55 protein-coding genes, 1 tRNA gene and 1 other RNA gene are annotated in these 44027 nt (G+C 65.2%); 24 read left to right on the top strand and 33 right to left on the bottom strand.

The genetic code is table 11. The annotated features are described in order from the left end of the window. The first annotated feature begins 587 nt into the window (after nt 1–587). The gene (locus ACL9RL_RS07365; RefSeq protein WP_422779559.1) at nt 588–1127 is read left to right on the top strand and encodes a hypothetical protein; all 540 of its coding nucleotides are present in this window, start codon (nt 588–590) and stop codon (nt 1125–1127) included. A gap of 6 nt (nt 1128–1133) precedes the next feature. Here ACL9RL_RS07365 and ACL9RL_RS07360 read toward each other — a convergent pair whose 3' ends face one another. Further along, complete coding sequence (locus ACL9RL_RS07360; RefSeq protein WP_422779558.1) at nt 1134–1331, bottom strand: hypothetical protein; 198 nt, start codon at nt 1329–1331, stop codon at nt 1134–1136. A 92-nt stretch (nt 1332–1423) separates the two neighbouring features. Between ACL9RL_RS07360 and ACL9RL_RS07355 the strand changes: the two genes are divergently transcribed. The 4 genes from ACL9RL_RS07355 (at nt 1424) to ACL9RL_RS07340 (ending at nt 3379) form a co-directional block, all read left to right on the top strand. Then, nucleotides 1424–1873 carry a hypothetical protein gene (locus tag ACL9RL_RS07355; protein ID WP_422779557.1) on the top strand — a complete coding sequence of 150 codons (450 nt, stop codon included), beginning with the start codon at nt 1424–1426 and terminating at the stop codon, nt 1871–1873. Nucleotides 1874–1910: 37 nt separating this feature from the next. Continuing rightward, the gene (locus tag ACL9RL_RS07350; RefSeq protein ID WP_422779556.1) at nt 1911–2300 is read left to right on the top strand and encodes a helix-turn-helix domain-containing protein; all 390 of its coding nucleotides are present in this window, start codon (nt 1911–1913) and stop codon (nt 2298–2300) included. Between the two features lie 40 nt (nt 2301–2340). Beyond that, a complete protein-coding gene (locus ACL9RL_RS07345) occupies nt 2341–2790 on the top strand; it encodes a hypothetical protein (protein ID WP_422779555.1) in 450 nt (149 codons plus the stop codon). A 259-nt stretch (nt 2791–3049) separates the two neighbouring features. Further along, entirely contained in the window at nt 3050–3379 is a 330-nt protein-coding gene (locus ACL9RL_RS07340) for a hypothetical protein (protein ID WP_422779554.1), read from the top strand. 330 nt (nt 3380–3709) lie between these two features. Here ACL9RL_RS07340 and ACL9RL_RS07335 read toward each other — a convergent pair whose 3' ends face one another. The 5 genes from ACL9RL_RS07335 to ACL9RL_RS07315 form a co-directional block, all read right to left on the bottom strand. Further along, complete coding sequence (locus ACL9RL_RS07335; protein ID WP_422779553.1) at nt 3710–3895, bottom strand: hypothetical protein; 186 nt, start codon at nt 3893–3895, stop codon at nt 3710–3712. A 151-nt stretch (nt 3896–4046) separates the two neighbouring features. Continuing rightward, nucleotides 4047–4385 carry a hypothetical protein gene (locus ACL9RL_RS07330; protein ID WP_422779552.1) on the bottom strand — a complete coding sequence of 113 codons (339 nt, stop codon included), beginning with the start codon at nt 4383–4385 and terminating at the stop codon, nt 4047–4049. A gap of 100 nt (nt 4386–4485) precedes the next feature. Beyond that, complete coding sequence (locus ACL9RL_RS07325; RefSeq protein ID WP_422779551.1) at nt 4486–4671, bottom strand: hypothetical protein; 186 nt, start codon at nt 4669–4671, stop codon at nt 4486–4488. Between the two features lie 8 nt (nt 4672–4679). Continuing rightward, the gene (locus ACL9RL_RS07320) at nt 4680–4850 is read right to left on the bottom strand and encodes a hypothetical protein (RefSeq protein WP_422779550.1); all 171 of its coding nucleotides are present in this window, start codon (nt 4848–4850) and stop codon (nt 4680–4682) included. A 1005-nt stretch (nt 4851–5855) separates the two neighbouring features. Next, a tRNA-Lys gene (locus ACL9RL_RS07315) sits at nt 5856–5928 on the bottom strand. 117 nt (nt 5929–6045) lie between these two features. Between ACL9RL_RS07315 and ACL9RL_RS07310 the strand changes: the two genes are divergently transcribed. Both ACL9RL_RS07310 and ACL9RL_RS07305 read left to right on the top strand, forming a co-directional pair. Beyond that, a complete protein-coding gene (locus ACL9RL_RS07310) occupies nt 6046–6867 on the top strand; it encodes an inositol monophosphatase family protein (protein WP_422779549.1) in 822 nt (273 codons plus the stop codon). 10 nt (nt 6868–6877) lie between these two features. Next, nucleotides 6878–7840 carry a DNA topoisomerase IB gene (locus tag ACL9RL_RS07305; protein ID WP_422779548.1) on the top strand — a complete coding sequence of 321 codons (963 nt, stop codon included), beginning with the start codon at nt 6878–6880 and terminating at the stop codon, nt 7838–7840. A gap of 59 nt (nt 7841–7899) precedes the next feature. Here ACL9RL_RS07305 and ACL9RL_RS07300 read toward each other — a convergent pair whose 3' ends face one another. After that, nucleotides 7900–8262, bottom strand: coding sequence for a hypothetical protein (locus ACL9RL_RS07300; protein WP_422779547.1), 363 nt, complete (start codon nt 8260–8262; stop codon nt 7900–7902). Between the two features lie 155 nt (nt 8263–8417). Between ACL9RL_RS07300 and ACL9RL_RS07295 the strand changes: the two genes are divergently transcribed. Next, nucleotides 8418–8684 carry a DUF7218 family protein gene (locus ACL9RL_RS07295; RefSeq protein WP_422779583.1) on the top strand — a complete coding sequence of 89 codons (267 nt, stop codon included), beginning with the start codon at nt 8418–8420 and terminating at the stop codon, nt 8682–8684. Between the two features lie 97 nt (nt 8685–8781). Here ACL9RL_RS07295 and ACL9RL_RS07290 read toward each other — a convergent pair whose 3' ends face one another. Beyond that, the gene (locus ACL9RL_RS07290) at nt 8782–8946 is read right to left on the bottom strand and encodes a hypothetical protein (protein WP_422779546.1); all 165 of its coding nucleotides are present in this window, start codon (nt 8944–8946) and stop codon (nt 8782–8784) included. Between the two features lie 121 nt (nt 8947–9067). Then, on the bottom strand, nt 9068–9610 hold the full coding sequence (locus tag ACL9RL_RS07285; protein ID WP_422779545.1) for a DUF6328 family protein: 543 nt from the start codon (nt 9608–9610) through the stop codon (nt 9068–9070). A 214-nt stretch (nt 9611–9824) separates the two neighbouring features. On the opposite strand from ACL9RL_RS07285, the gene ACL9RL_RS07280 reads away from it, so the two are divergent. Then, nucleotides 9825–10652 carry a sigma-70 family RNA polymerase sigma factor gene (locus ACL9RL_RS07280; protein WP_422779544.1) on the top strand — a complete coding sequence of 276 codons (828 nt, stop codon included), beginning with the start codon at nt 9825–9827 and terminating at the stop codon, nt 10650–10652. On the opposite strand, the gene ACL9RL_RS07275 is transcribed toward ACL9RL_RS07280, so the two are convergent. The 9 genes from ACL9RL_RS07275 to ACL9RL_RS07235 all read right to left on the bottom strand — a co-directional run bounded on the left by ACL9RL_RS07275 (nt 10610) and on the right by ACL9RL_RS07235 (nt 18603). Continuing rightward, the gene (locus ACL9RL_RS07275; RefSeq protein WP_422779543.1) at nt 10610–11311 is read right to left on the bottom strand and encodes a GAF and ANTAR domain-containing protein; all 702 of its coding nucleotides are present in this window, start codon (nt 11309–11311) and stop codon (nt 10610–10612) included. The two genes, ACL9RL_RS07280 and ACL9RL_RS07275, sit on opposite strands and share 43 nt — an antisense overlap. Nucleotides 11312–11315: 4 nt before the next feature. Next, entirely contained in the window at nt 11316–11645 is a 330-nt protein-coding gene (locus tag ACL9RL_RS07270) for a hypothetical protein (RefSeq protein ID WP_422779542.1), read from the bottom strand. Between the two features lie 69 nt (nt 11646–11714). Continuing rightward, nucleotides 11715–12092, bottom strand: coding sequence for a monovalent cation/H(+) antiporter subunit G (mnhG, locus tag ACL9RL_RS07265; protein ID WP_422779541.1), 378 nt, complete (start codon nt 12090–12092; stop codon nt 11715–11717). Then, nucleotides 12089–12352, bottom strand: a complete 264-nt coding sequence (locus ACL9RL_RS07260) for a monovalent cation/H+ antiporter complex subunit F (protein ID WP_422779540.1) — start codon at nt 12350–12352, stop codon at nt 12089–12091. Before ACL9RL_RS07260 ends, mnhG begins: the two co-directional genes overlap by 4 nt. Next, nucleotides 12349–12981, bottom strand: coding sequence for a Na+/H+ antiporter subunit E (locus ACL9RL_RS07255; RefSeq protein WP_422779539.1), 633 nt, complete (start codon nt 12979–12981; stop codon nt 12349–12351). Before ACL9RL_RS07255 ends, ACL9RL_RS07260 begins: the two co-directional genes overlap by 4 nt. After that, a complete protein-coding gene (locus ACL9RL_RS07250; protein WP_422779538.1) occupies nt 12978–14549 on the bottom strand; it encodes a Na+/H+ antiporter subunit D in 1572 nt (523 codons plus the stop codon). Before ACL9RL_RS07250 ends, ACL9RL_RS07255 begins: the two co-directional genes overlap by 4 nt. Then, nucleotides 14546–15058 (bottom strand): sodium:proton antiporter, encoded by a 513-nt coding sequence (locus tag ACL9RL_RS07245; protein WP_422779537.1) that lies wholly within the window; start codon nt 15056–15058, stop codon nt 14546–14548. Before ACL9RL_RS07245 ends, ACL9RL_RS07250 begins: the two co-directional genes overlap by 4 nt. Beyond that, complete coding sequence (locus ACL9RL_RS07240; RefSeq protein ID WP_422779536.1) at nt 15055–17970, bottom strand: Na+/H+ antiporter subunit A; 2916 nt, start codon at nt 17968–17970, stop codon at nt 15055–15057. Before ACL9RL_RS07240 ends, ACL9RL_RS07245 begins: the two co-directional genes overlap by 4 nt. Before the next feature lie 153 nt (nt 17971–18123). Then, nucleotides 18124–18603 carry a hypothetical protein gene (locus ACL9RL_RS07235; RefSeq protein WP_422779535.1) on the bottom strand — a complete coding sequence of 160 codons (480 nt, stop codon included), beginning with the start codon at nt 18601–18603 and terminating at the stop codon, nt 18124–18126. A gap of 147 nt (nt 18604–18750) precedes the next feature. Between ACL9RL_RS07235 and ACL9RL_RS07230 the strand changes: the two genes are divergently transcribed. After that, nucleotides 18751–21393 (top strand): LuxR C-terminal-related transcriptional regulator, encoded by a 2643-nt coding sequence (locus tag ACL9RL_RS07230; RefSeq protein WP_422779534.1) that lies wholly within the window; start codon nt 18751–18753, stop codon nt 21391–21393. Between the two features lie 10 nt (nt 21394–21403). Here the strand turns inward: ACL9RL_RS07230 and ACL9RL_RS07225 are convergent, their stop codons facing one another. Next, nucleotides 21404–22957, bottom strand: a complete 1554-nt coding sequence (locus ACL9RL_RS07225) for a DHA2 family efflux MFS transporter permease subunit (protein ID WP_422779533.1) — start codon at nt 22955–22957, stop codon at nt 21404–21406. Nucleotides 22958–23043: 86 nt separating this feature from the next. Continuing rightward, a complete protein-coding gene (locus ACL9RL_RS07220; RefSeq protein ID WP_422779532.1) occupies nt 23044–23259 on the bottom strand; it encodes a hypothetical protein in 216 nt (71 codons plus the stop codon). A gap of 205 nt (nt 23260–23464) precedes the next feature. Between ACL9RL_RS07220 and ACL9RL_RS07215 the strand changes: the two genes are divergently transcribed. Both ACL9RL_RS07215 and ACL9RL_RS07210 read left to right on the top strand, forming a co-directional pair. Continuing rightward, nucleotides 23465–23797, top strand: coding sequence for an STAS domain-containing protein (locus tag ACL9RL_RS07215; protein WP_422779531.1), 333 nt, complete (start codon nt 23465–23467; stop codon nt 23795–23797). Next, a complete protein-coding gene (locus ACL9RL_RS07210; RefSeq protein ID WP_422779530.1) occupies nt 23790–24200 on the top strand; it encodes an ATP-binding protein in 411 nt (136 codons plus the stop codon). The genes ACL9RL_RS07215 and ACL9RL_RS07210 overlap by 8 nt, the downstream gene beginning before the upstream one ends. Before the next feature lie 39 nt (nt 24201–24239). On the opposite strand, the gene ACL9RL_RS07205 is transcribed toward ACL9RL_RS07210, so the two are convergent. Next, nucleotides 24240–25469: a PP2C family protein-serine/threonine phosphatase gene (locus ACL9RL_RS07205; protein WP_422779529.1), complete on the bottom strand. Its 1230-nt coding sequence runs from the start codon at nt 25467–25469 to the stop codon at nt 24240–24242. A gap of 153 nt (nt 25470–25622) precedes the next feature. Between ACL9RL_RS07205 and ACL9RL_RS07200 the strand changes: the two genes are divergently transcribed. Next, the gene (locus ACL9RL_RS07200) at nt 25623–26117 is read left to right on the top strand and encodes a nucleoside deaminase (RefSeq protein ID WP_422779528.1); all 495 of its coding nucleotides are present in this window, start codon (nt 25623–25625) and stop codon (nt 26115–26117) included. Nucleotides 26118–26208: 91 nt separating this feature from the next. Here the strand turns inward: ACL9RL_RS07200 and ACL9RL_RS07195 are convergent, their stop codons facing one another. The 4 genes from ACL9RL_RS07195 to ssrA all read right to left on the bottom strand — a co-directional run bounded on the left by ACL9RL_RS07195 (nt 26209) and on the right by ssrA (nt 28520). Then, complete coding sequence (locus ACL9RL_RS07195) at nt 26209–26976, bottom strand: GH25 family lysozyme (protein WP_422779527.1); 768 nt, start codon at nt 26974–26976, stop codon at nt 26209–26211. Further along, on the bottom strand, nt 26973–27560 hold the full coding sequence (locus tag ACL9RL_RS07190) for a TetR/AcrR family transcriptional regulator (protein ID WP_422779526.1): 588 nt from the start codon (nt 27558–27560) through the stop codon (nt 26973–26975). The genes ACL9RL_RS07195 and ACL9RL_RS07190 overlap by 4 nt, the downstream gene beginning before the upstream one ends. Before the next feature lie 9 nt (nt 27561–27569). Then, the gene (locus ACL9RL_RS07185) at nt 27570–27926 is read right to left on the bottom strand and encodes a DUF6804 family protein (protein ID WP_422779525.1); all 357 of its coding nucleotides are present in this window, start codon (nt 27924–27926) and stop codon (nt 27570–27572) included. Between the two features lie 225 nt (nt 27927–28151). Further along, nucleotides 28152–28520: a transfer-messenger RNA gene (gene ssrA, locus ACL9RL_RS07180) on the bottom strand. Nucleotides 28521–28699: 179 nt separating this feature from the next. Between ssrA and ACL9RL_RS07175 the strand changes: the two genes are divergently transcribed. After that, nucleotides 28700–29374 (top strand): SIMPL domain-containing protein, encoded by a 675-nt coding sequence (locus tag ACL9RL_RS07175; RefSeq protein ID WP_422779524.1) that lies wholly within the window; start codon nt 28700–28702, stop codon nt 29372–29374. 33 nt (nt 29375–29407) lie between these two features. On the opposite strand, the gene smpB is transcribed toward ACL9RL_RS07175, so the two are convergent. The 4 genes from smpB to prfB all read right to left on the bottom strand — a co-directional run bounded on the left by smpB (nt 29408) and on the right by prfB (nt 33633). Then, nucleotides 29408–29884 (bottom strand): SsrA-binding protein SmpB, encoded by a 477-nt coding sequence (gene smpB, locus ACL9RL_RS07170; RefSeq protein ID WP_422779523.1) that lies wholly within the window; start codon nt 29882–29884, stop codon nt 29408–29410. Between the two features lie 154 nt (nt 29885–30038). Then, nucleotides 30039–30953, bottom strand: a complete 915-nt coding sequence (ftsX, locus tag ACL9RL_RS07165) for a permease-like cell division protein FtsX (protein WP_422779522.1) — start codon at nt 30951–30953, stop codon at nt 30039–30041. Next, complete coding sequence (gene ftsE, locus ACL9RL_RS07160; RefSeq protein ID WP_422779521.1) at nt 30950–32374, bottom strand: cell division ATP-binding protein FtsE; 1425 nt, start codon at nt 32372–32374, stop codon at nt 30950–30952. The genes ftsX and ftsE overlap by 4 nt, the downstream gene beginning before the upstream one ends. Nucleotides 32375–32520: 146 nt before the next feature. Continuing rightward, nucleotides 32521–33633: a peptide chain release factor 2 gene (gene prfB, locus ACL9RL_RS07155; protein ID WP_422779520.1), complete on the bottom strand. Its 1113-nt coding sequence runs from the start codon at nt 33631–33633 to the stop codon at nt 32521–32523. A gap of 68 nt (nt 33634–33701) precedes the next feature. Between prfB and ACL9RL_RS07150 the strand changes: the two genes are divergently transcribed. Beyond that, complete coding sequence (locus ACL9RL_RS07150) at nt 33702–34970, top strand: MFS transporter (protein WP_422779519.1); 1269 nt, start codon at nt 33702–33704, stop codon at nt 34968–34970. A gap of 38 nt (nt 34971–35008) precedes the next feature. Here the strand turns inward: ACL9RL_RS07150 and ACL9RL_RS07145 are convergent, their stop codons facing one another. From ACL9RL_RS07145 to ACL9RL_RS07130, 4 genes are read right to left on the bottom strand one after another with little or no spacing between them, the layout of a single operon-like run. Further along, entirely contained in the window at nt 35009–35407 is a 399-nt protein-coding gene (locus tag ACL9RL_RS07145; protein ID WP_422779582.1) for a hypothetical protein, read from the bottom strand. Nucleotides 35408–35451: 44 nt separating this feature from the next. Then, a complete protein-coding gene (locus tag ACL9RL_RS07140; RefSeq protein ID WP_422779518.1) occupies nt 35452–35919 on the bottom strand; it encodes a hypothetical protein in 468 nt (155 codons plus the stop codon). Then, a complete protein-coding gene (locus tag ACL9RL_RS07135; RefSeq protein WP_422779517.1) occupies nt 35894–36271 on the bottom strand; it encodes a TadE family protein in 378 nt (125 codons plus the stop codon). Before ACL9RL_RS07135 ends, ACL9RL_RS07140 begins: the two co-directional genes overlap by 26 nt. A gap of 53 nt (nt 36272–36324) precedes the next feature. Then, nucleotides 36325–36549 carry a hypothetical protein gene (locus tag ACL9RL_RS07130; RefSeq protein WP_422779581.1) on the bottom strand — a complete coding sequence of 75 codons (225 nt, stop codon included), beginning with the start codon at nt 36547–36549 and terminating at the stop codon, nt 36325–36327. A 220-nt stretch (nt 36550–36769) separates the two neighbouring features. Between ACL9RL_RS07130 and ACL9RL_RS07125 the strand changes: the two genes are divergently transcribed. The 9 genes from ACL9RL_RS07125 to ACL9RL_RS07085 all read left to right on the top strand — a co-directional run bounded on the left by ACL9RL_RS07125 (nt 36770) and on the right by ACL9RL_RS07085 (nt 43915). Then, the gene (locus ACL9RL_RS07125) at nt 36770–38191 is read left to right on the top strand and encodes a recombinase family protein (RefSeq protein WP_422779516.1); all 1422 of its coding nucleotides are present in this window, start codon (nt 36770–36772) and stop codon (nt 38189–38191) included. 114 nt (nt 38192–38305) lie between these two features. Beyond that, the gene (locus ACL9RL_RS07120) at nt 38306–38935 is read left to right on the top strand and encodes a hypothetical protein (RefSeq protein WP_422779515.1); all 630 of its coding nucleotides are present in this window, start codon (nt 38306–38308) and stop codon (nt 38933–38935) included. After that, nucleotides 38932–39867 carry a tyrosine-type recombinase/integrase gene (locus ACL9RL_RS07115; protein WP_422779514.1) on the top strand — a complete coding sequence of 312 codons (936 nt, stop codon included), beginning with the start codon at nt 38932–38934 and terminating at the stop codon, nt 39865–39867. Before ACL9RL_RS07120 ends, ACL9RL_RS07115 begins: the two co-directional genes overlap by 4 nt. Before the next feature lie 886 nt (nt 39868–40753). Continuing rightward, complete coding sequence (locus tag ACL9RL_RS07110; protein ID WP_422779513.1) at nt 40754–41098, top strand: hypothetical protein; 345 nt, start codon at nt 40754–40756, stop codon at nt 41096–41098. After that, nucleotides 41095–41544: a hypothetical protein gene (locus ACL9RL_RS07105; protein WP_422779512.1), complete on the top strand. Its 450-nt coding sequence runs from the start codon at nt 41095–41097 to the stop codon at nt 41542–41544. The genes ACL9RL_RS07110 and ACL9RL_RS07105 overlap by 4 nt, the downstream gene beginning before the upstream one ends. Continuing rightward, on the top strand, nt 41541–42953 hold the full coding sequence (locus ACL9RL_RS07100; RefSeq protein WP_422779511.1) for a DUF3631 domain-containing protein: 1413 nt from the start codon (nt 41541–41543) through the stop codon (nt 42951–42953). Before ACL9RL_RS07105 ends, ACL9RL_RS07100 begins: the two co-directional genes overlap by 4 nt. A 38-nt stretch (nt 42954–42991) precedes the next feature. Beyond that, entirely contained in the window at nt 42992–43195 is a 204-nt protein-coding gene (locus tag ACL9RL_RS07095) for a WhiB family transcriptional regulator (protein ID WP_422779580.1), read from the top strand. Continuing rightward, nucleotides 43192–43545, top strand: a complete 354-nt coding sequence (locus ACL9RL_RS07090) for a hypothetical protein (RefSeq protein ID WP_422779510.1) — start codon at nt 43192–43194, stop codon at nt 43543–43545. Before ACL9RL_RS07095 ends, ACL9RL_RS07090 begins: the two co-directional genes overlap by 4 nt. Then, the gene (locus ACL9RL_RS07085; protein ID WP_422779509.1) at nt 43532–43915 is read left to right on the top strand and encodes a hypothetical protein; all 384 of its coding nucleotides are present in this window, start codon (nt 43532–43534) and stop codon (nt 43913–43915) included. Before ACL9RL_RS07090 ends, ACL9RL_RS07085 begins: the two co-directional genes overlap by 14 nt. Nucleotides 43916–44027 lie beyond the last annotated feature (112 nt).

Below are 44027 nucleotides of genomic sequence, written 5' to 3'. Positions count from 1 at the left end.
CCCCTTTTTTTTGCGTCTCTTCCCTTGTGGTGGCGCGTTTTTTTTGTTGTTTGGGCTTGTTTCCTTGTCACCCCCCCCCCCCACCCCCCCCTCCCCCGCGCGCCCACTCGGAGATGAGCAGCCGACGTAACACAACAGCCCGGTCGGATCTTTCGATCTGACCGGGCTGGATGGTGCACCCCCGGGACTTGAACCCGGAACCCACTGATAGAAAGTCCCGTTGATGGTTGTTGCCGGATGCCGATAATCGTTGCCGAACCTCTAGGCGAGCGCCGGGAAGTCGCCACCGATGACTACTGGTGGGTGCCATTCGAGATCGGTCGCGTTCTCGTGATTATGCAGAGTAAAAGATGGATGTCGGGGGGCATCCCTACTGTAGCCGCATGACAAATCAGCATGAATTCCCTTGCCCGTTCTGCGGGGCAATGATCTTCCCAATGTTCGAGCGAGCCGACCCGAGCAAGCCCACCGGAGAGTGGCTATGCCCCGACTGCTTAGTCGCCAGCGGGCGCGCTTTTGGGTGTGATGGTGGAATCACCCCCGATTTGAGGATCGTGGACTAGTCGGCCGCCCAGTAAGATTCGACCATGAGCGACCCGAACGTCATCACCACGCCGGCCAGTGCGGCACCGCAGCCGACCAAGTCAAACCGTCCACTCCTCCTGACCGTCATCATTCTCAGCGCAGTCGTGCTCATTGGGATTGTTGCGATCGTCTGGACATTGATTGCATCGCAGGTGACGGCGAATCAGCAATATGAGGAGAAGGTCGCGCTCCGGGACGCTGGCCTGTCCGCGTTCGAGGACGCGACCTCAGCGTGCAACATCAGCGGGACAGCACCGGTCAGCGACGGCGGGGAGACCCTCGCGCTGGAGGGCAAGGGTAAGAAGGACTTCGACGGTCTGCCGTTTGAGCGGACTCAGTGTGTCCTTACCGCGTTGGGGGCTCCATCTCGCGTAACGACGCTAATGGGTGAGACGAGGGCGCTTGATGGCCGTCAGTTAGACTCCTGGGACCGCCCTTATGGCTCGATTGATGTGACGTGGACGTATCACCCTGACGCTGGTCTGGATGCGCTTCTCACGCTTCAACTAGACCCGGCCCTGAAAGCTCTCGACGAGAAGTAGTTCTGCTTAGCTCACGACTCGTTTCGAGAGCACAACCCACCCGTCAGGCACGATCAGAGCAGTGCTTGCGGCCGCGTAGTCGGTACCGTCTGCTTCGATCGTGCGCGTCTCGGTGGGGCGGAACGTGCCGGTTCCGACGAGGTCGCCGTCGACGCGTCCGCCGTCGCGGACGTCACAGCCCGTCGGATGGCAGATCCCTGACACCACGGCCCTAGGACGTCGAGCAAGGCCGCCCACCCATCGAGCAAGGCGTGTGACCGGCTTATCAGATCGCACCACGCCTGTAACATGCTTGCATGGCGAAAAAGGCCAGGACGGGTAGCGACTCACGATGCTGCTCCGAGACGTCTCCACCTCTTGTGTGGCACGATCTGGTCGATCCAGCCCATGCATCGGTCGTCGAGTTCACCGACTGGTTGAGCGAGCTAAAGCCATTCGCACGCGACTTCGTGACAGGTCAGATCGCGGGCTTGATGGACGAGGCGGCGAGCGGGCGTCTCGAAGATTCAGGTGACGAGAAGACGCCCATCAAGCCCGCCCATCCCAATCCCGAGGTGTACGAGCTTCGATCGACCCAGCTCAACAAGAAGCTTCGGTTCTACCATGGCGAACCAAGTCAGCTGCCGACCTTCCTCGTGGCCCTTCACATGCACATCAAGTCCACGACCGCGTTGCAGGGCGTTGAGATAGCTCACGCCACGAGAAAGTACCTCCAGTCTGCTGAGACCAACTGGGGAGTCATTTAGTTGCACAACTCGCAGGTTGTGACGGTACTATGCACACATGGCCTTCCTAACGCAGATTCTTGACGCGGCCCGCTCCTCCATCAGCCACCAGCGTTCGCGGGTGCTAGCCAGAAACGACTTCAAGTACCTTCGGGACCTCGTGTCAGCGCGTCGCGCTGCGGGCCTCTCGCAGGAGGACGTCGCCGAGCGTATGGGTGTATCCCAGCAGGCGATCTCGAAGATCGAACGGTACGACAGCGATCCGAAACTCTCTACCCTTCGTCGGTACGCGCATGCTGTCGAGGCGGTGGTTGAGCACCAAGTGTCTCCAGTGACAGACCAGAAAATCTGGCGCGGAGTGAGCCCCACGTTCGTGCTTTCCGGTGACGTTGAGCCACAGCGCACCTATGTTGCGCCGAAGAGGACCGACTTTGCCCTCGCCGGCTGAGGCTCCATCCCCTCGAGAGCTCGACGATATCCACGAGCTCTTGGATATGGTCGGCCTTGCGGACGTCGTAGTTCATGAGGAACGCGCCAGGCGCATCGTGTGGACCGAAGAGGAGTCTGCTGAGACTGAATTTCCGCTCACCGACAACTCACTTGCCACGCAAGTCGATGGCCCCATACTGCGATTCAGGTTCCGCATGATCTTCGCGGACCAGAACGCAGAATTCGTTGCCGACATTGAGGCAGCGTACGAAGCCGACGAAGCCGTGCTGCTGTCTGAATCACTCACTGCGGAGTTCGCATCCCGGGTGGCTTTCATGGCCGTCTATCCGTTCCTGCGGTCCTCGATCTTCTACTCGGCGCACCGTTTGGGACTGCCGGCGCCACTCCTCGCGATGGTGAAGCAGGGCGAGTTCGCGGTGGGCGACAACATGTCGCCAGAACAGGTGCAGCTTACTTTCGGCCATCAGAAGAGCGACCTGACACGCTAAGAGACAGCGTCACCGTGCGTATCTGTTGGGCCGCACTCTTCGGCTCGCACGCACAAACAACATCGGTGGCTGGTGATGCGTGGTGACCCCGTGTTGCCGAAAACGAGCCAAAAGTTTCACGGTCCAGCCTGCACGACGCTCGCATTCAAGTTTCGGGCCGGTTTCTTGAATCGAGGACCCGTGGATTCAAGTTCGCTTGAATGTCAGGGGTGTCGTCGTAGGATGCTGTCGCGCGGCCAGGCGCAGCAAGGAACCCGCCATGGCCCACCACCGATACATCCGATACGGCGTCGACGACTGGCTCGTCGTCAGCCCCACGCTCGACCCCGTCGGTCTCATCCACCGCGGATTCGTCACTACTCCGGACACGCACGAGACCATCGAGAAGTACAGGGTCCGGTGGGCGCTGCACTCCGTCGAACGCACACTCATCGGCTACTACGAAACCGAAGCCGAAGCGATCGCCGGCGCCGAAACCATCGGTGAAGCGCTGCGCCGTCAACGTGACTCCATCCTCGAGTTCAGCGGGTACCTGTCGTGCGACAAAACAGCCCCTTCCGCGTCTCCGGAAAGACGAGGAAGGGGCTGATCTCGGGTTGGGAGTGATCGTACTCCTCAACCAGCGTGGGGCTGACGGCGCCGTTCGCGTGACGTGGTGCTTAGGGACGTCGCAGGATGTCATGGTTGCAGTTGTTGCGGAACACCATCACGTTCTCTTCATAGTGAAACGTGACCCGATTCCCCTTGTCCACATATGCCTCGTAGACACCAGTTATGCCCTGCATCTTGTGGGTGCTTAGGCTGGGGTGTTTCGGGTTCTCCGATAGGCGCGTGACGCACTCCAGGACGGCTTCCTGCATAGCCTGTTCCTTCTTGCGGAGAACTCGTTTGAAGTTCGGCGAGAACCGATACCTAAGCGTCATTCCGGATCGTTGAGCCAGGCAAGCGCGTCGTTGATGTTATCGAACTCAACGTACGCGCCGTCGTTCAGTTCCTTCAACGCCTTCTTCTCGTTCTGTTGCCAAGCGTCAGTCCAGTAGTACCACTGGTCAGAGTTCGCCGAGCTGACCTGGGTCGCCGCACCGGAACCGAGCGTGATGCGCATTTTGCTCTCCGTCCCGAACTCACCGTCTGCGTTGAAACCCCTAGGTGGTGCTCCATGTACGGCAGTGTCAACATCGACCTGGCGGGCGTATCCAGCAGCAGGCACGAAGGCAACGATCGCCGCCGTCCCAATCCCAACACCTGCGAATGCTCTACTCATTGGGGTGCTCATCCGCGAAAGCAATTACCCGACCGAGCACATCGTAGAGCTCGCGCATTCTGGGAGTGGTGAGCGTGAATTTGCCTACCGGGGCGACGAGAGCAACGTTCTCGGTTGCGAAGCGATTCGCGTCCTCGACGCTGATTCCTGGTGGAACGAATGGCGGGACCATGTGTCCGAAAGTGATGAAGAACGTGTCCGGCGCATCGGTTCCATCGATCGATGGTCCTGACTGAACAATGAACTGATTTACTGGCGCAGGTACAGCAGCAGGGTCGCCGATCCACTGAGCCTGAAGCTCGATCTGGGGAGGGGAAACGTAGTCGCTCATACAGCGAGTATGCCAGACACGCCCGGGCGGGAAGCCACCAATTCCGAAACACCCCTTCCTGGTCCCACCCAGTGAAGGGTGAAACCAGGAGGGGCCAAGGTCATGTCGCGAGCTGCTGTTCGAGCGCTGCGACTTCGCCAGGAAGCGCGAGCACGAACGAGGCGGCCTGTGACAGTGCCAGTGAGCACGGCTGGATGTCGGGGCCGGGCTCCTCGCCGTCGTCCCACACGAGGACGGGTTGGACGATGATGCCCTGCACGCGGAGGCGACAGTTCGGTTCGGTCATGCTGGCTCCTATGCGATGGTGCTGTTCGTGAACAGGCCCAGTGCAGCCAGGGCAATCAGGGCGCTGTCGAGTGCAGCGTTTCCGCTGCGGGATCCAGTGACGGTGGGTTTCGCGATCGGCGCCGTGTTGAAGAATCCGATGTTGCCGCGGAAGCGGGCTGCGGTTTGCCAGTTGAACATGCCATCACCCCACACCTCACCGAACACGGTGTACGTGCCGCCGGGCTGCCCCACCCACTGCGACAGGCGCCGGGTGGAGATCGACGCTGCCGTGTTCGACGAGAACCGTGAGGGCCAGCGGTCGCCGTGACGACCTCGAACAGCGCGCCAGGAGCGGTGTCGGACGAGTTCGACACCTGCAGCGCGTAGCCGCCGGCGGCGTCGACCGTCGCCATGTTGTTCAGGACGAGCCCGACACCCTTCGCCCAGTTCGCGATGAGCATCCCGACCGTCGCGCCGACGTCGTTGCCGAGCTGGTATGGCCCGGAGAAACCGTTCATGACCGTGAGATGCATCGTCGCCTGTGACCCGTTGTTGTAGCGGGTCAGCATCGGCTCGGTCGTCGGAGTGACGGTTGCTGTGCCGAGGGAGAGCTTCTGTGCCAGGGCGGCGGCGGCAGTGCTCACTGGTTTGTCGGCGTCGGCCGTGTTCTCGACCGCCCTCGACGCCGGCGTTCTGCATGTGACGGGGACTCTAGTGACCGACTCGGACACGGGGAAACTCTTCCGGCAGGACCACCCGAAATCCGATGCGGGTCACCGTGGCCTTGCGCTCCCTGCCACCGTTCTGAATGCCCTCACGGTGCGGCGGGTCAGCGCTCACTACGAAAATGATTCTCCCGTCAAGCACTGGCACATACCGATGGCCCGCCAACTCGCGGCGACAATGGTGCCAGGCCATCGAGGAATCCGTCTACGTCGGCAAAACGCCTCGAGACTTCCGCAAGGCCGTGGCGACTCATCTCGATCGCGAGGTTGGGTTGAAAGCGGCACAGACGCAGTTGGGTCACGGTTCGGAAGACATTACGACGGAGTACTACCATGAACGCCAAGCACTCGTGGCGAACTTCGCTGAAGTCATCGAGACCATGTTCGAAAGTAATGAGTAGACGATGGATCGGCCATCTTGACGGACACTGGTTAAACGAAAAAGGCCCGAGATCGCAATGATCTCGGGCCTTGGCTGTGCACCCCCCGGGACTTGAACCCGGAACCCACTGATTAAGAGTCAGTTGCTCTGCCAATTGAGCTAGAGGTGCGTGCTTCGGAGAACTTTTTCTGTGTTCCGAACCGAGATGAGACTCTATCAGCGATTTGGGACGAGTGCGAATCGAGCGCCACCGGCGTGTCGCGACCGACCGGATTAGGCTGATCCCGTGACCGACTCCTCCGCTCCCCAGGCCCCCGATCTCACCGCCGATCTCGCGCTCGCGCTGCGCCTCGCGGACACGGCGGACGCCATCGCGATGGCCCGCTACGACTCCCTCGACCTGCAGGTCTCCACCAAGCCGGACCGCAGCTTCGTGACCGACGCGGACCTCGCGGTCGAACAGGGCATCCGGGAGATCCTGGCGGCGGAACGACCGGAAGACGGCATCCTCGGCGAAGAGTTCGGGACCGCCGGATCGACGACGCGCCAGTGGATCATCGATCCGATCGACGGCACCGCGAACTTCCTCCGCGGCGTCCCCAACTGGGCGTCCCTCATCAGCCTCGCCATCGACGGCAAACCAGTCGTCGGCGTTGTGAGCGCCCCAGCCATGCGGGCGCGCTGGTGGGCCGCCACCGGCGCAGGGGCGTGGGGCCTCCGCGGCGACGAATCAACACCTCGACGACTCGCTGTGTCCCAGGTGTCGGACATCGCCGATGCCTCGTTCAGCTTCCAGAGCATCGAACAGTGGGAGGACGCAGGCCGTTTGGACCAGCTGCTGGCCCTCAGCCGCGCCGTGTGGCGCGATCGGGCGTACGGTGACATGTGGTCCTACATGCTGCTCGCAGAGGGCTCCATCGACGCCGTGGCGGAATTCGACGTCAAGGAGTACGACCTCGGCGCGCACGTCCCCATCGTGCAGGAGGCCGGTGGTCGGCTCACCGACATCGACGGTGACGACACCATCGCGACGCGCAGCGTCCTCGCGACCAACGGACGCCTGCACGACCAGTTCCTCGCGCACGTGACCACGGCCCAACGCCCATGACGGTGCCGTCGTGCGACTGAGACGCAGCGATCCGAGTGCCGCGGGCATCCGCAGGGTCCGCTCGGGTCGTGGATTCAGCTATCGGCTCCCGAACGGCAGCCTGCTGAACGACCGCGCCGTCCGCGCACGCATCGACGCCCTCGTCATCCCACCCGCCTGGAACGAGGTGTGGATCACCCCGCACGACAACGGCCACATCCAGGCGACGGGGATCGACGCCGCCGGACGCCGGCAGTACCTGTACCACCCGTCCTGGCGCGAACGGCAGGACCGCAGCAAGTTCGATCGCGCCCTCGCACTGGCAGAGTCGCTGCCGGCCGCCCGCGGCAGGGTCACGCGCGACCTCCGTTCCACGGAACCGACCCTCGAACGTGCCCTCGCCGCCGCATTCCGGATGCTCGACACGGGTTCGCTGCGCGTCGGCAGCGAGCAGTACGCCGAGTCGAACGGCAGCCACGGCCTCTCCACGCTCCTGTGCTCGCATGCACACGTCCACGGCGACACCGTCGCCCTGGCGTTCCCGGCGAAGAGCGGCCAGCCGTGGGAGTCCGACATCGTGGATCCGGATCTCGCCGGTGTGGTCCGCTCCCTCAAACGGCGCGGCGGACAGGCTCGGCTGCTCGCCTGGAACGACGACGGGACGTGGCACCCAGTCAATGCGGGCCAGATCAACGAGTACGTCCGCGAACGCACAGGCGGCGCCTTCACCGCGAAGGACTTCCGCACCCTGCACGGCACGGTCGCCGCAGCGGTGAGCCTTGCGCAGCACGGCCCGGAACCCCGGGCCGCCCAGCGCACCAAAGCGCTCGCACAGGCGATGCGGGACGCGGCGGCGATCCTCGGGAACACCCCGGCGATCGCCAAGCAGAGCTACGTCGACCCTCGCGTCGTGGACCGCTACGCGAGCGGTGAGACGATCGACCTCGGCGGCCGCGGCTCGCCGGAGACCGCGCTCCGGGTCATGCTCGCCTGAGCACGCGTCTGAGCACTCGCCTGAGCACGCGTCTGAACGCCCGCCTGAGCGTCGGAGCGCTAGTCGGAGACGACGGACCCGACACCGGCCTCGCGTCGCGTCTCGATCTCGGCGAGGTAGGCGTCGACCTCGGACTCCGGCACGATCTGCAGCCCATTCGGCGTGTGCGCGGTGTCCGAGAGCACCTCGAGCCATGCCCGGTTGAGCTCCGGCGCACGGCTCCCGAAGAATCGGAACTGCAAGGGGATGCTGGGCGAGAGCCACAGCGAGAGCCGGCCGGACCCCTGGTCGGGTTCATTCGCCCAGTTCAAGAAGAAACTCTCCTGACGTCGCAGTTTCGAACCGATGACGACCTTGAGGTGCGCGAGTGCGCGATCTTCGATTTCATACTCGGCGCCGGCCCCGTAAATCAGATAACCCATGGCACCATCATGCCGGTAACACCGGCTCACGCGTGGAGCAATCCCTTGAGCCGTGTCGCCCGTCGACCTACCGTGACGTGCAGAAGACGACCGTCGCGCGCGTCCCGCCCAGGGATCGCGGCGGCGGAGCACCAGAGACCATGGGAGGGATGACGATGCCGGCAGGGAAGAACTCGCATCTGAAGGATCCGGAGCTCTACGAGAAGATCCGCGAAGGCGGTGCGTCCAAGGAGAAGGCCGCGCGGATCTCGAACGCCGCCGCGAAACGGGGGCGGTCTGCGATCGGCCGTGCGGGAGGTGAATCCGGCTCGTACGAGGATTGGACCGTTGCCGAGCTGCGCGCCCGTGCCAGAGAGCTGGGGCTGTCCGGGTACTCGGGCAAACGGAAGGGCGAACTCATCACGCTGCTCCGCGACCACTGACGCTCGGCCGGGCACGGCGACGGCCGAGGCGAATCAATATCGCCTCGGCCGTCTCGTGCAGCGCAGTGTGCAACGCTCTGCACACTGCAGGAACGCGTCAGACGCTCTTGCGCCCCGTGATCGTTCGGATCAGGAAGGCGATGATCGCGATGACCGCCAACACCAGCCCGACCCAGATCAGGAAGTTCAGGGATTGGACGAAACCACCGGTGACGGCCAGGACGATCGCCACAACGATGACGATGAGAAGAAGGATGTTCATAACAGCTCCTTTCGCAGAACTGATTCCACCGTAGGGCGACGGGGCCCTGGACCCCATGGGGTTGACTTTGCCCCGTCAACCGTGGGATTCGCGTCGCGCGGGCGATTGCACACCCGCGCACTCACCCGAACCGGTCCGGTTCGGACGCCCTGCGCATCACGAGTGGGATGACGAGCCACAATGCGACCACCACAACGGCGAGCGCTCCCCCGGCGACGAATGCGGCGATCCGGCCGGCCACGACGTCGAAGACGAAGTACACCACCCCGATGAGCAGCACCGAGATGACCGTCAGCGTGAGCCGAAGGACGATGCTCCCGAACCGGACCACACGCTGCTTCAGCCGACGCCTGAACAGCAACCGATGCAGGCTCACGGGTGCAAGGCCGAGAACGGTGCTGAGCACAGCCAGCAACACGAGCGTCAGGTACACGCTGACCTGGACGGTGTCGAGCGACGCGAATGCAGGCTGGAACGCGAGCGCAAGCAGGAAGCCGGTGAGGATCTGCGTCCCCGTCTGCGTGACGCGCAGTTCCTGGAGGATTTCGTTCCAGTTGCGATCGAGTCGCTCATTGCCGGTCTCGTCTCGACCGTCGCCGGGTGCGACATCGCGCTCCGCCGACGTCGCAGATGCTTGTCGGCGCGCGGGATTCTGGCTGTCCATGCACGGAGCGTATCCGGATGGCACCCTGGACTGAACCCCTTGCGTACGGTCCACGCTGGCCACGATCGGCCCCGACCGCCGTCACGCCCTCAGCGAAAACACCCCGTGCCGCCCGATTCCGACTTGTGCATTCGCCGTCCGACTGGAACCCTGAGAGACGTCATCGGTGGTCAAGCAGTGTGCCACCTCATCCTGTTCAGGACGAGGTTTCAGCATGCCCGCACTCACCGCACCGACGATCACCGCGCCGGCCGAACCAGCCTCGGCTTCCGCATCCGCATCCGCATCCGCATCCGCATCCAAGGACGCCGAGCACCGCCTCATCCTTGACCACCTGGGACTCGCAGAGGCGATCGCGCACCGGTTCAGCGGAGCGGCGCCGGACTGGCTCGACATCCGCCAGGTCGCGTATCTCGGTCTGGTGACGGCGGCGCGACGCTTCGACGCGTCCCTCGGCCACGACTTCGTCTCCTTCGCTTCGCCGACGATCACCGGTGCGATCAAACACCACCTGCGCGACCACGGATGGTTCGTCCGTCCGCCACGAGCGGTGCAGGAGCTCCACTCGGCCATCATCGCGACGATCCCGGCCCTCACCCAGCAGTTGGGACGTCACCCCGATACCTGGGACCTCGCCGCCGCACTCGAACGCAGCCACCACGAGGTCACGGAAGCCGTCGCCAGTTCGAGCGCGTTCCATCCGCTCTCCCTCGACCTGGAGCATCGCGGGAAGGTCGATGCCTCGACCGGCCGATCGGGGCCCACGCCGCTGCACGAGACCATCGGTGCGCCGGACGGCGCCTACGACCGCGTGGACGCCGGCATCTGGCTCGACCAGATCTGTTCCGCCCTGCCGGAACGCGAGCGCAGGGCGCTCCTGCTCCGCTTCGCGTTGAACCGATCGCAGACCGAGATCGCGGCGGAACTCGGCATCAGCCAGATGCACGTCTCACGCATCCTGGCGAGGACGCTTGCGCGCCTTCGGCGCACAGGGCCGGGTCAGGACCCCGCAGCCGTCCCCGAGACCGTCCCAGGCAGCTGACCGTTCCGCACGATGCCCTCCGCGACCACCCGCAGCTTCAGATTGTGATGCTGCGAGTACCGGTTGAGGACGGCGAACGCCCGGTCGGCGTCGATGTTGAACCGCTCCATCAGGATGCCCTCGGCCTGCCCGATGAGCTTGCGCCCGTCGATCGCCTTCAGCAGTCCCTGCTCCTGCCGTGCGGCCGCGAGCGCGACGGACGCGTGCCTGGCGAACACCTGCGCGACCGATTCGTCGGCGTCGTCGAAGAAGTCCCGTTCGTTCGAGAACAGGTTGACGGATCCGAACGCGCGATCCTTCGTGAACAGCTGCACGCTGAGCGCACTGGCGAATCCGAGCGCAGCGGCACGCGGACCCCACTTCGGCCATCGGTCATCGGTCGCGACGTCGCCGATGATGTAGCTCTCGTGCGTCTCGAGCGAAGACAGGCACGGACCCTCGCCCAGCTCCCGCTGCAGATCGTCCGCGAGGCGCACGCGCTCGGACGTGGCGGCGGCCGTCTCGATCACCCCGGTGGAGACGAGGAGGATGCCGACGTCGTCGCATCCGAGGGCCGATCTCGCGTATCGGGCCACGGCATCGACGGTCTCATCGACACCCGGCTCTGCTTCGAGTTCGATGGCGACGTCCGCCAACCACTTCGCAACGGTTTCGTCCAACTGGTCACGCGTCCGTTCGTCGTTGTGGCACGTCGGGCACGTGCTCCGGGGTGTCGTCGAGCACGAGGCCGTACACCGTGTGCGTCGTCGACATCATCCGATCGAGCCATTCCCGATTGAGCGACACCGACTTGCTCCCGTGGAACTTGAAGTAGATGGGTGCTCCATCGGTGATCCAGATGGAACTGCGACCGCCGCCGTTCTCCGTGTGATGCTGCCAGGACAGGATGAAGCTCTCGCGGCGACGGAGCTTCTGAACGATGATGATCTTCAGGTGTGCGAGCGTCCGGTCGTCGAACTCGAATGACGATCCTGCATAGTTGAGCGTACCCATGTGGTCTCCTTGCGGTAGGACGAAGCCGTCCGTTCCACTGGTTCCCCGGTGTGAGTGCAATCAAACCACTTATTCGGCGGTGTGTCCCGGGTGATCGGGACGATTCGCCTCTTCGCGGCCCCGCAATTCGTCACGGATGAGGATCTTCGGGTCCATGTTGCCGCTGCGGTACGCCGCCCGCGCCACCATGTGCGCGGAGATGGGGGCCGTGAGCGCCTGGAACACGACGATCGCGATCGCGAGCGTCACGGTGCCGATCGACGGGTTGGAGACGGCGACGTCCGCCACGATCGCGATGAGGCCGAGGATCTGCGGTTTGGTGGCCGCGTGCAACCTGGACAGGACGTCTGGGAAGCGCAGCAGGCCGACCCCGGCTGCGAAGCACATGATCGCGCCGACGAGCACGAGCGCCGCGGTCACGACGTCGCCGATCACATCGCCGGTCATGCGTCGTCCTGCTTCGACATAAAGCGCGCGACGCTGACGGAGCCGACGATCGCGAACATCGCGAGTGCCAACAGCACCGGGAGGCCGTCGGTGTGATGGTTGATGGCCATCTCAGCACCGATCGCGCACATCACGGTCGCGACGAGGACGTCGGAGGCGATGACCCGGTCGAGGAGGCTGGGGCCGCGGACGATCCGGTACACGGCCGCGAGGGCGGCTGCGGCGAACAACACCGTGGCGATGACGATGACGACGGTCATGGTTCCTCCGTTCCTGTCTGTCCGGATTGGCGTGGTGATTCAGGCCTGGCCGCCACGGTCGGCACGTATGGCGGATGCGGAACGCCCTTCGACGCCCGCAGCGCGTCGGCCTCGACACGGGAGCCGATCGCGAGGATCAGGCGCCGTTCGGTGCTGAGCACCTCCCCGACTACCCGGTCGATGTCGGCGTCGTCGCGCACATCGAGCGCGTGCAGGTACAGCGTCGAGGTCGAGCGGTCGAGATCGACCACGATCGAACCGGGCACGATCGAGACCGCCTCGGCCGTCCAGCTCATGATGAGGTCCGAGCGGGTGCGCAGGCGCACACCGATGATGGCGTTGCTCGGCCGGTACGTCGGCTTGAGCACGAGCCAGGCGATCTCGGCCGACGCACGAACGATGTCGAGCAGCAGCTTCGCCAGGAAGAGGAAGCTCCGCCACAGGTTGAACCGACCGCTCAGTTCCACCGCCGGCAGATAGAAGAACGCGGAGACGAGGATGGCCAGGACGATGCCGGTGAGGATCGTCAGGAGGTCGAAGCTGCCCCACAGGAGGCACCAGAGCAGGACGAGCCCGGCCTGCAGGAGCAGGTGGCTGATGATCGCGCGGCGGCGAGTCGGTTGGGTCATCCGAGGTGCTCCGTTCCGTCGGGGAACACGGCATCGATGTAGGTGCTCGGATGCACGATGTCCTCAGCTGCACGTGTGGAGAGGCCGAACAACGGACCGGCGAACACCGTGAGCGCGACCGTCAGCACGACCATGCCGGTCGTCGCACCGACCATCGGACGCGAGATCGTCTTGGTGGCGACGGTTCCGCCCTCGTCCTCCGGGCTCTCGGCGAGTTGGTCGAGGAGCGGCGACTGGTAGCCGGCGACTTCGCTCTTGCGGCGCCAGAAGCCCATGTTCCACACGCGGGCGAGGGCGTACAGCGTCAGGAGGGAGGTCGCGGCGCCGGCGGCGATGAGCACGTAGGTCAGCGGGTCGCCGGCCTGGACGCCCGCTTGGAAGAGCGCGACCTTGCCGAGGAATCCGGAGAACGGCGGGATGCCGCCGAGGTTCATCGCTCCGAGGAAGAACAGGACCGCGACGATGGGCGACGCCTTGAGGATGCCGCCGAGTCTGGAGATCGACGTCGTCCCTCCCACGCGTTCGACGAGGCCCGTCGTGAGGAAGAGCGTGGTCTGGACCACGATGTGGTGCACGATGTAGTACACGGTCGCGGCAGTGCCGAGCACCCCGCCGACGGCGATGCCGAAGATCATGTAGCCGATGTGGCTCACGAGGGTGAACGACAGCAATCGTTTGATGTCCGCCTGGGCGACGGCGCCGAATATCCCGATCAGCAACGTGAAGAACGCGACCACCATCAATGGGACGGTGAGCGGCACGTCCTTGAACATCAGCGTGTCGGTGCGGATGATCGCGTACACGCCGACCTTCGTCAGCAAGCCGGCGAAGACCGCGGTGACCGGCGCCGGGGCCGTCGGGTAGGAGTCGGGCAGCCAGAAGGAGAGCGGGAAGACAGCGGCCTTGACCGCGAAGCCGAGCAGGAGCGCAGCGCACAGGATCGCTTGCACGTCCATCGGCAGGTCCTTGACCCGTTCAGCGATCAGGGCGATCGTGACGGTCCCCGTCGCCCCGTAGATGAGGGCGATCGATGCCACGAACAGCAGCGAGGACATGAGGCTGATGACGATGTACGTCACACCCGCCCTGATGCGGGCGCCGGTCCCGCCGAGCGTCAGCAGCACATAGCTCGCAGCCAACAGCATCTCGAACCCGACGTACATGTTGAACAGGTCGCCGGCGACGAACGCGTCGAACAGTCCAGCCGCCAGCACGAGGTAGCTGGGGTGGAAGATCGAGACGGGGGTCTCGCTGTCGCCGTCCGCGATGCCTTGACCGATGGCGAACACGAGGACGCCGAGCAGCATCAGCGCCGAGATGAGCAGCATGATGGCGGACAACCGGTCGACCACGAGGACGATGCCCCACGGCGGCGACCAGCCGCCCAGCTGGACGACGATCGTGCCGACGGAGTCCACGAGGACGAGCAGCACCGCGCTGATGATCGTGACCGAGGTCAACGCGATGACGCTGATCGCGACCTGCAGGCGTCGGCGGTGGCTGAAGATGAGCGTCGCCGCCGCCGCGAGCAGCGGGATCATCACCACGAGTGGGACGAGGGCGTTCATGCGTCGTCTCCCTTCGTGGTCGGTGCGGCGGGTCTGGTGTCGGACGGAACCGGTTGGTTGTGTTCGTCGTCGCTGTGCTCGTTGCTCTCATCGAGCACCCGTTGGATGGCTTCGTCGTCGACGTCGACCTGGTGGAAGACCGCCTCCGTCGCCTCCTCGGTGTCGTGCTCGTGCTCGTCGCCGAGCGTGTCGCCCTCGTCGCCGAGCTGCGCGAGCCACCAGGTGCGGTAGATCAGGGCGAGGATGAACGCCGTGACGCCGAAGTTGATCACGATGGCCGTGAGCATCAGCACCTGCGGGACCGGGTCGACCATGTCCGCGTCGGATCCGTCGGTGACGATGGGCGCCGAACCGCTCGCACCGCTCATGATGAGGATGAGGAGGTTCGTCGCGTTGCCGACCAGGATGAAGCCGATCAGGAACCGGGTGAGGCTGCGCTCGAGCATGACGTAGACGCCAGTGCCGTACATCACGGCCATGAGGATCACGAGGGTGAGGGATGCGCTCATCGTGCCACCTCGCTCGGGCTGAACTCGTCCGTGCTCTGTTCGTCGATGTCGGCCTCGTCCTGTTGCCGGTCGACTTCGGCTCCGAGACTTCGCAGGATGTCGAGCGCGAGCCCGACGACCACGAGGTACACGCCGATGTCGAAGATGGTGGAGGTGCCGAAGGACAGGTGTCCGAGGATCGGCACGTCGGTTGCGAAGTAGGCGGATTCGAGCGCTTCGCCGCCGAAGATGAGCGCGCCGGCCGCGGTCCCGACCGAGAGGAACAGACCGAGGCCGAGGACTTTGCCTGCATCGATCGGCACGGCTTCGCCGAGTTCGTACCGCCCGCCCGCGAGGTAGCGGAACACGAGTGCGAGACCGGCCAACAGCCCGCCGGCGAATCCACCGCCCGGCTCGTTGTGACCGACGAAGAGCAGGAACACCGAGACGATGATCGCCGGGTGGAAGAGCAGGCGGACGAGCACTTCGAGGAGGATCGAACGGTTCGCCTCGGCGATCGCCCGCCCGCCGAGGAGCCAGGAGTGACGGCCGACGGCTTCGCGCTTCTCCCCGATGTGCGGATCGGCGACGACCTGCGCCCGCGCCTTGGGCGAGCGACGGCTGCGGGCGCCGCTCAGGCGCGGAACGGCCGCCCCACGCTGCGAGACGAAGATGAGGCTCGCGATGCCGGTGGCGACGACCACGAGGACCGAGATCTCCCCCATCGTGTCCCACCCGCGGATGTCCACGAGCATCACGTTGACGATGTTCCGGGCGTGGCCCTCCTCATAGGCGAGTCGAGGGAGTTCCCGTGCGATGCTCTCCGCCTGCCTGGCGCCGAACGCGATGAGGCCGATGGCGCCCATCACGACACCCGTGAACACGCCGATGATGATGCGGCGGACGCGGCGGACCGGCTTGTTGTGCTGGGCGATCCGCGTCGGGAGGCGCCGCAGGACGAGCACGAACACCACGACGGTGATCGTCTCGACGAGCGCCTGCGTGAGCGCGAGGTCCGGCGCGCCGTGCAGCGCGAACAGCGCGACGAGCCCGAAGCCGGTGACACCGACGAGGAGGACGGCGGTCATCCGCTGCTTCGCACGGGCGGCGGCGATCGAGGCCGCGGCCATCGCGAAGGCGATCGCAACCTGCGCCGGGTAGTCCCACAGTCGGATCTCGGCCGGCCAGGCGCGACCGACGAGAGCGATCGTTCCGAGCGTCAGCACGAACACGACGAGGATCGTGGAGAGGTACTGGACCAGACCACCGCGCTGCGCGAACAGCGTGACCTTCGCGGAGAGCCGGTCGACGAACTGCATGCTCGACCAGTAGCCGCGCGACGCGTCGAGGAGCGGCGGCACGCGGTCCTGGAACCTGGCGACCGGGATCCGCTTCCAGAACAACGCCAGTCCGAGCAGGACGACGACGGCGGAGATCCCGAGCGCAGGCTCGAAACCGTGCCAGAGGGCGAGGTGGTAGTGGCCTTCGCCGAGCGTGTCGGCGTAGGGCGTGAGCAGCGAGTCGATCGGGCCGGCCAGGAAGCCGAGGACCACGGTCGCAGCCGAGAGGATGGCCGGGGCGACGATGATGTCCGCGTGGTCCTGGTGGAGCTTGGTCGGTTCCGCGTTGCGGCGGGACGCGAAGGCTCCCCAGAAGAAGCGGGCGCTGTACGCGACGGTGAGGATCGACCCGACGGCCGTTCCGATGATCGCGACCCAGCCCCACACGGCGCCGTGCATCGCGTCTTCGAGCAGCGAGGTGAAGACGGCTTCCTTCGCGACGAAACCGAACAGCGGCGGCAATCCGGCCATCGATGCGACGGCGATGCCGGCGACGACGGCGAGGACGGGCGCCTGCCTCCCGATGCCGGACAGGTGCCGCCAGTCACGGGTTCCCGCATTGTGGTCGATGATGCCGACCACGAGGAACAGCGTGGCCTTGTAGATCGCGTGGGCGAGCAGCAGAGCGACGGCGGCGAGCGCGGAGTCGCGGGTCCCGTAGCCGGAGATCACCATGAGGAAGCCGAGCTGGCTGACGGTGCCGTACGCGAGGATCAGTTTGAGGTCGTACTGGCGGAGCGAGCGCCACGCGCCCACGAGCATCGTGAACACGCCGAGCCCGACGAGGACTTCGGTCCACCCTGGCGTGTCCGCGTATCCGGGCGCCAGGCGGGCGACGAGGTAGATGCCGGCCTTCACCATCGCCGCTGCGTGCAGGTACGCGCTCACCGGGGTGGGCGCCGCCATCGCGGCAGGGAGCCAGAAGTGGAACGGGACGAGCGCCGACTTCGAGATCGCGCCGACGAGGATCAGGAGGATCGCGGTCGTTGTGGCCGGGCCGGTGAGCGACTGGTCCACGATCGAGGACAGCGAGGTCGTCCCGGCCTGCACGGAGATCATGACCACGCCGACGAGCATCACAAGACCGCCGAAGGTCGTGACGAGGAGTGCTTGCAGCGCGGCGCCTCGGCTCTCCTTCCGGCCGGTGTAGTGACCGATCAGGAGGTAGGAGAGGACGCTCGTGATCTCCCAGAACATGAACATCACGACGATGTCGTCGGCCGTGACGAGACCGAACATCGTGCCGGCGAAGGCGAGGAGGAGCGCGGCGAAGCGTCCGAGGCCGGGTTCGTCCTTGGAGAAGTATCTGGCGCAGTACAGCAGGACGAGAGCGCCGACGCCGGTCACCACCAGGGACAGGAGCCAGGCGAGGGTGTCCATGCGGAAGGACAACGAGATCCCCAGTTGAGGGATCCATTCGAAGGTCTCGGCGACGACGCCACCGTTCTGGACCGCGCCGCCCTGGAGCAGCGTCCAGATGAATGCCGCTGCGGGAATGAGCGCGATGACCGCGAAGACGCGTGTCGACAGCCACCGCGTGAGCAGCGGTGTGAGGACGGCGATCGCGGCGAAAACGATGAGGATAGTCGCCATGCAGGTCTCCCGGGTTGACGGTGGCCTTGGAACTCCAGACTATCAGTCAGCTGTCGGCCTAATGTCCCCCAAGGGGGAGATCACGCAGCCATCGGGTCGCCTGCGACGAGGCGCGGAGACGGTGCACCGCGTCCGGTCGGACGGTGAGGACGGCTACTCCCCCGCCGGCCGCCAGACGTCCTCGTGGATGTGCCTGATCCCCAGCCCGTGTGTCCGACGTGTCAACCAGGCGGTGTTCCGCGACAGTTCGGAATCGACGGGCGAACCGTCTGCGGCGGCCATCGTGACCTCCAGGACGAAGCAGGCGAGAACATCGGCGCCGCGTTCGAAGACGCGGAAGTCCTGGATCAGCAGTCCGGTCTCTGTGACGCCGGATGACGATGCGCCGCGACCGCCGCGCAGGACGGCGAGTTCCTCGAATCCGACGACGAGCGAGAACGACGCGGAGTCGAACATCGTGAACCCGTCATCGAGCAATGCGTCGATCCGTGCGGTGTCCCGGTCCAGGTATCCGCGATACATCGTCTCGAACACGGCCAACGCCGCGGTGTGGAGATCCGATCCGGGAAGGGACTCGGCTGAGGAGGATGCGGCTCGTGCCGTGACCTCCGGTTCGGCGGTAGGCGTGGTCATTCCGAAGACGTTAGCGCACCGGGAACGAACCTCGGGAACTCCGAGCTCTGACGCGGCGATACACTCGTCTCCACGCCCAGTCAGAGCAGCTGGTGCGGCTCCGGAATCGCCCCGGCCGGAGACACGCTCACCATGGAGACCCGCGACATGGAATGGCCGATCGTCATCGACGAATCACTGCGCGACCGACTCGTCGAACAGATCAGGACGAAGAGCGGCCGTGTACAGCTCATCCTCGGGCCGAGCGGCATCGGAAAATCCACCCACGCCGCCGCGATCGCCGCAGCGCTCGAGGCCGAGGGGTTCACAGCCCTCTACGTCGTCGGTATGCCGGAGCTGCGCGATGTCCCGCTCGGCGCCCTCGCCCCGCTCCTCGCCGCGACCGGCGCTCCCATCGAAGAACCGACCGACGAACGGCTGCAGCGGCTGTTCTCGATCACCGCGGCGGCGCGCGGCGGCCAGGTGCTCATCGTCGATGACGGACCGATGCTCGACGACGTCTCGGCGAGCGCGCTGTACCAGCTCATCCGCGTCTACCGCATCCCGTGCGTGATGACGGTCCGGACGGAACACGAACTCGCGGGTCCGCTCCTGCGGCTGCAGGACGAGGGACTCGTCGATGTGGTCGAGCAGACCGGAATCGACACCCGCGCGGCCGGCGATCTGGTCCAGCGCGCGCTCGGGGCGATCGTCGAGCCGTCGAGTCTCAAGACGATCGTCGATCGAGCTGCGGGCAATCCCCTCTTCCTGCGGGAGCTCGTGCTGGCGGCGACGCGGACCGGCGCCGTGCACGACGGTCGATCCGGTCTGGTAATCGACGCCGCCGCACTGCCAGATCGGCTCCGTGAGACACTCGCGCTGCGGTTCCGTGCGCTCGACGCGCCGTCGCGGGCGCTCGCCGAGCTCATCGCCGTCGCCGAACCGTGGCCGGAGGAGCTCCTGCCTGATCGAGCCCTGCTCGCGCGTCTCGACCAGACCGGGCTCATCGCCAGGGCGGCCGACGGCGAGGTCTACCTCGCGCATCCGCTGTTCGCCGAGACCGTGCTGAGTCTGCTGTCGGAGGAGGAACGGGACGAGCGGCGGTTCACGGCCGCGGACATCCTGCGCAACAGCACCCGCGCCGACCACCGCTTCGTCTCGATCTGTCTCCTGGCCGAGACGACGGAACGCCTCGGCGACGTCGAGCACACCCACACCGTCGCTCTGCCGACCGCGGCGGAACTGGCGTGGGCGGCGCGTCACGCCCACGGTCTCGCCGACCACGCGCTGACCGTGAAGCTCTCGGCGGCGTCGATCGAACGCTCCGAGCAGGACGGAGAGCCGGCCGTCGCGGATGCACGGCTCGTGCACGCGGACTCGCTGTCGGCCGCCGGATTGTTGGACGAGGCCGATGTCGCGTTCGCCCGTGCTGCCGAGATGGCCGAGAACGACACGGTCCTCGCGCACGTCACGGTGCGACACGGCTACCACCTGTCGATGCGGCGCCAGCATGTGGTCGGGGCCGTCCGGCTCGGGATGTCGGTCGTCGACCGGATGACGGAGTCCAGGGCCAGGGAGTTCCTCGTCTCCAACATCACGAACTGGCGGTTGATGTCCGGCGACCCTGCCGCACACGCGACCCAGCACATCGCCGACCCGGACGACGCGGCTTCGATGCTCGACGCCGAGCTCTATCGGCTCACCGCATCGATCTTCGCCGGCGACCTCGTCACGGCCCGCGCCGCCATGCAGGCCGCCAGTGCACTCACGGAGACCGTCGGCGCCATGAAGCGGACGAGCGGCCCCATCCTCGACTTCGGCTGGTTCCTCACCGAATCACTCGACGGTCGCATCGACGAGAGCCTCGCGTTCGCCATCAGGCAGCGTGGCGACGGTCTGGCGGAAGCCGTCGGGATGTGGAACTACGGCATCGCGCTGATGACACTGCACGCCGGACGCACACAGGAAGCCCTCGACATCGCCGCCCGCGCCGTCGGGCAGTTGTCCTGGCGGGACTTCGTCGGGGCCGTCGGCGCCGCGAAGGCCATCCATGCCACCGCTGCGGCGAGGCTTGGGCAGCACACCCTCGCAGCGAAGTCGCTCGCCTCCATCGAGCCGGCCGCTCGGGACTTCGCCGTGACTCGCCTGCAGATCGCCGAGGCTGAGGCGTGGCGACTGATGCACGACGGGCGGCTTCCCGAGGCGGTCGAGGTGATCCGGACGGCGGTCGATCGTGGCATCGCCGCGAACTATTACTCCCTCTCCGGGCTGACGGCATCGCTCGCCGTGCATTTCGGTGCAGCGGAAGCGGTCGTCGAGCCGCTGCGCACGATCGTCGACGCGACGACGAGTGACCTGATGGTGATCCTCCTCGAACATGCGGAAGCCGCCGCGAATCGCGATGCGGCCGCGCTCCTCGATGCCGCCGCCCGGCTCGGCGCGGCCGGGCTCCATGCCGGTGCTGCGACCGCGGCGAAGGACGCTGCCGGGATCGCGAAGGCCCTCGGCGACGAACGGCAGGCACGGCGCGCGACCCTGCTGGCGGCGGAGTGGAGCCGGCATCTGAGCGGCCGGGACCCGTATCCGCGCGGGGCGGAGGGCGACGACGGCTCGTTCGCGCTGACCAAGCGTGAATGGACGGTCGCGTCAGCGGCCGCGGGGCGCCAGCGCAGCAAGGAGATCGCAGAACACCTCGGTGTCTCGGTGCGGACCGTCGACAACCACTTGCGGAACGTCTACCGGAAACTCGGCGTGTCCAGCCGCGACGAACTGCGCCGCGAACTCGAAACGCTCAGCGAACCCGCCGGCTGAACGATCCCGTCTACCAGCCGCGATCGATCTTCTTCGGCAGTGCGAACACGAGCAGGAACGCGACGAGCGCGAAGGCGGCGCTGACCGCGAGGGCAGCCGCCGCGCTGTGCCCGAACGCGACGGCGACATTGTGCTGCGCGATGTCCGTGATGGCGTCCTTGACGGCCTGACCGCCCGCCGCGGCATGCTCCTTCGTCGCTTTCGCGATCTGGGCCGCCGTCGGCTTGACCACGTCGAGGGTGCCGAAGAAGACACTGCCGACGACCGCGATGCCGATGGCGCTGCCGAGCCGCTGCATCGTCCCGATCACGCCGCTGGCCGCCCCGGCCTCACGACGGTCGACCGTTGCGACGATGAACTGCGCGTTGGGTGCGATGAACAGGCCGCTGCCGATACCGGCGACGAGCAGCGGTCCGAGGAGCGCCCAGTTGGTGAGGTCTTCGACCGGGACCGTCGACAGGACTATCCACAGCGCGACGAGTCCGATCGTGACCATGCCGACACCCGTGACGAGCACCGACCGGCCGAGCCTCGTGGCCAGGCGATCGCTCTGCGAGGCGCCGAGGATGCTGCCAAGCGCGAACGGGATCGACACAAGACCGGATTCGAGTGCCGTATGCCCGAGTCCCGTCTGCCAGAAGATCGAGATCGTGAAGAAGATGCTCGTGAAGGCGGCGAAGTAGACGAGCGCGAGGATCGTCCCGCCTGTGAACGCCGCGTGCGAGAACAGGTGCGGCGGGACGAGCGGATTGCCGTCGCGCCTGGCGACCGAGAGTTCCCAGAGGGCGAACAGGACGATGAGCAGCACACCACCGGTGAGCGACAGGTAGGTCCAGAGCGGCCAGCCCTCATCCTGCCCCTCGATGAGTGGCACGAGGATCGCGACGAGGCCGGCGGAGATGAGGAGCAGCCCGAGCCAGTCGACGCCGCCTGCCGCCGTGCTCGCATCGGACTTGCGGGGAAGCAGGAACACGGCGGCGATGAGCGCGACGACACCGATCGGCAGGTTGACGCCGAACACGAGCCGCCACCCGCTCGTGTCGCCGAACGCTTCGATGATGAGCCCGCCGAGCAGCGGGCCGAGCGCCGTCGAGACGCCGATGACGGCGCCCATGATCGCGAAGGCGCGCCCACGGACCTTGCCGACGAACAACAGTTGGATGAACGCCGTCACGGCCGGGAAGAAGATGCCGCCGGCGAGCCCCTGCACCACTCGGAACACGATGAGCTGGGTGCTGTCCTGCGCCAGGCCGCACGCGAGGCTCGCAGCGGTGAAGAGCGCGAGTCCGGAGAAGAAGATCCACTTGTGGCCGTAGCGGTCGCCGAGGCGGCCGGCCGGGATGAGCGCCAGACCGTAGGCGAGCGCGTAGCCGGAGATGATCCACGAGAGCGTGGACTCCGAGGCGTCGAGGGTCGTCCTGATGGTCGGGAGGGCGACGTTGACGATCGTCGTGTCCAGCAGGGCCATGAACATGCCCAGGAGCAGGACGACGAGGGCCAGCCATGACGCGCGCGGGGCGGTCGGCTTCGTCGTGGGTGATCCGGCCGGAGCTGTCTCTGTCATGCGCGGCCGGTGGTGCGGCCGCTGAAGCTACTCGTCAACACGGGATAACTCTCACACGCGCCCGGTCCGGGCACAAGCTCCCGTCGTCAGAGTTCAGGGAGTCCCTCGCTCGTGACGACGCGGCCCTGCCATCCGGGCAGCGATGCGACGTAGGCGATCGTCTCGGCGTTCAGGTAGAGCGTTCCACCGTCCGGCCCTTCCAGATGGAAGTACGAGTCGTTCTGGATGGCGTCGCTCAGCACGACATCGACGCGCGGCCACTGGTTCACGATGCGAGCGATCGCCGGGTTCGCGTCCGACATCCTGGTCTCCTTCTCCACACGGCGTGCTCGGTCCAGCGATCTCGGGACCGTACCGACGCGCCGTCCACCGTCAAGTCTAGGACGAATGGGCGGTGTGGTGTCCCCTGTTCGGGCGGCGTGGATCCGACACTCCGACACCCTCGGCGCTAACATCGATCCTGGTCCACGATGCGCGGATCCAGCCGATGAAGGAGTGCAACACACGATGGCAGTCACCACCGAACCGATCGGCGAGGACATCGTCGCCTTCCGCCTCGACGGACGCCTCAACATGGTGTCTGCGCCCGCGCTGCGGAGTGCAGTCGTCTCGGCGTTGGCCGAGGGGCGCTCGAAGGTCGTCATCGACCTCGCCGAGGTGACGTTTATGGATTCAGCCGGGCTCGGCGCCCTCATCGCGTGCTTGAAGACGGCGAGGCAGGTCGGCGGCGACGTCCGCATCTCGGCACCGTCCGAACAAGTCTCCATGGTGCTGAGCCTGTCCAACGTGGATCGCATCCTCGTCCCGTACGAGTCGGTGGAAGCGGCCTACCGTGACTGAGCGCACGCTGCGGTTCAACACCCCAGCCGATGACGTCGACACCGTCCAGGACTTCCTGGAGGCGCTGTGGGAGGAACACGACGACGTCGCGGCGCTCGACCGGATGGCGTTCGAAACAGCCATCGCTGAGCTGGCCGCGAACGTGATCCAGCACGCGGACGGCGGCTCCGGTGTGACGTGCGTCCTGACGGTCGACATCGAGGCCGACGGGCTGCGTGCGACGCTCAAGGACACGGCGGAGGCCGGCGGCTTCGCGCTCCGCACGGTCGAGATGCCCGACGTGCTCGCGGAGGACGGTCGTGGGATCGCCCTCATCCAGGCGCTCGTCGACGACCTCGCCTACGACCGGGTCGACGGCGTGAACCGGTGGACGATCAGCCGCCGCAGGATCAGCGCGGTCTGATCGAGCCGCCGGTCGGTCCGCCGGTTGCGACGGCTCGGCTCAGCCGGCGCGTGTGATGACGACGGCGGTCAGGTCGTCCGAGCGCTGCTGCGTGTCCGAGAGCGCAACGAGGCGTTCGACGATTGCCGCCGGACCTCCCCCGGCCGTGACCAGACGGGCGACGCCGTCGAGTGAATCGAGTGTGCCGTCGAAGAGGTCAAGTACACCGTCGGTGCAGACCACGAGGGTCTCCCCCGGCGCGATCTCCGTCTGGAGCGTCGTCCAGACGCCGTCGTCGAGGATGCCGATCGGGAGTCCGGTCGAATCGAGGCGTTCGACGCCGCCGTCCGTCCGGACGATGATCGTGAGTCCGTGCCCGGCATCTGCATAGTCGAGGCGCCCTGCGCGATCGACCCGCGCATGCACGAGCGTCGCGAAACTCCCCGTCGTCGCGAGGTCCTGTGCGACCTGCGCGTTGACCTCCGTCACGGTGCGGCCGACATCGCCGCCGACACGGGCAAGGAACGCCGCTCGGACATCGGTCGCGAGGATGGCGCCCGCCGTGCCCTTGCCCATCACGTCGGCGACGGTGAACTCGAAACCGTCATCGGTCGCCGTCCAGGTGTGGAAGTCTCCGCCGACACCGCCGTGCGGCAGGCTGACGCCCGCGACGGCGTATTCCGGCGGGCACGGCTGACCACCTGGCAGGAATCCACGCTGCACATCGGCCGCACGGTCGATGTCGATGTCCGCCAGCAGCTCCCGCTCCGCCCAGAGCCCCATCTCCTCGAAGAGACGCAGCTCCTCCTCGTCGAGCTCGTGCGGTTCGGTGTCGACGATGCAGAGCGTGCCGACCCGCAGGTCCTCGCCCAGGGAGAGCGGACGACCGGCGTAGAACCGAATGTGCTGGTCGCTCGTCACGACGTCGCGCCAGGAGAACCGGTCGTCCTTCGTCGCATCCGGCACCACGAGGAGGCCGGGGCGCTGGATGGTGATGTCGCAGAAGGACTCGGTGCGGTGACGCTTCGCCCCGCTGCCGCCGTACTGGGGCGACTTCGTGAACTGGTCCTGATCGTTGATCAGATTGATCTCGGCGATGGGGACGTTGAAGAGTTCGCGGGCGACACGGGTGATGCGGTCGAAGCGTTCCTCGGCAGGGGTGTCGACGAGCTGCAGACGCTCGACGGCCGCGACGCGGCGTTCCTCGAGACGTTCAGCATCCTGGGCGTCGACCGACTCGTCGTCCGATCCGTCTGCGTCCCGGCCCTGTGCGGCCCCTGCGTCGCTCATCGCTCCCTCACTCGCGTCCGACTCATGCGAACGCATCCAGATCGAGCCTAGTGCGCGTGCACGACATCGACCGCGGTTACTTCACCCGGCTGGATACCGCAATCATCCCGCCGACCGATTGGCTGACCTCTCCCCCGCTCCTAGCGTGGACGGATGTCTGCTCACCCCGTCTCCGATGCCGCCACCGACCACATTCACCTGGCCCTCGCGATCGACCTCGCGACCGCGAACATCGCCGATGGCGGCGGCCCGTTCGGCGCCGTCATCGTGCGGGACGGGCGCATCGTCGGGCGGGGACAGAACCGTGTCACACGCGACAACGACCCGAGCGCGCACGCCGAGGTGACCGCGATCCGCGCCGCCTGCCGAGAACTCGGCGACTTCTCCCTCGCCGGCTCGACTCTCTACAGTTCGTGCGAGCCCTGCCCCATGTGCCTGTCCACCGCGCTCTGGGCGCGCATCGATCGGATCGTGTTCGCAGCCGACCGGCACGATGCGGCGGCCGGCGGGTTCGACGACCTCGCGTTCTACGACCTCTTCGCCACACCCAGGGACCGCTGGGAGGTCCGCATCGAGCAGCAGGAGGCGGCCGAGCACTTCCGGCCGTTCGCGGTCTGGCTCGCCGCGGAGGGTCGCACCGCCTACTGACGAGGTCCGGTGCCCACGCCTGAGCGGGCGGCCGCCTCGTCGAGTGCTGCTGCTGCTCCGGCAGCCGTGGTCGCGCGCCGCCCCGCTCTGACTACGGCGCCGTCAGCTTTCGCAGGTCCTCCAGCGAGCCCCTGAAGACATTCATGTCGATGAACTCCTCCGGACCGCTGTAGCCGCGAAGCCGCTCTCGATTGCTGTATTGCCACATGGTCCAGGGACGCCCATCGGACAGCGTGGTCGGGGTGAGGACGGACCGGATCCAGATCGGATCGTTCGGATACGCGTCGCGCAGATACAGGTCGTAGGGCTCCTGCGTGGCGTACAGGATCGGCGGGACGCCGTAGTACTCCGTGAGTCGTTCGAGGAGCGGGTCGAGGATGCTCCGCACGCGCTCGCGCGACGGATGGTTGCTGAAGAAGTCGGCGTAGAACTCGACGTCGACCACAACAGGCAGCGCGCCGGAGGTCTTCGGCACTGTCGTGATGATGTTGTCGGCCTGGGCCTCCCCCGAGCTCTCGAAACTGAGGAAATGGTAGGCACCCACGAGCAGATGTGTCCGGTTGGCCGCGTCCCAGTTCCTGGCGAAGTACTCGTCCTGGTCGCCGGAGCCCTCAGTCGATTTGATGTAGGCGAAGTCGATGCCCTCCTTCGAGAGCTCGCCCCAGTCGATCGTGCCCTGGTACGAGGACACGTCGACGCCCCTGACGGCGTAGTCCTTGGCGAAGAGGTCGTTCGGCCAGACGGTTCCGGAGGCGATGAGGGCTGCGACCGTCCCGAGGACGACGATGATGCTGCCGCCGATGATCGCGATGCGTTTCCACACCCGGCGCGTCGATCGGCGGAGCTGGTCGCCGGTCACGACGCGCCCGCCTCCGCGCGCTCACGAGCGGGCTGCAGTTGACGGATCGTGGCGCCGATCGCCGCATTGAACACCTCGACGTCCCCCAACGATCGTGCGGTGAGCGCTGCCCCCTGGACCGTCGCGAGGAACGCCTGGGCACTCCGACGGGGATCGACATCGGAAGCGATCTCGCCGAGTGACACCCCTTCGGTGAAGCGCGCAGCCAACCAGTCGACATTGGCTGCGAAGAACTCCGCGACCCGGCTGCTGATGCTCTCAGGCACGACTTCCGCTGCGAGGGTGCCGCACAGGCACGCCTCGCCGCGTTCGAGTGCTTCGCGGTACAGCCCTGCATAGAACGAGAGCTGGCCGATGATCCCCGCCCGGCGAACCCCGACGGAGCGGAGCCGGGAGAGGAACTGCGCGCTGTACACCTGGACCATCGCGACCCCGAGGTCGGTCTTCGACGGGAAGTGGTGATGGATGCTGGCCTTGCGGATGCCGACGACGCGTTCGAGATCTGCGTAGCTCACTGATGCGTAGCCTCTGATCCGCACGAGGTGGAGAGCCTCCTCGACGATGCGTGTGCGTGTCTCGTTCACGGACCGGCTCTACCTGTTGGTAGGGCGGGCGTCGCGCGCGGGGACCCGCATCGTGATGCCGACCCCGACCAGGACGACCGCGCCGACAAGGTTGAGCCAGATCCAGGCTTCTCGTGGGAGTTCGAGTGGGAGGACGGGGTTCCAGAGGATCGCCACGATCGCGAGGGGCGCGAGCCAGACGAAGCGCCTCCCCTGCCAGGCCATCACGGCCATGATGAGTGCAAGGATGCAGACGGCGTACTGCACGACCGTGTACCAGCCCGTCCCGATGAGCGCGAGCGCTGCGACGAGCACGATCGCCCCGAGGAGGCCGGGCAGGAATCCGGGCCGAGGCTGCGGTGCGGGCGGGGACGATTCGGTTGGCATGCATTCTCCAGGGTCGAGACTTCGATGCTATGCGACGCTGGGGACATCGCCGGACAGGCGTCACCCCACAACCGCCGCACAGCCGCCTGGCGGCCGCCATCGATCGACCGAATCCCATCGGCACGAGGACCTGATGTGATGTCACTCCACAACGAAAAACGAGGCCACCCTCTCGGATGGCCTCGTTCATCTGACGGAACTGCAACAGCGTGTGACAACGACCGGTGGTGGAGATGGGGGGAATTGAACCCCCGTCCACTGCTGAGATTCTGCGCCTTCTACGGGTGTATTTCGTGAATCGTTCTACTCGGCCCTGATCGTTGCCACGAACAGCTCGATCAACAGGCCCAGCCGAGGAAAAGTCCCGAATGACGTCTCGACACCATCATTCAGCTAGCTCCCTAAATGACGCCAGGATCCGAGACGGGAGCTCGCTCGGTCTGACGGACTATCGGGCTCGCTTACGCAGCGAGGGCGAAGTCAGTGCGTTTTGAATTGGCACTTATTGTTTTGCAGAGATCGTTAACGAGATAACCCTGCATCCTCGACCCGCTTCTCGCAGTTTCACAGGCAATGTCGAAACCGATCATCCCCATGCGACTCGACACGACGATGCCGGAGCATCGTCTGAAGAGGGTCATTGTCACACGCTGTTGAGTTGCCAACCGAGGATCGGAATCCTCGGACCACACCGTTCGGTGCAGCCCTCTAGTGTAGCGCGAGTAGGCCGATTACACCACCATCGCGCGCCGTCGCTGAGGTAGCCTCACCCTATGACAGCTCTCACCATCACCGTGCAGGGTTCAGCGACGATCCGTCGCGCCCCTGAGCGCGGCACCGCCCACCTGACGCTCGGCTTCGACGGCGCCGACCGCGCAGAGGTCCTCGAACGCACCCGAGTGCTCCACACGGAGGTCAGCACGGACTTGACCGGCCGTCGAGACGATCCGGCCGGCAGCATCGAGTCCTGGTCAGCCGGACAGGTGCAGGTCTGGGGCCAGCGCCCGTGGAATGCGCAGGGCGAGCAACTCGACGTCGTCTACACCTCCGCGGCGAGCGTGACGGCGACGTTCCACGATTTCGCACGGCTGTCCGCGTGGATCGACCAGATCTCCGCACGTGACGGCGTCACCGTCCAGAACATCACCTGGGATCTGACGGAGGATCTCAGAAGCGAGGTCGAGACCGAAGCGCTCCGCTCCGCCATCGCAGACGCCGTCCGCAAGGCAGAGGTCTACGCGCACTCGCTCGGCCTCCGCACGGTGACGGCCATCTCGATCAGTGACCCGGGGCTCCTGGCGAACGAACCGTCGCCGCAGCCCTACGGAGACGCGATCGCCGGCTCACCGCGCATGATGAAAGCGTCGGCGAGTTCCAGCGGAATCAGCCTGCAGCCGGAGGACATCGTGTTCGACGTGCACGTGCACGCACGCTTCACGGCGAGCTAGGAGCGACTTCCGAGCCAGGCAACGCCGAGGGGACTACTCCCCCAGGCGGTTCCTGGTCGCCATTGCACGAGCAGCCTCACGCGTGTCCTGCTTCTCGCGCAGGGCATGCCGCTTGTCGTACTCCTTCTTGCCCTTCGCCACCGCGATCTCGACCTTGGCGCGACCGTCCTTGAAATAGATCTTGAGCGGCACGAGCGTAAAACCGCCCGGAGCGATCTTGTGCGCGATCTTGTCGATCTGTTCGCGGTGCAGCAGCAGCTTGCGCTTCCGACGCGGCGGGTGGTTGGTCCAGGTGCCCTGCCCGTACTCGGGGATGTGCACCGAGTCCAGCCACGCCTCACGGCCGTCGATGAACGCGTAGCCGTCGACGAGTGACGCCCGACCCGCGCGCAACGACTTCACCTCGGTTCCCGACAAGACCATGCCGGCCTCGTAGGTGTCTTCGATGTGGTAGTCGTGGCGGGCCTTGCGATTGGTGGCCACGACCTTCTCGCCACGTTCCCTTGGCACGCTGTACTCCTGATGTTCGATGATGACTGGCGGATGTTCGACGACGATCGATCAACGCGACAGAGCGCCCGCAACCGGGCAGCCCATCAGTCTAGCCCACGCGACCGGAGTTCGGTCACGTGGGCTCGCACGCGGAGAGAGCTCTCCCCGGCGACTAGACCTTCAGGTAGCGCGAGATCGCGAAGTTGGCGGACAGGGCGGCCAGCACGATGCCGACGATCAGCAGCACCGGGACGACCGCCAACGCGTCTCCCAGATCGACGAAGTTGATGTACTTCATCCGTTGGGCGAGATATCCCTGCACAAAGACCTGCACGATGGTCACGACCGCGCCGCCAGCGAGCAGGGACCCGACAAGGGCCGCGAACACGCCCTCCAGGATGAACGGTGTTTGGATGAACCGGTTCGAGGCGCCCACCAGGCGCATGATCCCGAGCTCCCGTCGTCTCGAGTACGCGGACAATCGGATGGTGGTGGCGATGAGCAGCACGGCCGCCACGAGCATCAGCGCCGCGATGCCGATGGCCGAGTAGCTGGCGATGTTCAGGACCGAGAAGATCTGGTCCAGATACTGGCGTTGGTCGGTCACCTGCTCGACGCCCGCGACACCGGAGAACGCTTCGACGAGCACTTCGGACTGCGAAGCGTCCTTCATGTTCACCCAGAACGTCTCGGGGAGCTGATCCGGCGTCACGAACTGGGCGATGTCGTTGCCCTTGAACTGCTCCTGGAACGTCTTGTACGCCTGGTCCTGGTTCTCGAAGTAGAACTTGTCCACGAACGGCGCGAGCGTCGGCGACTTCAGTGCTGCCTCGACCGCGGCACGCTGCTCGTCGGTCGCAGCACCGGAAGCACACGTCTCCCCGCCGCTGTCAGCGGTGCAGAGGTAGATCGCGACCTGCGCGCGGTCGTACCAGTAGTTCTTCATCTGGCCGATCTGCATCTGCATGAGCACGGCTGCGCCGACGAAGGTCAGCGAGATGAACGTCACGAGCACAACCGAGACGACCATCGACACGTTGCGGCGGAGGCCGTTCCAGACCTCGGACCAGATCAATGCGAGTCTCACTTCGTGGGCCCCACGTTCTGCTCTCCGTCATCGTGCGTTCGTCCGGCTGCGCGGAGGCCGAGGCGCTCCGCGAGGGACAGGTTTTCGGCCTCCGCCGGGTCGATCTCGTTCCGAGCGGGAAGGCCGATGGGCCCGGTCGCGTTGGTGAGTCGTTGCGGAGGTGTCGGCTCGGGTGGTCCCGGCGGCGCCACTGGCGCATCGGCTGGTTCCGGCGTGCTCGCTACCTGCGGGGCTGGGACCTCGACGGGCGCCTGCGGAGCGGGCACCGTCGGTTCGACGATGGGGGCGCCGAAGATGTTCAGTGCCGGAGCGGGAGCCGTCGGCGCCTGCGCGGCGGGCTGAACCGGTTGCGCGGGCTGCTGAGGCTGAGCGGGCTGCGAGAACTGCACGTTCGGCGCATCGGCGACCGGCTGGGCTGCAGCTGGCTGGACCGGCGGCGCAGCAGGCGCGGGCGACGACTCCACCGGAGCCACAGGAGCCGGGGCCGCGGGCCCGGCCTGAGCGATCGGTTCAGCAACGGGAGCCGTGTAAGCGGGCGCGACCGGGACGGCGGTCGTCTCGGTCCGCGGGACGACGGGCACCTGCGACGTGGCCGGACGGCCGTCGACGGGGACACCGCCCGTGGTCGGCGTTGCGACGCTGTCGATGCCGGCTGCGACCGCGGCAGCAGCAGCGGTTGCAGCGGACTCGACCGGAGCAGCGCCGGAGGATCCACGGATGAGACCGGGGATGGCCGCCGTCGTGCCGTAACCGCCGTGTCGTTCATCGCGGACGATGCGACCGTCCTGCAGCTCGATCACTCGACGCTGCATCTGGTCGACGAAGCCGGCCTCGTGCGTCGCCATCACCACGGTGGTTCCACCGGCGTTGATGCGTTCGAGCAGCTGCATGATGCCGGCGCTCGTACCGGGGTCGAGGTTACCGGTCGGCTCGTCGGCCAGCAGGATCTGCGGCTTGTTGACGATGGCGCGAGCGATGGCGACACGCTGCTGCTCACCACCGGAGAGCTCGTGGGGCAGACGCTGCGCCTTGCCCTCGAGGCCGACCATCTTCAGCACGTCCGGCACGGCCTCCTGCACGAAGCCACGGGATTTCCCGATGACCTGCAGGGTGAACGCGACGTTCTGGTAGACGGTCTTGCCCGGCAGCAGACGGAAGTCCTGGAAGACCACGCCGAGGCTGCGGCGGAAGTAGGGGACCTTGCGGTTGGAGATGGAGCCGAGGTCGTGGCCGAGCACGTGGATCTTGCCCTTGCTCGGCTTGTCCTCCTTGAGCATCAGGCGGAGGCAACTCGACTTGCCGGACCCCGAGGCGCCGACGAGGAAGATGAACTCTCCCCGAAGGATCTCGAAGTCGACGTCGTTCAACGCGGGACGACTCGTTCCCGGGTACTTCTTGGAGATGTGATCAAACCGAATCATGGCTCCTTGAGCCTAAGGAGCACACACGCGAATTCGGGCAGGACACGCCAACCGATTCGTACCCTGGACGGGGGCTGTGCGAATCCTACGATCACCGCGGATAACTCGGGCAATTACCCGAGTTTTCGCGATGGAGAAGCGTCGGTCTAGGACTCGGCCTTCGACATCGAACGCCAGCGGATGCCGGCGGCGATGAAGCCGTCGAGATCACCGTCGAACACGGCGGACGGGTTGCCCTGCTCGTGCTCGGTGCGGAGGTCCTTGACCATCTGGTACGGCGCGAGGACGTAGGAACGCATCTGGTCGCCCCAGCTGGCCGTGATGTTGCCGGCGAGTTCCTTCTTCGTGGCGGCCTCCTGTTCCTTCTGGATGAGGAGGAGTCGCGACTGCAGCACGCGCATGGCCGCCGCACGGTTCTGGATCTGGCTCTTCTCGTTCTGCATCGAGACGACCGTGCCCGTTGGGAGGTGGGTGATGCGGACGGCGGAGTCGGTGGTGTTGACCGACTGGCCGCCTGGGCCGCTCGACCGGAAGACGTCCACGCGGATGTCGGATTCCGGGATCTCGACGATCTCGGTCTCCTCCATGAGCGGGATGACTTCCACCGCTGCGAAGCTCGTCTGGCGCTTGCCGGCCGCACCGAAGGGGCTCATGCGCACGAGGCGGTGGGTGCCGGCTTCGACGCTGAGCGTGCCGAACGCGTACGGCGCGTCGACCTCGAAGGTTGCCGACTTGATGCCGGCCTCTTCCGCATAGCTCGTGTCCATGACCGTCACGGGGTATTTGTGCTGCTCAGCCCATCGGAGGTACATGCGGAAGAGCATGTCCGCGAAGTCCGCCGCGTCGACACCGCCGGCGCCGGCGCGGATCGTCACGACGGCTGGGCGCGGGTCGTACTCGCCGTTCAGGAGCGTCTGCACTTCGAGGTCGCCGAGGGTCTTCTGCAGGGCGATGAGCTCTGCTCGCGCTTCCTCTGCCGACTCCTCGTCCTCTTCTCCGACGGCCAGCTCGATGAGCACTTCGAGGTCGTCGAGACGGTTCGCGATGCTCGTGATGCGTGCGAGCTCCGACTGACGGTGGCTGAGCGCGCTCGTCACCTTCTGCGCGTGCGCCGTGTCGTCCCAGAGGTCTGGGGCCCCGGCCTGTTCGCTCAGGTCGGCGATCTCGGCTTCGAGGCGGTCGACTCCGACCACCGTCCGGATGTCGTCGAACGTCGAGCGGAGGTGCGAGATCTGTGAGGAGAGGTCCAAGTCAAACATTTGGTCACCAGCCTACCGTGCGCGCACGTGGCGGGACCGGGCCCCATGCGGGCGTACGATCAAAAGCGATGACCTCGCCAGACCGCCCCTTCAACATCCGCGCCGTCGCCGTAGCCGTCTTCCTCCCCACACTGCTGTTCTCGGTCGGTGAGGGCGCGATCATCCCGATCATCCCGGCCGTCGCCGGGAACCTCGGCGCGTCGCTAGCCGTCGCCGGTGTGATCTCCTCGATGATCATGCTCGGCGAGCTGGTCGGCGACATCCCTGCCGGGTGGGTCGTCAGCCGGATCGGTGAACGGTTCGCGATGATGTGGGCCTCGCTGCTCGCGGTGATCGGGGTCGCGACCTCCGCAGTCGCCCCCAATCCGTTCATGTTGGGCCTCGGGATCTTCTGCATCGGCCTGGCGACGGCCGTGTTCGGGCTCGCCCGCCACGCGTTTATGACGACGTACGTACCCAAGCACTACCGTGCGCGCGCCCTCTCCTCGCTCGGCGGCGTGTTCCGCTGCGGGTGGTTCATCGGCCCGTTCATCGCTGCCGGGATCATCCACGTCACGGGCACCTCGCAGTCGGCGCTGTGGGTCATGGTCCTCTGCTGTGCTGCGGCGGCCGTGACCCTGCTGGTGCTCCCCGATCCTGCGGCGATGTTCGGCGAGGCGCAGACGGTCAAGGGAGCCGACGGCGCCAACCGCAGCGAGGGCGAGGAACTCGCGGCAGAAGAGTCCGAGGGGTTGTTCCGCACCATCTGGAACTATCGGGCAGTGCTGCTCCGGATGGGAACAGGCGGCGCGCTCGTGGGCGCGCTCCGATCGTGCCGCTCGGTGATCCTGCCGCTGTGGGCGGTCAGCATCGGCGTCTCAGAGGCGAACACGGCACTCATCATCGGCATCGGCGGCGCGGTCGATTTTGCGCTCTTCTACGCGAGCGGCCAGATCATGGACCGGTTCGGCCGGATCTGGAGCGCGGTCCCGTCGATGATCGGCCTCGGCCTGGGCTTCATCGCTCTGGCGTTCACCCACGACCTCCCCGGATCGGTGGTGTGGTTCATCGCCGTCACGATGTTCCTGTCCCTCGCGAACGGCGTCGGCAGCGGCATTCTGATGACACTCGGCGCAGACCTCGCCCCGCAGGCGAGCCCGGCGGCCTTCCTCGGCGCGTACCGGTTCCTCGGCGACGCGGGCACTGCGGCAGCCCCGCTCGCGATGTCCGGCATCACCGCCGTCGCCTCGATCTCCCTCGCAGCCGGCACCATCGGCGGCATAGGCCTCATCGGGGCTTGGATGCTCTTCCGCTACATCCCGCGCTTCGTCGACAAGGGCACCAGACCGTTCCCCTGATGCAGCACGAATCCGGGCGTGCGCCTCTTCGTCCGCCCTCACCAGAACACGCTGCGCGCTGTGCTCGTCGCCTCGATCCGCAGCAATGTCGGCACGAACAGCGTCAACACCGGCGGCGACCACTCCGAGGAGAGCGTCACCCTGGCGCTGCGTCCGTCGACTGAACGGGCGTGCTCCAACCGCACTGACACGAGTGAGTCCCCACTGTAGGTGCGGAGGAACCGAGCGGACGCCGCGGCGACACCTGTGTCGGTGAGTGCCGGGTGCAGGCCGTCGCCATCGCGGATCACCTCGGTGAGGGAGAACGATTCCGCTCCGACGAGCGCGACCGAATCGGCGAGCGCCAGGAGCCGTTTGCGTTCGAGATAGAGGGACGTCGCGGCCGTGACGAGCAGGACGAGCACCAGCGCGAGGGTCGCGTAGCCGATCGTAAGCACCAAGGTGGAACCGTCGTCCCGCCTGCACCCGGCAAGGATCCGCTTCATTCCGAGCCCCACAGCCGTGAGACCGGTGCCGTGGCCGACGCCTCGACCGGCACCGTGCCTCGCGATCGGACGGCGACGACCTCTGGCAGCAGCGGCAGGACGACCTCGACGCGGACGACGACCGTGATGGTGCCAGCTCTCGTCAGACAGGAGGCGGGTCGAGGTCTGCACTCCACACCGACCGTCGCGGTCGATCGGTGGATCCCGAAATCCTCCAGACCGAAGGCGATTGCGCGTTCGGCACGTTCGCGACCCGTCGCGTCATCCGGTGAGACGGCATACATCCGCGCGGCGTGCCTCGCTGCACCCTCTGCGGCGAGCGCCGCACCCTGCAAGGCGGCCATCACGAGGATGAGGTAGACCGTCGGCAGCAGCAGGAGCAGTCCGACGCCCAAGAACTCGAGTGATGCCGAACCACGGTCGGACTGGAGTCGACGCTCACCCCAGCGTCTCCACAGCAGCACGACCGCTCACCTCCAAGAGGCCGTCGAAACCCACGAGGCCGATCACCGGCAATGGCGCTCTGACCGTGACCACGACCGTCCGCTGTCCGGCGAGGTCTCGCTCATGTGCCTCGATCGAGTTCGCGAATCCACTCCCCACCGCGACCTCGATGAGCTGACGGGTGCGTTCCTCACCGTCGACCAGCCGGGTGTCGGCGAGCGCCGAGAACCTGGCGCCTTCCGCCGCAGCATCGATCAGGGTGTTCCGGAGGTGCAGCGCCAGGCCCAGTTGCAGGACCGACACCGTGAGGACGGTGAGCAGCGCCGCGACGAGCACGAACTCGACCACGGCCGATCCGGTCTCGTCCGTCAACCGCGTGTGTTTACACGACGGTTGTCGCATCGGCTTGGCGCAGAGGCGACGCCTCATCCGACCTTGCCCACTTTGTCGATCGCCTGCTCGAAGAGTTTCGACAGCGCTGGTCCCGCCAGGCCCCAGATCAGGATCACCAACGCAGCCGTCATCAGGGTGATCAGCACCCAGCCCGGCACATCGCCGCGTTCCTCGCGCACGCGTGCAGGCACGATCCGACGGAGGCGACGCTGCACGGCGCGAAGAGGGTCGCGGCACCACACGATGACCGCGAACATCACCACCGAGCCTGCGGCCGAGATCCAGGCGATGGGCGCCATGGGCCAAGTGGTCCTGGAGGAGGCTGGAACGTGAATCTGCATGATGATTCCTTTCTGAAGCTTCGATGCTCAGAAGCCGGTACGGAGGACGAAGACGCCGGGGAAGACGGCGATCACGATCGACAACGGGAGGATGAGGAAGACGAGCGGTGTCGGCAGGGAGTTATAACCTCCTTCTATGAGAGCTGGAATCTACGCACGGATCAGCAAAGACACGGAAGGTACCGAGCTCGGCGTGAAACGTCAGGAGCAGGACTGCCGCCGTGAGGCTGAACGTCACGGGTGGGACGTCGTGGGCGTCTATACGGACAACGACGTCAGCGCGACTCGCTCCAAGAAACGCCCCGCCTACGACCGCATGGTGACGGACATCAAGGCTGGCCACATCAACGCGATCATCGTCTGGGATGTAGACCGGCTCACACGCACCCCCCGCGAGCTCGAGGACGTCATCGACATGGCGAACAACCACGGGCTCGCCCTCGCGAACGTCGGTGGTGATATCGACATCTCCACACCAGACGGACGAATGATGGCTCGAATCAAGGGCACGGTCGCGCGACGGGAGGTTGAGAGCATGTCCCGCCGGCTCAAGCGAAAGTTTCAGGAGAAAGCCGAGAAGGGTGAACCGCACGGCTACAGCCCGTACGGCTTCAAACGGATCCTCGATGCCGATGGCGACTCGGTTGCAACTGTCCGTCGGGATGTCGTCGACGAAGAGCAGGCCGTAGTTGTGCGTGAAGCAGCAAGACGCGTACTCGCCCACGAGTCTCTGCGCTCCATCGTCAACGACTTCAACGCTCGAGGCATCCATGGCCCGCAGGCGCCCATGTGGAACTCCACGATCCTTCGCCAGATCCTCACTCGGCCGACAAATGCTGGCCTCCGGCAGTACCAAGGACAGGTCATCGGTAAGTCGACCACCGAACCGATCTACTCTTCTGAGACTCACGATCAGCTCGTCGCGCTTCTGACGGACCCATCGCGTCGCTCGAACCATGTTGGACCGGGTTTCAAGTACCTCCTCAGCGGACTCGCGATCTGCGGACTATGTGGTGGTCCCATGCGGCGTCAGATCGGTCGAACCGTAGTGAGTACGCAGACGGGCAATTCGAAGCGGCAGGAGCCCTCCTACAACTGCTCAGAGTGCTTCAAGGTACGACGCAAACAAGCACCGGTCGATGAACTCGTTTCGGAGATCCTTATCGCTCGACTGTCACGGGCTGATGCACTCGATCTCTTCGCACATACCGATACCGCTGCCGCAGACGAGCACAGATCTCAGCTCTCGGCGCTCGACGCGAAGCTCGACATCGTCGCCGATCAGTTCGCAGCTGACGAGATCACCGCCACGCAGCTGAAGCGGATCACGAGCAGGCTCAGAGACGAGCGTGTGCAGCTTGAGCGACTGTTGAGAGCAGCCCAACCGCGGACTGTCATCGCCAATCTCGCCGGCGGTGATGTCCGGGCCAAATGGGAGGCCATGCCGATCGCAGCCCAACGCGAGGTCGTCGAATCGCTCTTGACAGTCACCATCCAACCGTCAGGGAGCGGCCGACGCTTTGACCCGGAAGACGTCTCGATCGTGTGGCGCACCTAGCCATCGATTTGAGCTCAGGTGGGAAATGCCTTCCCACCTGAAACAAAACGCCCCCGTGACTGCGCCAACAGTCCGAGGGCAAGTCCACAACACACTCACACGAGGAGCGACATCATGAACACGAACAATTCTAACGGCACCGCCATCGAAAGAATCTGGACTGTCCCGAACTGGGCCGACGTCGAGAGAAGCGATACCACGTCGTCGATCACGAGAGATGGCAACCCCTTCGCCACATGGGTGAGCGCCAACATCACGGGAGACGAGACGACCGCCGCCTACATCGTTCGTGACGATGAATATGTGAACGGTTCGGTCATCCAGGGAAAGGTCATGCTCCGGGTCTGCATCGCCGACAACGAGTCAGTCGAGGTACCGTCCGTCGTGAGCGCTCTCGACGCCGCGAGCGCGTTCCGACTCGCTTCAGAGAGGTTCGCGCAAATCCTGGCTGACCCGCCGCCCACCATCGAGATCGTCGACCGGAAGGTCAGCACAATAGAGACGGACCTCTTCCACGTCTTCACCATGTCAGGGCACTTGGGAATGCAGTGCGTTCCCAAGCACTCCTGGGACCACCTCGACACCGAGGCTGCACGCAACCCGCAGCCCGGAGACACTTGGTACAACGACGTGTTCGAGAACGGCGATAGGAGCTCGCAGAGCACTTACGTTGGGCTGTATCGACTTGTCGGAGGCCGTTCCGACTGCTCCGCACTCTCTACGTTCGAATTGGTGCAAGCATGAGCGCGTTTTGCCCCAATGTGGTCGAGCGGGACGACTGGCCGGAAGAGAATCGGTTCCGCGAGCTGATGATCGGGTTCAAGCAAGCCATGCTGGCGACAGGGAAATCGCTCGGAACCGTCCGGATCAGGCTGCATCACATCGAGCATCTTCATCGCCGCTTTCCCGACCTGTTGTCTGTAGGCGTAGATGATCTCGAACGCACACTCGCTGAACGGTGGGGCGAGGTGGGAATGGCCTCGTTGAGGACAGAACAGTCCTCCTGGCGAGCGTTCTATAAGTTCGCGCAGCGAAAGAACCTTGTCATAGTCGACCCGGCCGCACTACTTGATCCAGTGAAAGTTCCGCGATCGATGGGACGAATCGCGTCGGATGAAGCGGTGATGGCTGGGCTCGAGACCGCCTCGCGACCGGTGCAAGCGATGGTCCTGCTCGGGAGGATGGGCGCCCTGCGGTTGGAAGAAATCGCTACCCTGCACATGAGCCATCGGCAGGGCACCCTGCTCCGGGTCACAGGCAAGGGCGGGCACCTGCGGACGGTACCAATCAACGCGGACTTGCTCAGGGCGCTCCTCTGGCTTGAGGAGGCACAGCCACACGGCTACTACTTCCCCTCTCCCCTGCGGCCGTATCGAGGTCAGCCGGTAGCGCATCTGAGCAAGACGACTGTCTGGCGCCATATCTCCTCTGCGATAGGGACCAACCCTCACTCATTGCGTCACGCTGCGGCTACGGCTGCCTACAACGGGACGAAGGACATGCGCGGAGTGCAAGAGTTCTTGGGCCACGCGTCGATCGCCACCACAGAAAAATATCTCCACATCGCCGAGGATCAGATCCGTGCGGTGGCTGAGGCTACCCGTTTCCGTGACCCGCATCCGAGCATCATTACCGAGGCGGAGAGCATTCTTATGGGCACGCAAACTCTTCGGTAGTGGCCAGGCGCAGGTTCGGGGAGGCTGAGTCCGACTGGAGAATTACTCCAGTCGGACACCTCCTGCGCAGGCGGCTCCCGTGAGCCGCCCTCCAACACGTCCGCAGTCGTTCCCTGTGAGGGGCGCCGCAAGCAACCGAGGAGAATAGCCAGATGCCCTTAGAGGAAGCCGACGCCGCAGAGTCATTCGTCATCTCTGTAGAGTGCAGCGAGTCAAGTCATGAAGGACGAGTGGTTCGCATCGTCCAGTTCGCTCCCGGGCTGTCTAAGCAGAGCTCGTCGTACATGGCGCACCACTACGCGTGGACAACTCTGCCGGTCAGCACAAGACGCCAGCCCCGAGGCGATCTCACAGATTGGGGCGCCGGAATTCACTCTGCGAGCCTCATCGACGATGAAGCTCATGACGACAGCAAGCATGGCGTAGAACGAGAACGTGAGTTCCTTCTGGGCGGTCGGCGTCGAATAAGGCTGTACTGCCGACTTTGCACGCTAGAAGTTCCAGCGCGCGCTGAGAAACTCGATCTCGTGCTCGATCGATTGCGACACGCCCAAGTGACAACGATCGAGCTATCCCACCTAGCTGCTATCCTGAAGTAGCACCAAGACGAGTTGCCGCGTTCTACGGCAACACCAGCCTCTCAGCAGAGGAAGCTTTCCCCTGCTCGGAGGCTTTTCTTGTCTTGGACCATTGAACGCGCCAAAGTCGCGTCTCTTTCCCGCTCACGCCCCGCTGACGATCCCGATCTCGCGGCAGCTCGCACAAACCTCAAGGCCGCGCGTGCCGAAGAATACATTCGGCGCATCGTGGCCGAGGCTCCTCCGCTGAGTCCAGAGCAACGCGATCGAATCGCTGCTCTGCTTCGCCCCATGGGCGGTGGTGCTTCTTGAACACCATCAACGCGACCGGCACCTGGAAGCACGAACAGGGAAGCCAGACCTCCTCGGTCGACAAGCTCATCCGTCGCGCAGTCGAGTCTGCGGCAGAAAACGGGCTTGAGTTTTCTCCCTCCAAATGCTCACGCGTAGTGCGCGCCCATATCCGTCGAGGCGGAACCATCGCAACCGCTGCAGAGCTTCTGAGCTACTGCATGTCTCACGCCGATCCAACCGGAGAGATTGCGGCATTCAACGTCGATGCGTTTGATCGCATGGGACTCGACGCGGGAGCGATTCGTTCTACGAACCTCTCCCGGGGAGACATCGTGGCCTTGAAGCGGGGTACGCGATGAACGCCACACGAGAAAGCCGCCTGGCGGGCAACCAGACGGCCGAAAATCTCGCTGAGGGGCGGGACGACACCTCAATTCTCCCACGCGCAATGCACCAGACCCCGAAACTGATCGGCGCATCGGTTGAATCAGAACTCGAGGCAACCCTGTGGCGCTTGATGGACGGAACCGTTCAGCTGTGGCAGCTGACACCGGCTCTCGCTGCATGGTGGCACTTCGCATTTGCTGAAGGCAGTCGTTCGCTACAGCCGGCGCTCACGAGGGCTCTGGCGGATCGCGATCGCTACTACGAGTCCGCTATGAACCCAGGGAAGCAGCTCTCCGAGATGAAGCAGCGTCGAATCGACGAAGCTTTGGATACTGCAGACCAGGCAGGCGCCCTCGTGACCGAGCTAGACGTACTGAACGTTGTAGTCGCGGCCGCTACTGCAGGAGGGCCACGATGAGCGCACCAGTTACCTTCGTTACCGCAGTTACCGATTCTGGCGAAGACGGGGGCGTTCGTTTCTCTGACCTCCTTGATGAGGTGAAGGTGTTCCTGGAACGATTCATCGCCTACCCCTCCCCCGAATCTTCTACAGCACACACGCTGTGGATCGCGCACGCCCACTTAGTGGACTCCTTCGAGAACACCCCTCGTCTTGCCTTCCTCTCCCCCGAGCCGGGTAGCGGCAAGAGCCGATGCATGGAGCTCACCGAAGCTCTCGTCCCTCGGCCAGTGCTGTCGGTGAACGCTTCGGTGGCGTACGTGTTCCGGAAGATCTCAGACGAAGCCGGACTGCCCACCTTGCTGATGGACGAGATCGATGCGGTGTTCAGCGGAAGTAGGTCAGACGGAAACGAAGACCTCCGTGGTCTCCTCAACTCTGGATACAGAAAGGGAGCAACAGCCGGACGAGCGGCGATCCGGGGGAAGGAGATCGTCACGGAGGAATGGCCGTCGTACTGTGCGGTCGCCCTTGCTGGCCTGAACCAACTTCCCGACACACTGATGACCCGGTCGATCGTCGTCAACATGAAACGACGAAAGCACGGGCGGGTCGTGGAACCGTACAGGAGACGAGTAAACGAACCCCAAGCACGATCTCTCACCGAGCGCCTCGCTAACGCGACAGCAACCGTCAGGACGGAGGTGTCGAACGCATGGCCTGACCTCCCTGAAGGAATCGAGGATCGCGACGCTGACATCTGGGAACCTATCCTCGCTATCGCGGACGCTGCCGGCGGGCACTGGCCGACAACAGCTCGGGACGCTGCGGTGATGATGGTCGCCGACGCGAAGAAGAAGCCTGCGACTCTCGGCATCAAGTTGCTCTCGGACATCCGCGACGTCATGTTCAACGACGACCGACTCAGCACCAACGAGTTGCTTGCGCGGTTGCACGGCCTCGAGACATCCCCGTGGGGAAATATCAAGGGCGAAGCGATCGACTCCCGTTTCCTCGCTCGCACACTAGCGAAGTATGAGATCCCGACGAACAACACGTTGAAGGTCGATGGGCACGCCGTGAAGGGGTATCAGCGCAGTCACTTCGCTGACGCGTGGGACCGCTACCTCGCCTCCCCCGTGCTCCCGGAAGTCGGTAACGACAGTAACTCCGGTAACCCGGCACCTGTTAGAGATCTAACACCTGCACCTGTGTCAAATGACACAGGTGAGGAAAATTCCTCAGGTGTAAAGAGCTTTACACCTGGCTCGTCAGCAGGTGGCGGGTTTACGCCACCTGTCCCAATTGGGACAGGTGAGTCATTTGACTCACCTGGAAGGACCTGCGCCACTTGCCGCAACCCCATGCATCCGGCTTTGGGGTCAACCGCAACTCACCCCAACTGCGACCCGGGGGCGTCGCTGTGAAGGGCACACAAGCGGCTTTCGCCGCGCTACAGGATGCAATGCGGCTCACCGACCCGGAATGTCAGGACGACGGCCGGTTCATCCTCGACGACCAACCAACCGAGTCCGTCGCCTACATCTGTCATAGGTGCCCGTTGATGGCGCTCTGCCGCGACTATGCGGCGGCAGAGCGCCCAGCCGGTGGCATCTGGGCGGGACGCAGATGGGGAACACGATCGACGACTAGACAGGACACCACATGAGCTCCCAGTTCGACGACTACGAGATCATCGGTCCGCAGGGTGAACGGACACTCTTCATCGGGGATCTCTTCGAGCAGGACGTCCGTGCTGTGTGCGTCGAGATCATGACGCCTCTTGCTCCAGGCAACAACCTGCAGAGCGTGTACAACCTGCGTGAGACCGCCGAGCCCCTGTACGTCCGCGAGGTGTGTTTGGCAGCGGCTCGACTCTGGTCGTCGTTCGTCATGACCGAAGGCAACATCAGCTTGATGCCGTTCTACACGAAAGGCTTCACACGATTCGTGATGCTCTGCCGCGCCCTCGACATCGCTGCCCCAACCCAGGGAGGTGAGCGAGATGAAGGCGCCTGACTCTTACCTCCACGGCGAAGAGGGCCCAGTCGTGATCGTGCCTGCTCGAGTCGCCGCCTACCTGAAACAGCGGATCAAGCTCGACGAGCTCAGGCTCAACGCCAGAGACATGCGCGACGTGGAGGTGTACCACGTCCTCAACAGCCTCCACCGTGCCGCCCTCTCGTACAGGGCCGGATCGTCAACCATCATCTCAGCGGAGACGGTAGAGCGGCCCACGATGCTCACCACGCGTCAGGCGGCAACACAGCTACAGCTCACCCCTCGAGGCGTGAGAGACGCCTGTGAGAAGGGGCGCCTCGACGGGGAACTCGTCGACGGCCGCTGGCAGATCAGCCGCGCTTCCATCCAGCACTACAAGAACCAGTGAACGCAGGGACTGCCGTCAACGGCACCTAACCGCGGCAGTCGGCGGCAGTCCCGCGAACCTAGAAACAGCTGGAACCACCACAGCAGGGCAGACCACACGCCCACACCAGAAC

Source organism: Plantibacter sp. Mn2098 (assembly GCF_049319745.1).
GTDB lineage: Bacteria > Actinomycetota > Actinomycetes > Actinomycetales > Microbacteriaceae > Plantibacter.
Note: the sequence above shows the minus strand (reverse complement) of the source record. Positions and strands in the feature narration are given on the sequence as shown.

Excerpts from the sequence above, each read along its gene's own strand:
- ACL9RL_RS07365 (WP_422779559.1), top strand. The coding sequence starts at position 588 with ATGAGCGACCCGAACGTCATCACCACGCCGGCCAGTGCGGCACCGCAG.
- ACL9RL_RS07355 (WP_422779557.1), top strand. The coding sequence starts at position 1,424 with ATGGCGAAAAAGGCCAGGACGGGTAGCGACTCACGATGCTGCTCCGAG.
- ACL9RL_RS07350 (WP_422779556.1), top strand. The coding sequence starts at position 1,911 with ATGGCCTTCCTAACGCAGATTCTTGACGCGGCCCGCTCCTCCATCAGC.
- ACL9RL_RS07340 (WP_422779554.1), top strand. The coding sequence starts at position 3,050 with ATGGCCCACCACCGATACATCCGATACGGCGTCGACGACTGGCTCGTC.
- ACL9RL_RS07335 (WP_422779553.1), bottom strand. The coding sequence starts at position 3,895 with ATGCGCATCACGCTCGGTTCCGGTGCGGCGACCCAGGTCAGCTCGGCG.
- ACL9RL_RS07330 (WP_422779552.1), bottom strand. The coding sequence starts at position 4,385 with ATGAGCGACTACGTTTCCCCTCCCCAGATCGAGCTTCAGGCTCAGTGG.
- ACL9RL_RS07325 (WP_422779551.1), bottom strand. The coding sequence starts at position 4,671 with ATGACCGAACCGAACTGTCGCCTCCGCGTGCAGGGCATCATCGTCCAA.
- ACL9RL_RS07320 (WP_422779550.1), bottom strand. The coding sequence starts at position 4,850 with ATGTTCAACTGGCAAACCGCAGCCCGCTTCCGCGGCAACATCGGATTC.
- ACL9RL_RS07300 (WP_422779547.1), bottom strand. The coding sequence starts at position 8,262 with ATGGGTTATCTGATTTACGGGGCCGGCGCCGAGTATGAAATCGAAGAT.
- ACL9RL_RS07295 (WP_422779583.1), top strand. The coding sequence starts at position 8,418 with ATGCCGGCAGGGAAGAACTCGCATCTGAAGGATCCGGAGCTCTACGAG.
- ACL9RL_RS07290 (WP_422779546.1), bottom strand. The coding sequence starts at position 8,946 with ATGAACATCCTTCTTCTCATCGTCATCGTTGTGGCGATCGTCCTGGCC.
- ACL9RL_RS07285 (WP_422779545.1), bottom strand. The coding sequence starts at position 9,610 with ATGGACAGCCAGAATCCCGCGCGCCGACAAGCATCTGCGACGTCGGCG.
- ACL9RL_RS07280 (WP_422779544.1), top strand. The coding sequence starts at position 9,825 with ATGCCCGCACTCACCGCACCGACGATCACCGCGCCGGCCGAACCAGCC.
- ACL9RL_RS07270 (WP_422779542.1), bottom strand. The coding sequence starts at position 11,645 with ATGGGTACGCTCAACTATGCAGGATCGTCATTCGAGTTCGACGACCGG.
- mnhG (WP_422779541.1), bottom strand. The coding sequence starts at position 12,092 with ATGACCGGCGATGTGATCGGCGACGTCGTGACCGCGGCGCTCGTGCTC.
- ACL9RL_RS07260 (WP_422779540.1), bottom strand. The coding sequence starts at position 12,352 with ATGACCGTCGTCATCGTCATCGCCACGGTGTTGTTCGCCGCAGCCGCC.
- ACL9RL_RS07255 (WP_422779539.1), bottom strand. The coding sequence starts at position 12,981 with ATGACCCAACCGACTCGCCGCCGCGCGATCATCAGCCACCTGCTCCTG.
- ACL9RL_RS07250 (WP_422779538.1), bottom strand. The coding sequence starts at position 14,549 with ATGAACGCCCTCGTCCCACTCGTGGTGATGATCCCGCTGCTCGCGGCG.
- ACL9RL_RS07245 (WP_422779537.1), bottom strand. The coding sequence starts at position 15,058 with ATGAGCGCATCCCTCACCCTCGTGATCCTCATGGCCGTGATGTACGGC.
- ACL9RL_RS07240 (WP_422779536.1), bottom strand. The coding sequence starts at position 17,970 with ATGGCGACTATCCTCATCGTTTTCGCCGCGATCGCCGTCCTCACACCG.
- ACL9RL_RS07235 (WP_422779535.1), bottom strand. The coding sequence starts at position 18,603 with ATGACCACGCCTACCGCCGAACCGGAGGTCACGGCACGAGCCGCATCC.
- ACL9RL_RS07230 (WP_422779534.1), top strand. The coding sequence starts at position 18,751 with ATGGAATGGCCGATCGTCATCGACGAATCACTGCGCGACCGACTCGTC.
- ACL9RL_RS07225 (WP_422779533.1), bottom strand. The coding sequence starts at position 22,957 with ATGACAGAGACAGCTCCGGCCGGATCACCCACGACGAAGCCGACCGCC.
- ACL9RL_RS07220 (WP_422779532.1), bottom strand. The coding sequence starts at position 23,259 with ATGTCGGACGCGAACCCGGCGATCGCTCGCATCGTGAACCAGTGGCCG.
- ACL9RL_RS07215 (WP_422779531.1), top strand. The coding sequence starts at position 23,465 with ATGGCAGTCACCACCGAACCGATCGGCGAGGACATCGTCGCCTTCCGC.
- ACL9RL_RS07205 (WP_422779529.1), bottom strand. The coding sequence starts at position 25,469 with ATGAGCGACGCAGGGGCCGCACAGGGCCGGGACGCAGACGGATCGGAC.
- ACL9RL_RS07200 (WP_422779528.1), top strand. The coding sequence starts at position 25,623 with ATGTCTGCTCACCCCGTCTCCGATGCCGCCACCGACCACATTCACCTG.
- ACL9RL_RS07185 (WP_422779525.1), bottom strand. The coding sequence starts at position 27,926 with ATGCCAACCGAATCGTCCCCGCCCGCACCGCAGCCTCGGCCCGGATTC.
- ACL9RL_RS07175 (WP_422779524.1), top strand. The coding sequence starts at position 28,700 with ATGACAGCTCTCACCATCACCGTGCAGGGTTCAGCGACGATCCGTCGC.
- ftsE (WP_422779521.1), bottom strand. The coding sequence starts at position 32,374 with ATGATTCGGTTTGATCACATCTCCAAGAAGTACCCGGGAACGAGTCGT.
- prfB (WP_422779520.1), bottom strand. The coding sequence starts at position 33,633 with ATGTTTGACTTGGACCTCTCCTCACAGATCTCGCACCTCCGCTCGACG.
- ACL9RL_RS07150 (WP_422779519.1), top strand. The coding sequence starts at position 33,702 with ATGACCTCGCCAGACCGCCCCTTCAACATCCGCGCCGTCGCCGTAGCC.
- ACL9RL_RS07130 (WP_422779581.1), bottom strand. The coding sequence starts at position 36,549 with ATGTTCGCGGTCATCGTGTGGTGCCGCGACCCTCTTCGCGCCGTGCAG.
- ACL9RL_RS07125 (WP_422779516.1), top strand. The coding sequence starts at position 36,770 with ATGAGAGCTGGAATCTACGCACGGATCAGCAAAGACACGGAAGGTACC.
- ACL9RL_RS07120 (WP_422779515.1), top strand. The coding sequence starts at position 38,306 with ATGAACACGAACAATTCTAACGGCACCGCCATCGAAAGAATCTGGACT.
- ACL9RL_RS07115 (WP_422779514.1), top strand. The coding sequence starts at position 38,932 with ATGAGCGCGTTTTGCCCCAATGTGGTCGAGCGGGACGACTGGCCGGAA.
- ACL9RL_RS07105 (WP_422779512.1), top strand. The coding sequence starts at position 41,095 with ATGAACGCCACACGAGAAAGCCGCCTGGCGGGCAACCAGACGGCCGAA.
- ACL9RL_RS07100 (WP_422779511.1), top strand. The coding sequence starts at position 41,541 with ATGAGCGCACCAGTTACCTTCGTTACCGCAGTTACCGATTCTGGCGAA.
- ACL9RL_RS07095 (WP_422779580.1), top strand. The coding sequence starts at position 42,992 with ATGCGGCTCACCGACCCGGAATGTCAGGACGACGGCCGGTTCATCCTC.
- ACL9RL_RS07090 (WP_422779510.1), top strand. The coding sequence starts at position 43,192 with ATGAGCTCCCAGTTCGACGACTACGAGATCATCGGTCCGCAGGGTGAA.
- ACL9RL_RS07085 (WP_422779509.1), top strand. The coding sequence starts at position 43,532 with ATGAAGGCGCCTGACTCTTACCTCCACGGCGAAGAGGGCCCAGTCGTG.